We start from the raw sequence: 57671 nt of genomic DNA, 5'->3' as shown, positions 1-57671 counted from the left end.
CCATTGCCCTGTCTTGGCTAAGGAGGAGAAGATTATTTTGCGCAAACGTTGCACCTCTACCGGAGCATAAAGCTTCTCCCAGCTTTGCCCCATTAACTCTTCCACTTCATATCCGAACAGAGAGATATGGGCTGCATTCAAATAAATAAATTTGTCGTCTTCTAATATGGCCATGCCATCGATGGCGGATTCGATGATGGAGGATTTGAGGGTAGCGGATTCAAAAAGTCTGGCGTTTTCTAGAGAAATTGCGGCTTGAGAACAGAGGAAGTTAAGGACGGTGATGCGATCGCACGTAAATACGCCAACCGCCGATTGATTTTCTAGATACAGTAGACCATTCAGATTCCCTTGATACAGGAGGGGAAGACAGATGACGCTACGAGGTTGATGTTGCTGGAGGTACTGATCGACGATGGGATGGTCTGCTTCTAAGCCATCAATACACAGAACTTCTTGGGTATGTTTGACATATTGAATCAGTTGAATCGGGAAGTTGGCAGGGTCGTTCAGAGGGATTGAACCGAGTTGCATCGTCTCGGGCGTGGCAGTGACTCTGATTTGCCAAGCGCCGTCCTCTTCTGGCAGCAGAAGCTGTAATCGATCTGCACCAGAAGTCTGGAGCAATATCCGTGCCAGTTTCTCCAGTAGCTCGTCCAGATGCAGGCTAGTGGATAGCACTTGGCCAGCTTTCAAAATCGCAGCGAAATCAAGGGTTTGATTGACGCCCTGGGTGGACGGTTGAGACGTACTGGTGGACGAATGAATGGATAGATTCAGCGGCGCAATACGGTTTAAGGTGTCTAAGGACGTTGACCCTTGGGTGGACTGCTGAAGGACGGATTGGAACAGGTGGGGATAACATCGTTCCAAGTCAGCCGTTTTAGCTTTGGCCCCCCAGCGGGCATAGCAGTAGTAGGCTGTTTGCAGATAGCCAACAGCGGCTTGTTCTTTTCCCCAATTTAGGTAAAACTTGGCGGCTAGCTCATTGGCGAGGGCTTCTTCCTGGACATACTGATTTTTTTTCGCCCCTTGAATGGCGTGGTCATAAGCTTCTATTGCTTCTAGCTTTTGACCCAAGCGAGCATGATACTCTGCATCAATTAAGTCCAGTTTATGTTGGAAGTTTTCAGGGCAGAATTGTGCCCAATGGTCTAACTTGGCGCGATTTTCGTGAATGACCTCTAAATTCGAGCTGGGGTCTGACCGTTCTAAGGTGGCTGAACCACCATCGAAAACAGACTCAGATAACCTTGCCAAGGAATCGTAAAAGTAAAAGACCGGTACGGTTGCCTGAGCCGTCACCCCAGATAAATAGTCCACTGCCTGTTGGGCATGTTCTATGGCTTGCTCCGGTTGATTAAACCAATAGCACAGCATCAGTTTGTGAAGATGGAAGCAGAACAGTCCCAACAGATTATTGGAGGCTTGATATTGCGACAGCATCACCGTTTCATCAAAGGCCTCTCCCTTTAACGCCCAGGGATTTTCTCCATCCCCCATTAAATTCAGGGCAACTTGACGTAATAGCTCATTGTTCTGAAGATGGACCGCCTGTTTAATCTGACAAATATGCTCGCTATAGAGCCGTGCTTGCTGCTCAAATTCCCTTAGTTCTTGACCGACTAGATACGCAGATTGACTTTCATAGTAATGACTCAAGGCCGCCGCTTCTAAGCTCCCCGATTCCAGGCCATCGATGTAGGCTTGCTGTAGCAGCAGAATGACCGTATTCAGGTGCTGTTGCCAAGGCAACGTTAACGCCCCCACCATCAAGAGGACGCGGGTATTAATTTCTCGATTGCCGAACTGGTCTGAAAGGGTTAGTGCTAATTGGCCAAAGGCATAGCCAGTCTCAATATCATTAACTTTGCCGCATAGCACTAAGCTATAGCGCGCGTAGGCTCCTGCGGAGATAGGTGCATTGCCATGCAAGATGGACAGTTTGACTTGAGCCAGGACAATCAGAGGAAAGAGTTGAGGTTGAGCTAGGTAAACACTGACCGCGATGCTATTGAGGATTCGCAGGGCAGCGAGGGACTTCGGATCAGTCATGACTGGTAAATCCACCAGAGACTGAATTTTGGCTTGAGGGACTAGCTCAGCCGTAGCGTCGAGGGCCCGTTGAATCTCTTGGACATCGGGCTCGCGAGGAATATCGATATCTAATTGATGAAGAACCTGCCGACCTAATTCAATCGCCTCTAAAAACTGTTTTTGGGCCACCGTTGCCAGAATATTGATTTCATAGGCTTTCGTTTGATCCAGCCCCTGAGTATGCTGCAATATCAGTCCAGTCCAATGGGTGACTTGGGCAAAATCGCCATTGAGGTAGGCGGTTTCGGCAGACAAGTTGTGGATGGCTAGCGTCTGAGCATAATCCGTTTGCCAACTCTCTGGATGGAGGAACTGAACCGCTATTGCCGCATAGTGCTGAGCCATATCGTAGGCGATCGCCCCCTTGGCTTTTTCTCCTGCCCTGAGGTTGAGCTGGCAGAGTTGCTGCTGTTCGGTCGGATCGGTGAGGACAGCAATGCCGACATTCCAATGATTGACGATATCAAACAGTCGCTCTTCGATTTCTATGGGGGATAGCTGTTTCAGCAACGACCGCCCAATATCGACATGGGTGGTCTGCTTTTGCGCGTCTGGAATCAAGGCGTAGGCGGCTTGCTGGACCCGATCGTGCAGAAAACGGTAGGAGGTTGTGATGGCTGCTGTATCGGTGAGATCTCGATTCTCCCCTTGGAAAAACTTGTATATTGCACTTTCGGGAATGACTAGGCCTGCTTGTAGAGCTGACCATAGATCTGAGGCGACGGTTTGGGGGGTGCGATCGCAAACCAAAGACAAGGTTGCCAAGTCAAACAGGTTACCGATACAGGCTGCCAGTTTTAAAACATCTTGGGTCAGGAGGGGGAGCTTTTGTAATCGCTCTTCCATAAACGCCACGACGTCATCGGTGAGAGCCAGTTGCTGGACCTGAGCCAAATCACACTGCCAATAGCCCAGATCATGGTTAAACGTAAGATGACCATCACTCTGCAATCCCTGTAGAAATTGGGTCATAAAAAAGGGATTGCCCTGGGTTTTTTGGAACACCAACTTAGAGAAGGGAGCAGCGACCTCCGGTTCACACAGTAGGGTGTCGGCGACCAGTTGATTGACATGGGCAGACTCAAGAGGAGCCAAGGTGATGGTGTGTAGCGAGGCATCTTGTTTCTCTAGCTCAGCCAACGTCAGCATCAGCATATGAGCGGGGAACACCTCGTTATCTCGGTAAGCGCCCAGTACCAGCAGGTGGCCTGCCTGGGCGTCAACCATCAGTAACTTGAGAAGGCTCAATGAAGCGGAATCTACCCACTGCAAGTCATCCACAAAAATGACTAAGGGATGCTCTGGCGTAGTAAACACCTGGACGAATTGACTAAACAACCGATTGAATCGATTCTGGGCCGAGAGACCTGATAATTCTGGGACAGTGGGCTGCTCACCAATAATATGCTCTAGTTCAGGAATCACCTCCAGCAACACTTGGCCGCTGTCCCCCACCGCTTCCAGGATCTTGGCTTTCCAGCGGTCTAAGCGGGAGTCGGATTCACCCAATAGCTGCCCCATTAGGCCACGAAAGGCCTGTATAAAGGCTGAGAACGGGATGTTGCGATTGAATTGATCAAACTTTCCCTGGATGAAATAGCCCTTTTTCTGGGTGATGGGCTTATGGACTTCATGGACCACTGCCGTTTTGCCAATGCCAGAAAATCCAGCCACAAGCACTAGTTCTGAACAACCGTGTGCCACCCGTTCAAAGGCATTGAGCAAAGTCTGGACTTCTATTTCACGACCATAGAGTTGTTCGGGTATCAAGAAGCGATCGCAAACATCTCGCAACCCCAATTCAAAGATTTCAAAACTAGTTTGTTCGTTACTCAGCTCCAAACACCGCTGTAGATCATGCTTCAGACCTAGGGCACTTTGATAACGATCTTCCGCATTCTTGGCCATCAACTTTAGCACCAGTCGGGAAACTGGAATGGGGATTTGGGGATTCACCTTATGGGGCGGTTGTGGCAGCTTCGCCAGATGACAATGAACTAGTTCCATCCAGTCGTCAGTAGAAAAAGGTAACCTACCGGTCAGTAACTGATAGAGCGTCACCCCCAACCCATAAAAATCGGTTCGGTAGTCAATTCCTCGGTTCATGCGTCCAGTTTGTTCGGGAGCCAAGTAGGCCAGGGTTCCTTCTAAATCTCCTGGACTCTGGAGGACCTGTCGTTCCTTCGGCAATAACGACGCAATACTGAAATCGATCAGCCAAACTTCCATCGAATGAGGATGCATCAGGACATTGGCCGGTTTAATATCCTTATGGATAATGCGCGATTGGCTGAGATGGTGGAGAATATCGGCCAACTGGAGAGCCAGTTCCAGAACCTGAGGCCAGCCCAGGGGCTGATGGTGGCAGTAGTCGTGAAGAGAGAGGGCATGATGATCTGCCATCACCAGGACATAGCTGCTGTTCCAGGGCACTAGGCAAAGGGGGGTGACAACCCCTGGGATATCAAGGTTTTGTGTCAGGGTAAACTGATTGCGAAATTTAACCAGTTCCCGCAAGTTGGGATGCCGAGACCGTAAGACCTTGAGAATGACCGATTGCTTCCGGGCGACAGAAAAAGCCCGATAGACAGCAGAGTGATGCCCTTCATAGATCTGTTCCGAGAGGGTATAACCCGGAATGGAAGGTAAGGGCACATCAATGATAGGTGTCATATTCTGCTAAGCCTTAGTCTCAGCAACAAATGATGAATCGTGTGGGCTGGTAAAGGGGAATGAGCACCAGAACATTAGTTCAGATCTGAACTCCCTGATCTGACTTAACTATTCAAGCGAGTAAATATGACGATAAAATAGACCACTTTTTCTATCTGTTATTCCGATGATTTTCGTAAGCATCTTGTAAAAAGGCTTGAATTTTATTCAGTTCAAAGCGGTCTGACCAATGCAAGATTTTCTGGCAAAAGGATTGACATTCTGGATGGGTAAGATGAATCGCTAACAGTTCATCTTTGATCTCAAATATACTACCTTTATTTGCCATATCTACTAGTTTCTCTAAGGTATCCTTGGGTGGATAAACCACTTTTAAAGGCTGTTTTTTTCCCTTGACTGAGTAGTTGTGTACGTCTAGAGACGGCCTCCCTCCATCAACCCTCGGCAATTCTAGCTGACCATTGATCAGACTCTGTTGAGCAATGGTCGAAGCGTATCTGATAGTCTGGGTTGCTTCAGATATCATTTCTGGCGAAGCAACCTCCCTTTGCTCAGGTGAGGGGGTTAGCACTTCATAAATCCAGTCTAAATTGAGCTGTTCAGAAAAGATTTGAAACAAGGCTTGGGCATCAATGGGTTTAGCTAGAAATGCATCGCTGCCCACGTCTAATGCTTGCTGTTGGTAGACCGGATCGACGGAGGCTGAGGAAACGATGAACTTGAGGGTTTGGAGATCTGCATCATCCCGAATATGCCGTAATAGCTTAAAACTATCCATCACTGGCATGGATATATCCGTTAACACCAAGTCGGGGTGATTGCTGAGTTTATTTAGAGCCTCTAAGTCATCATGAGCGATATCGACCTTAAACCCGAGGGGTTCCAGGAGGTTGCAAAGCATGACGACATTGTCTTCATGAGCATCCACAACGAGAATCCGCTTGCGCTCACCTTGGTAGCCGATAATGCGATCCTGGTTGTTAAAAATGGACTGATATCGGACCCCATTCTCGATCAGAGGGAGGTTAATCATAAAGGAGAACTCGCTCCCTATTCCCACTTGGCTTTTAACCTGAATGCTGTGACCCATAAGCTGGACAAGGCGTTGACTGATGGCAAGTCCCAAACCGGTGCCTTCCGCCCGCCGATCGCGAGATCCAACTTGTTCAAAAGCATCAAAGAGTTTGGAGAGATCAGTCTCAGCAATGCCAATTCCCGTATCCATTACCTGAAATAACAGTGAAGCCTCCGTTTCAGTGGTGTTCAAAACTTCGACTTGTAGGGCAACCGCTCCATGATCCGTAAATTTGATGGCATTGCCTAATAAATTGATCAACACTTGCCGCAGACATTTTTCATCGACACTCACCCCTCCCGGTAGGTCATGACTGGGTTCATAGACAAAAGCGATGCCTTTTTGCTGGGCTTTGATCTTGCATATTTCAACAACACTTTGAAGCACAGCAGGCAAATAGGTTTCAGCGGGTGCAAGTTCCAGTTTTCGAGCTTCGATTTTGGCCAGATCTAAGATGTCGTTTATAAGGCTGAGTAAATGTGAGCCACATTGGTGGATGACGGTAATGCCGTGGTGCTCCTTGGCATTCAGGGTGGTAGAACGATTGAGAATTTGGGCGTAACCCAGAATGCCATTCAGGGGTGTACGGAGTTCATGGCTCATATTGGCCAGAAATTCACTTTTCGCCAGGTTGGCACTATCCGCTTGTTCCTTCGCAATTTGGAACGCCTGGGTTCGTTCCTCAACTTTTTGCTCTAGGGTGTGGGAGTATTCTGCTAGCTGCTGATTGGCCTGTTCAAGATTGTCTTCAGCCTGTCGCCGTTGGGTGACATCCACGGCCATAGAAATCACCGTTCGACGACCATCGGGTAAAACCCCTAAGGGAGCGGAGCTAAACTGCCAGAGACGTGGATCACCATCCTGGGTTCGAATGGTAAATTCACCTTCTTCCCAGCGAGAGGTGAGGGTATACTTTTTGGCCATCACCTCTTTGATTACTCTGGCAGCATCTTCCCCATAGGCATACTGTGCCCAATCTTGAGTGGTAGGAATGTCGGCATGGCTGTAACCCGTCAACTCGGTCCAAGTCGCATTGATTTGAAGAACTTCACCATCTTCGGCATGGAGCATGATGGGGAAAGGGGCACCTTCAATGGCTCGCCGAAATCGTTTTTCACTAAAGCGTAGATTAGCTTCAGCAGCTTTGCGATCGCTGATATCTAGGGCAACGCCATCCCAAACGATATCGCCATTATCTAATTGTTCTATTCGAGCAATCAATTGAATCCAGCGCAGCCCTTTGTGGGGCAATAGAAGGCGGCATTCGACCGGGGTCGATTGCAAGGTTTCAGCAGATATTTGGGCCTCAGCCTTGACTAGGGGAAGGTCATCGGGATGGACTCTTTCCCAAAGCTTGCTGGCATCTTGGAGTGCCGCTTCTGGTTCCACTTCATATATTTCTCTGACCTGGGAACTGATATACGTCAGCTTATTCTGACCATCAGGATGCAAAACATAGCGATAAATCATCCCCGGTATATTCTCAGTCATGCGTCGAAATTGAGCTTGACTGTCTTTTAGGGCGAGTTCTGCGACTTTGCGATCGCTAATATTTCGAATCATCGCTAGATATTGGGAATTCCCATCCGGCATCTGCACGAGGGTTACTGTGGTGGATGACCAGACAACCCTACGATTTTTGCAAACATATCGCTTTTCGGTAGTGAAATGACTGACTTTGCCACTGTCAAGCAACTGCATCAGTCTGCCAGATTCTTCTACATCATCCGGGTGGGTCAAATCGGCGGCAGTCATCGTTCTGAGTTCGTCTGGAGAATAACCCACCATCTCGCAGAAATAACCATTTGCCCGAGTAATGATGCCGTCTTGCACATCACTTTCAGCAATGCCAATGGCAGCTTGCTGAAAGGCTGCATTGGAGCGGGCTTCGCTGAGTTGAAGGGCAAGTTCTGCCCATTTGCGATCGGTGATATCGACAATGACACCTTCTACGTATTGGAGTTGGTGTTCAGCATTAAAAATCCCCTTTCCCTTCTCAGTCACCCAACGAACTGAGCCGTCTCGATGGAGGACACGATACTCCATTGAAAAGGGGTGATGTGCAGTCAGCTCCTTGTTAATGGTCTGATTAACCTGCTCCACATCATCGGGATGGATAATGCTGACATAGGTGCGGTTGAGATTATTGATAAAGTCCGAAGCGGGATAGCCAGACAAGACTGTAATGGCATCGCTCATAAACTCCATGGTCCAATTCGCATCGTTTTGGCAGCGGTAAACCGCGCCATCAAGATTTGAGAGCAGATTACGAAATTTAGTTTCGCTTTGTCGCAGGGCATCCTCAGCTATTTTGCGATCGCGAATATCTCTGACAATTTTGGACGCCCCAACGACCTCACCCTGCCTATTCACTAAAGGGGAGATGGTGACTGAAAGATCAATCGGATAACCCTCTTTGTGGAGGCGAACGGTTTCAAAGTTCTCGATACACTCTTTATTCTGAAGACGAGCAATAATGTGGGGTTCTTCCTGGAGTCGATCTGGTGGAAACAGCATTAAGATAGATTGTCCCAGTGCCTCAGCTTCCGAATACCCGAATAAATTTGTGGCAGCTTGATTCCAGCTCGTGATTATGCCATCTAAGCTCTTCGTCAGAATCGCGTCATTTGACGACTCAACAACGGATGCAAGCAGGCGGGAGTTTTCATCGGCTTGTTTATGATCGCTAATATCTCGCATGATCGTTGAAAAGTTCTCAACGGTTCCATCTGCGGCTTTATGGGCAATCACAACTTGTGAAACCGGTATCTCATTCCCCTCAGCATCTAAGGCGGCTAGCTCTCCAGACCAACTCCCCTTCTGAATGGCTGTAGGAAGTACTTCCTTCACTACTAAGTCATTCACCCAGTGCGGATGAAAGTTGGAAATACATCGTTGACTTGGCTCAGCTAGATCTGGTCGAAGATTGGCCAACTGCTGGTTACACCACACGTCCTCCCCTTTAGCATTAGAAATGCCAATAAAATCAGGGGTTGCTTCAAGAACGGCTATGAGGCGGACCTGTTCTTGTTCTAGCTGCTTACGTTCGCTAATATCTCGAACCACACTATGGAGAATCATCTCTGATTGATATTGGATGGGGGTGAGGGTAATTTCTACCCAAAAGTTTTCTCCATTACTATGCCGAGTGAGCCATTCAAACCTTAAACCTCCTCCTTGTAAGGCCTCTTGATTTAACCGTGCCATTTTATCTGCAGAAAGCTGACCATCAGGCTGCCGCTCAGGAGAAATCTGATGAGGATGAAGCGCTAATACTTTAGACTTACTGGCATATCCGAGGAGGTTAAGGGCAGCCTGGTTACAGTCAATAAATCCTTGTTCGCCCAATAAAAAGACTGCATCTGCGGTTTGGTCAAATAAGGTTTGAAGACGTCGTTCCGAGACAGCCAAATGTGTGGTTCTATCCTTCTCTAGCTCATACAGACGAGCATTTTCAATCGCGATGCCTGCTTGGGCACAGAGAAAGTTGAGGACGGTGATGCGATCGCATGTAAATACCCCCGACGCCAATTGATTCTGCAAGTACAGTAGACCCGTCAAATGGCCTTGATGCAAAATCGGTAAACATAGAATACTCCGGGGTTGGTGGGTTCCCAGATAGTTGTCAATAATGGGTAAATCGGTTTCTAAATTATCGACAACCAGAGCTTCTTGAGTATTTTTAACGAACTGAATCAGTTGCAGGGGTAGATCCGGATACTCACCAAGGGGAACTGAGGACAGTTGTATCGTTTTAGGCGTCGCAGTAGCTCTGATAAGCCAAGTGTCATCAGCTTCGGGGAGTAAGAGCACCAATCGATCTGCACCTGAGTTTTGCAGCATCATTGGGGCGAGTTTTTCTAGCAATTCATCCAGGTGTAGACTTTCTGAAAGGGCTTGGGCACCTTGGAGAATTGCAGCAAAATCAAACGTCGCATTGAGGTTGGTCTGGGTTGAGTAGGCTGAAGTAGAAGAGTGAATGGATAGGTTGGGTGCGCCAAGTTTTGCAAGGGTGTCCAGTGGGTGGGAAGAGCGAGGTGTTTGCTGCAGGATGGGTTGGATTAATTCGGGGTAGCGTCGTTCAAGATCATCCGTTTTTGCTTGAGCGCCCCATCGGGCATAACAGTGATAGGCCGCTTGCATATAAGTTGAGGCTATTTTTTCCTTGCCCCACTCCAGATAAAACTTAGCGGCTAGCTCATTAGCAAGCGCTTCTTCTTGCAGATATTCATGTTCCTTCGCTCCGAGAATTGCTTGTTCATATTTCTCAAGCGCTTCTAATTTTTGGCCTTCATAACGGTATTTCTCTGCCGCGACTAAGTCCCAACGATGCTGATAATTCATCGGCGCTGAAGTGGCCCATTTCTGCAGCTTGGTCTGATTATGATTCACCCGCTTTAAAACAGAATCTTGGTCCTGTATGGATTTATCCCCGCCTAAATGGGCTAGAGAATCATACATCAGCAGGAGACAAACCGTTGGAGTCCCCTGCTTAGAGACAATATATGGTTCAATCTCGGTTAAATATTGAATTGCTTGTTGATATTCACCAAACCAATAGTTCAGAACAATCTTATGGAAATAGAAGAAGCGCAACGTTTCAGCGTCATTATTTTGATGATGAATGGGTAAACTGATCGATTCATCATAGGCACTTCCACAAAGTACAGTCGGATCTTGACTCCTACCGATGAGGTTGAGTACTGACTGCTGAACCATATTGATCCAATATTGACCAGTAGATTGCTGGACTCGCTCTAATTCATGACTATATTTTTTGAATTCTATATTAAGAGCGTTCAAGTCTTGGCTAACTAGATAGGAAAATAAGCAATATCCGGCAATGCAATAAGCTGAAAACTCAAAATCTCCTACCTCTATACCGCATTGAAAACCTCGCATTAAGTCCGGCAAAGAGTCTCTAGTATGTGATTTTAAGGGTTTGATAATGTACGCAAAAATATTAATGACCTTGGCTTCAAATGACTTGGCATCAAGCTTGCTGATTAGGGCCATTGCCAGATGACCATAATCAGAGGCTGCCTCAATATCATCTATCACAGAAAGCATAATCATTGCATATAAACTATATGCAATTGAGGAAGCCTCTGTATTGCCATACTTAAGAGATAAATAAACGCTTTTAGCAACCACTATAGGGAACAGTTCTGGGTTTACCTGAAAGCAGGTAACCGACATTTTTCCTAAAGTTCTTAGAGCGATCTCTTGAGATGGGTCATCTATCACCCTTAGATTCACTAAATCTTCTATAGACCGCCCAGCCCGGATGTGATTGACGGAGTGAATTGCATTTTCTATGATTTTTTCATCAGCTATATTTGAAAACTCTATCCCCACTGCATTCAAGAAGTTTTTTGAAATATCAAATGCGCGTTGAGGTTGGTTCTGACTCTGATATATCTGTGTTCTGATTTCATAGGAATTAGCACAGTCAACTATAGAGTCAGCATGCTTCTCTACTAATCTAGAAATAGATTCTGCTGTATCAAGATTGCCAGACAGAAAAGCAGATTTTGCACCCAGATCGCAAAAATCTAAACTCAATTGATAGTGGGTATCCCAAGCTGTTTTAGATAGAAATTCTCTGCCTATTTTTGAATATTCAAAAGCAGCATCATAAGCTGTTGATGCTAAGGCTTTATGGGTAGCTTCTAAATTAAGTATTGCCAATTGATAACGTTCATCTGGTTGCTTGACCAACTCAGCTCCAAGATTGAGGTGGTTAACAATGTCGAATATTTTTTCATCTCTTTGACTATCTGATAGTTGTGCCAATAACAAACGGCCAATCTTTAAATGGATTTTATGGATCTCTTGAGGTGAAATTAACAGATATGCAGCTTGTTGGACCCGATCGTGAACAAATCGATAATCAATCGTGATATCTCGTTCCATTTCCAGGATGCGGTGGTTCCCAGCCATGAACTTATAGGTTTGACTTTCTGGGAGCACCAAGCCGAGCTGCAACGATGGCCATAAAGCCTTGGCGATATCCTCCTGAGATTTCTTACACACGGTAGCTAGGGTTGCCAAGTCAAACTGATTTCCCATGCAAGCCGAAATTTTTAATACGTCCTGAGTCTCCTCGGGCAACTGTTGCAACCGTCCGACCATGAATTCCACTACATCGTTGGTAAGGGTTAGTTGCTGCAATTGCGTCAAATCACACTGCCAATGGGCAGCATCACAATCAAAGATGATCTGTCCATCACCATGGAGTCTCTGCAAAAATTGGGTTGTAAAAAAAGGATTTCCCTGGGTTCTTTGATAGATCAATTGGGTGAGGGGAAATGCAATGTTTGGGGTGCATAATAAAGCATCCGCGACCCATTGATTGATATGGCCAAGGTGCAACGACTGTAGGGTAAGGGTATGGAGAACAATATTTTGTTTGTCCAGTTCATCGAGTGTCAATATCAGTGGATGGGCTGGATAAACTTCATTATCTCGGTAGGCACCGACTATCAGTAAATGGCCTATCTCCGACTCTGCCATCAACCGTTTGAGAAGGGTAAAGGAGGTTGAGTCTGCCCACTGCAAGTCATCCAAGAAAATAACTAAAGGATGCGCTTGTTTAGCAAAAACCTGAATAAACTTGCTAAAGAGGAGATTAAAGCGATTCTGGTTTGCGGTTCCAGACAATTCTGGTACGGCAGGCTGCTCCCCCATAATGCGTTCTAACTCAGGAATCACCTCAATTAGAACCTGGCCACTTTCACCCACAGCCGCTAGAATTTTGGCCTGCCAACTCGATAATTGAGCATCCGATTCCCCTAAGAGTTGCCTCATCAGGCTACGGAAGGCTTGCACAAACGCAGAAAAGGGAATATTTCGATTGAATTGATCAAACTTGCCCTTGATGAAATAGCCATTTTTCTGGGTAATGGGCTTATGGACTTCATTGACCACCGCCGTTTTGCCAATGCCAGAGAAACCCGCTACCAACAATAACTCTGAATTCCCCTCAGCTACCCGTTCAAAGGCATCTAGCAAGCTCTGAACTTCCGCTTCCCGTCCATAGATTTTTTCGGGTATCAAGAAGCGATCGCATACATCCCTTTTACCCAACTCAAACCGTTCAATTCCTCCCTGCTCCGTCAACTGCGTCAGACACCGTGCCAAATCATGCTTCAATCCCAAAGCACTCTGATAGCGATCTTCCGCATTTTTAGCGAGGAGCTTAGCCACGATATTCGCCACAGCCTCTGGCACCCCAAACTCCCCTAGAGAAGGGGGCACCTGAGCAATATGGCAATGTAGCCATGCCATCGGTTCATCTGCTTGAAAGGGCAGTTGTCCCGAAAATAGTTCAAACAGCGTTACGCCTAAGCCATAAAAGTCACTTCTAAAATCAATCCCTCGGTTCATACGGCCTGTTTGTTCTGGGGCCATATAGGCTAAGGTGCCTTCTAGGGTATTGGGGTTTTTGATCTCTTGAGTCTCTTTGGGTAAGAGGGAAGCAATCCCAAAGTCAATGAGTTTAACCTGCAGCGTTTGGGGATGTATCAGAATATTGGCAGGCTTGATATCCTTGTGTAAAACCCGCTGTTGACCGAGGTAATGCAGAATCTCGGCCAATTGTAGGGCAACCCTTAACCCATCTTTGAGAGCAACAGAAACCTGTAAGAATTGTGAAAGTGGAATCCCCTGTATATCTTCCATCACTAGGGCATAGGTCTGGTCGTAAGACTCTAGGCCAAATGTTGTGATAATCCCAGGATGATCCAGGTTGTGACTAATGGCGAATTGATTACGAAAGGCGAGGTGATCAGAAAATCTTAAGACCACTTGAGGAGGCGTGGTTTTGATGACAACAGACTGTTGATCAATGGTCCGTAGGGCCCGATAGACCTGCGTCTTCTGTCCCTCGTGCAGCATCTCAAGGGGAGTATATCCGCTCAAACGAGCACTTGGAGTCAGGCGCATGTCAGAAAGATCCATTTTCCCCACAAGGTCCATTATTCTTGAGCATGCCCAGAAAGGTGTTTTTTCAACCCTATTTCCCGACGCAAGCTAGATTATTATTTGGAGTTGAGTATTGCTCCATCTCCCAACCCATTGCTGACATGTTCCGGCTCAATGTCAGCGAATCGCCCTGCTACTCTCAACTTTCTTCAAGCCTGAGAGCCTCTGCCCCTGTGTGCCCCGTCTCTTGATATGCACTTTTATCAGCTCTATGGTTTGATTTTTCAATCAACCTTTTGTATTCCAGACTTGCCAGATTTATCCCCTACAGGGCAGCATCCAGACGTCACTATCCAGTGGGTAACGGATGGCTGTATCCATGACTTTATCCCCCAAGCCGTTGCCCAACAGCCCATTGCTCTCCAAGTTGACCCAACGGACGCCTTAGTATACGTGCGAGATATCGGCGTTTTTATCGTTCAAGGGGGGTGCAAGATCGTACTGGTTTCTGCCCAAAATGCAGAACAGGAACCGATCTGTCAGGCATTGCTGGGAGTCGTGCTGGCCGTTCTTCTGTATCAACGAGGACTCTATATTTTGCATGCGAGTGCCGTCACCATCCACAACATCGCCATTGCCTTTCTGGGAGATTCAGGTGCGGGTAAATCTTCGGCTTTGGCCGCATCTGTCAGTCAGGGATTTATCGGTATAACGGATGATTTAACGGCTATTCACATCAATACCGACAATGCCTCACTCTATTCTGGTGTTCCCAGAATGAAGTTATCTGCCGCTGCCGCCGCTCAGCTGCAGTTGGCCCCCTCAACACCGACTGCTGAAGAATCTGCATTTGCATTTTCGACAGCTAGCCCATCCGAAGCCTATGACCTCCAAAATTTATACATCTTGGAATATGGATCAGACTGGTCCATAGAACCCGTTCCCCAGCAGCAAGCCATTATTGAATTGCTGAGATTTTCCGGTTTAAAGTCTGTGTTATCGGTTCGTGACCGTCACCATTTCAAGCAAGCTGCTCAATTGGCAAAGCGTGTAAATCTATATAGACTGCAGCGCCCACGAGACTTGAACCAGCTCTCTCAATCATCTGAATTATTAAAAGACCATATCAGGAGTACCCATTCTGAGAAATATTCGCTAGAGTATGAAGTGGTAAAATAGAGTTCCATCGCGGAGTAAGTGAAATTAGCATGAAAAAAGCTTGGACTTCCCCTAAATTAGAAATTCATGGAGCGATTGAAGAATTAACCCAAGTCAGTATGAATGACTTGCAGAAGATGGGTCCCTTCGCACTTCCTGATCAAGCTTATGACCTATTGGCTAGTCTAGGCGGTCTAAACTAAGCCTCGTCATTGTCCTTCTGGATTAATAGCTTCATACCCTTGCCTAGCAAATGTTTTGCTAGATGCCTTTGCCTTCTGAAATAGTGCTTATTTCCAGTGAAAAGCGATTAAGACTTTGAATAACTCTATTTATCTCCTTCGCCTGTAATAGGTGAAGGAGATTTGTTTTGTCTGTATACCTAACCCAAATCACTACATTGTCTCCATCACCTCACGGTTGAGTCTTCGCTGTTTGGCCAAATAAGACTTTTCTCTTTTCATCGGTCATTGTGGCTGATTGGCTAACCTGCTTGCCTTTCTCATAGGCAGTGACGGTGGCAGGTCTGTTTTCAATGTGCTGAAACCACCGATCAATCTCGGGAAAGTCATCTAACTGTTGGCCTTGCCATTTGTAGGGTACAACCCATGGATAACAAGCCATATCGGCAATAGAGTAGTCCCCCGCAATAAAGTCTTTGCCTTGGAGATGCTGATTCAAAACGCCATATAACCGATTCGTTTCATTCACATATCGGGTAATGGCATAGGGAAGTTTCTCCGGCGCATATTGGGAAAAGTGATGGTTTTGCCCGGCCATTGGCCCTAATCCCCCCACTTGCCAAAACAGCCACTCCTGGACGATATTGCGTTGCCGTATGTCTTGTGGCAGAAATTGCCCGGTTTTGGCTGCTAAATACAACAAGATAGCGCCAGATTCAAAGACTGAAATAGGTTCACCGCCATCGGCCGGGTTCAGGTCAATGATGGCAGGGATACGATTATTGGGAGAGATTTTGAGGAATTCTGGCTGAAACTGATCCCCCGCGCCAATGTTGATGGGCTTAATCTTGTATTCCAGCCCGGCTTCCTCTAGGAATAGGGTTATCTTATGCCCGTTGGGGGTGGGCCAATAATACAGCTCAATCATGGTAAGAGGTGGGGCAATTGCGAGGGGAGTGATGGCATATGACCTACCCTTGTTTAGATAAGGGCGACGATCATGTGCAGATGCTAACTTATTCTTCTGGAGAAGATAGAGCGGTTGCAGCCAGAATCATTAATCCTGCCGCAGCCACAAATGGCCCGAGCAATTTCACCCAAAAAAAGGTTTGCTTGATGCTATAGGCAAATAAATAAATTCGTAAATTCGTAAACGTATTGGGCACAACTGAGATTTTGGCAATGTCGCCTCGCAGGATTTCAGATTGCTTAAAGACAATATGGTGGCCTATCGATGTCTTACTCCAGAGGAAGTAAGCAAGTACCCCTAAGATTAAAGATAAGAAGACCGTGATGGGTGCTTTGCCTTGATCCATTCCTGGGTGAAATTTACGTGTTTATCCATGGGGTGATGCATCTCCCCCTCTTATGATAGTCATAATTATCCATCCAGATGGGGGTTAGGAAAGAAGTGAATAGGTATCAGCATGGGACTTTGAATTTATGGAAAGATACCCCATAATCGCAATACTGGTCTGTCAGAAACACGATACCCCTAGATAAGCTGAATCTTTTGAAAGCTATGGCTGACAACGAGCTAGAATCTGCTTTTCAGCATCAATACATCACCACAAATCAGGTGCGGTTACACTATGTGACCCAGGGAGAAGGGCCATTAATGCTAATGCTGCATGGCTTTCCTGAATTTTGGTATTCTTGGCACCATCAAATTCCTGTCTTTGCCCAGGATTATAAGGTCGTGGCCTTAGATATGCGAGGGTACAACGAGAGTGAAAAACCCCAAGATGTCAGTGCCTACTGCATGTCAGAACTGATTAAGGATGTGCAGGGGGTGATTCAAGGGCTGGGTTATGATCAGTGCATCTTAGTGGCCCATGATTGGGGTGGTGCGATCGCATGGCAATTCGCCTATGCCCACCCAGAGATGCTGCAAAAACTGATCATCATGAATTTGCCCCATCCCGCCAAGTTCCAGGAAGCGCTACGAAGTAATCCCCAACAGATGATGCGAAGCTGGTATATCGGCTTTTTCCAAATGCCGATGCTGCCGGAACTGATGTTTCAAGCTAATGACTACCGTGCGATCGCATCCATGTTTGCAGAACGAGCAACTAACAAAAGTGCGTTTAGCCCTGAAGATCTAGAAGCCTACAAAGACGCGGCTGCCAAGCGGGGTGCCCTCACCGCCATGATTAACTACTATCGCAGTAACCTCGATATGCTCCTGCAGCCCAAAGATTGGGGAATCTTGGACGTTCCCACTCTGCTGCTATGGGGGGAAGATGACTTTGCCTTGGGTAAGGAACTTACTTATGGCACTAAAGACCATGTTCGTAATTTAGAACTGCACTATCTCAGTCAGTGTAGCCACTGGATCCAACAAGAGCAGCCGGAGCTGGTCAACCAATATATGCGCACCTTTCTGATGGGTTAAAACGAGTGGAATCCCACGAAAATATCACTATTGCTGAATATCAGGCCACTGCCAACAGCTTCCGAGAAGGAACTTGGGACCATGATGTCTCCCAAAATCGACAGGTGTTAATGAAATGGATGCCCCGTAATCCAGGTCGCATCCTAGATTTAGGGTGTGGACCGGGTCGCGATCTTGTGGCATTTAAGGCTGAAGGACATGAGGTTATCGGTCTGGATGCTACTCCTGCTTTTGTGGAAATGGCTCAACAAACGGGCTGCGAAGTATGGCAGCAAACTTTTCTGGATCTAGATTTGCCTGAGTGCTACTTTGATGGGGTTTTTGCCAATGCGTCTCTGTTGCATGTTCCCCAAACATCAATGGAGTCGGTACTCCAAAACTTATGGCAGTCCTTGGTAGAGGAAGGGGTGATCGTTCTATCCATGGCACGAGGCAATCAAGAAGGTTTTGTGAATCGTCCTTCGGGTCAGCGGTTTGTATCCTATTGGGAATATGAAACCCTCGCTCCTTTGGTGCAAGCAGCAGGATTCACCATAACGGATCACTATTACCGACCACCGGGACTGCCCAAAGATCAGCAGTCCTGGGTGGTGATTGTAGCGGTTAAGTCTCAGTCAGAAGGCTGATGGTGCTTGGCTAAAAATCGATCGAGCTGATTGGCAAACAGTTGCCGATCCCGTTGATTTAATGCGGGTGGCCCTCCAGTGACCAATCCACCTTCTCGCATCTCTTCCATAAAGTTACGCATGGCAAGCCGTTCCCGCATATTGTTTTGCGTATACAGTTCACCTCGGGGGTTTAAGGCATGGCCCAATTTTTCGATTACAGCAGCGGCAAGGGGAATGTCAGCCGTGATTACTAGATCCCCTTCTTGCATATGCTCAACAATATGGTTATCAGCGCCATCAAAGCCGGCTGGGACTTGAACAGCATTGATGTAATCGGATGCAGGCGGATTGATATATTGATTCGCGACCAAAGTCAGGTGAATTTTGACCCGCTTGACCGCTCGATACAGAATTTCTTTGATCACATTCGGGCAGGCATCGGCATCAACCCAAATTTTCATGATTTTCTTCCCGTTTTATCCTTAATGTAGCGTTTGCAATCTGATGTGTATCAGCATTATACGGACCAGTAAAGGGAGTATAGGGATACACGGCTAGTCAAACATTGTTTTATCCCATTAGGTTTTTAACCCCTTATCACATTTATAGTGACAGGTTGCTTGGATAACTATGTTTGAAATACCTTACTTTGGGAAAATCGATAATCAGAACCTACCTGACTATCTTGAAACAGAAATTCAATTTGACAAAAAATCAGTTGAATTGGACTTAAACTTTGAGACGTTAAGTTTGGGTGAGGTTGAACTCCACCAGATAAAAGTCTTTTTGGGTCTCCTGCCGCAGAATATAAGACTTGCCCAGAAATATCTAAATCACTTAGCTAAAGATAATGAGTTAGTCGTTGAATATTTTGAGTGCCACCAAGACTTGATTGAGGACTATGGACTTAGGTTAGAGCTTGGTACGCTTATTCTCACGAGAGTAGGGATCTACCCAAGCAATGAGTGCTACTCAGTATTTGACTTCACATTCCCGAATGATTTAAGTGATAGATTTTTGTCTGTTGTGCTAAATCATGATAGCTGTCTAATTGACATTACCCATGAGAGTTAAAAAGAGAGCAAGAAACATGTAGAATAGCTCACTCAAAATTAAAGCAAAATCTAATAGTTGTTCGCATGAGTGGCATAACCTTGACACCTAAAGTTCACTCCAAAGTCCAGGGATTCATGTTTTTTCATTTGTGTTGGTAGAGAGAATGTTTAATGTTGCTTTACTGTAGTGGGTTCAAGTAATTCAGCCAGTCTAGCTTCCCCATGAATTTGCATAATGGCATAATCCAAAGACTGTTGGCGAAACGGATGTAGTTGCCGTCGCCATCGAACAAAAGGTTGAGTCCCTTTGCTGACGTTGCACCCCCAACACATCACCAGCATATTTTCTTGACACAAGGTTTTACTGATATGGTTTCGCTTGGGTTCAAGGTGGTCAATGGTGCTATTGGTGACCGCTAATCCTCGCTGGCAGATGGGGCAAATGTCTCCCAGTTTCTGGAGCTGCTGCTTGATCAGGTGACGTGCTTCCGGCGTTTGTCGCCAATCTTGATACTGCTCTCGGTATTGGACATACACTCGGTTCACCGCCGCATGGGCCCGCAGCTTTGCCCCTTGCATTTTGTTAAAGAGTTGCAGGCAAGTTTCCATCCGTGTCATCGCTACTGTCCTTGGCTTCGAATTCATAAATATTGTTGACCAGTTCAGTATGCTGCCAATGCTGAGAGCGTTGGTGCACTTGATGAACCGTTGTTTTGATAGCGGCTGCGGCCTGCTGCATCCGGGCAAAGTTAGACAGGATTTTGGCTTCTACCTGGCCAGAAGTCGTTTGGAGCTTTTGGGTAATCCAGGTGTATAAATCAATCACTTGTTGCCAACCTCGGTTTAAGAGTCCTTTCTGTTTGCGCTCTATATTTAGCTGGTGTTGAGTCAGCAAAGTCCGGTTATAGGTTTGCAGGTCCCGATAGGACATATTGTCGTGGGTCCGAGCCATATCCCCTCCTAATCGAGTTGGGCTAATAGTGTTCTCACTAATCGGAGGAGTTCGCTCTGTTCTAAGTCGAGGAAATTTTTGAGGAGTTCTTTGAAATACTGCTGATATTTTTCGAGCTGCTGTTCCACATAGTTGAGCTGGTTTAAGGCATAATCTCGCTCATTTTCGATGCGATATTTGACCAGGCCATAGCTACGGTTATTTTTAGCAAAACGGCTACGCTGTTCGATCAAGGCTCGAATCGCATCAGCTAGCTCATCTTGTTCTCTAACGGCATAAAGAAGTGCCCGAACTTGATCGGCACTCATGCGTTGGGCAAAGGCAATATCTAGCTGATGGGTCTTTTTCAACTCAGCCATTGCCGCTTTTTTGGACAGAAGGGTTTCCTGTTTGTTTTGGGGAAAGGAAGAAACAACCATAACCGCTGCCATCACGCCTGGGTCAAGTATACTCATTCCCCCCGAAATGAAAGTTGAAAATGATGGGTTTCTTTGGGTTTCTGTTCAGGGTGATTTGACTTTAAGAATGTTTTTGGAATTAAGAAATTTTCCCTCAATAAGATAGCGATAAACTGTGAATGCAATCTCCTCTGAGGGCTTCATGCCGAATCGTCTTGCCCATTCTGCTAGTCTATATCTGCGCAAACATGCTGATAATCCCATTGACTGGTGGCCCTGGTGTGAAGAAGCCCTAGAACGTGCGGCTCAAGAGAATAAGCCCATTTTTCTCTCTGTAGGGTATTCCAGCTGCCATTGGTGCACGGTGATGGAAGGAGAAGCTTTCTCAAATGTTGAGATTGCCGAGTATATGAATGCGCAGTATATCCCCATCAAGGTGGATCGAGAAGAAAGGCCAGATATCGATAGCATCTATATGCAGTCGGTCCAGGCGATGACTGGGCAGGGAGGATGGCCTCTGAATATGTTTTTAACGCCGGGGGATTTGGTGCCTTTTTATGGCGGCACCTATTTCCCCGAAGAGCCGAAATATGGACGCCCTGGCTTTCTGCAAGTTCTTGAAGCGATTCGCAGTTTTTATGACAATGAGAAACAAAAATTAGATGCCCAAAAGGAAAAACTCAGTGGCCATCTGCAAAGCTCAACGGTGCTCAATCCTATTGGTGCCCTCCAGCCTGAGTTATTGAGTCAAGGCATTGCCAAAAATACGACGGTGCTTATTAACCAAACACCTGGGCCAAGTTTTCCCATGATTCCCTATGCTGCGATCGCACTTCACGGATCGCGTTTTGAAACCCCAGAACAAGAGCAGGCTCAGCAAGCCTGTCGCCAGCGGGGACTGGATTTGGCCTTGGGGGGAATTTATGACCATGTGGCCGGAGGGTTTCATCGCTACACAGTGGACCCCAATTGGACGGTGCCTCATTTTGAAAAGATGCTCTACGATAATGGTCAAATTGTCGAATATTTGGCCAATTTGTGGAGTTCGGGCGTTGAAGAACCGGCTTTTGAGCGGGCGATTGCTGGCACTGTTGCCTGGTTAAAGCGAGAAATGACTGCAGAAGCTGGCTATTTTTATGCGGCCCAAGATGCCGACAACTTTGTCACAACGGAAGATGTGGAGCCTGAAGAGGGTCGCTTTTATACCTGGACTGACTTGGAACTGACCCATCTGCTCACTGCAGAAGAACACTCAGCCATGGCGGATATTTTTAACCTGAGTGCGAAGGGCAACTTCGAAGACGGGCTAACGGTATTGCAGCGCCAACAACCCGGCGTGATTAGCGAACCGGTCGAAGAAGCCCTGCGGAAACTCTTTCAGGTCCGGTATGGAGAACGGCCAGAATCCTTGGCCATCTTTCCACCTGCCACCAATAACCAGGTCGCTAAAACCCATCCTTGGCCCGGTCGAATCCCCCCAGTCACTGATACCAAAATGATTGTGGCTTGGAATAGTTTGATGATTTCAGGATTAGCCCGCGCGGCTGCGGTGTTTCAACAGCCTGATTATCTAGATTTGGCCACTAGGGCCGCCAACTTCATATTGGACCAGCAATGGTCAGCGGGACGGCTACATCGCATTAATTATGATGGGGAAATTGCTGTGATTGCCCAATCGGAAGATTATGCTCTTCTGATCAAGACTTTCCTGGATCTCCATCAGGCCTGCCAAAGCCTTGCCGTGGATCAAGCGAGTCGCTGGTTAGAAGCAGCACAAAAGACGCAAGCTGAATTTGATGAGCATTTATGGGCTCTTGAAAGTGGAGGCTATTTCAATACTGGCAGTGAGGCTTCAAAAGAATTGCTGATTAGAGAACGGAGTTGGTTGGATAATGCGACACCGGCAGCTAATGGGGTTGCGATCGCAAATCTGATACGCCTGAGTTTGGTTTGCGATCGCACCGAGTATCTCAGCCAAGCCGAACAAGCCCTGCAAACCTTTGGCCAAGTAATGGACTCCTCAACCCAGGCCTGCCCTAGCCTGTTTGTCGCCTTGGACTGGTACTTCCATCACACCTCCATTCGGACATCAGCAACAGACTTAGCGTCCACGTATTTACCCACCGCTGTATATAGCCAATCTTCTGAAGTTCCTCCCGGTGCAATGGGCTTAGTTTGTCAAGGGTTCAGTTGTCTAGAGCCTCCAACCACCTTGGAAGAACTCCAACAACAAATTTCAGATAGCCTTACTCGGCATCAGGTTTAGCGTCTGGCGTCGCAGCCACTCCAGAGGTCTCACTGCGTTCTTCGGCGGCAATGTCCACATTTTGAATAACATAGGGCAAGAATGCCCCTTTAAGCCCCCGCTTAATGCGTTCCGAAGTTTCTTCAAATAACACAAACAAGGGATACATTTTCTCTGCCCCCTCATTAAAAATATGTTGAAACTGCTGGGGCATTTCCCAGGTATAGCCTCGACTCAAGGCAACTTGGGTTTGTCGCCAGCGGCTCACCAAATGAGAAAAATCTTCTTGGGGACGGTGGATATAGACTAAGATTTCTACTCCAGTTTTTATTTTCCATTCTGGATCACACATCAGTAAGGCCAGATCGCAGGGGAGTGTAATCAATTCATAGGGACTATCGGAGGACCTTAGCTCAGACTGGGGAATTCGGCACCTCACTTGCACCACAGGCAGAGGTATGGTGATCACACTATCCCGAGACCGACGGATACTGGGAATCTTTTCAAAGTATGGGCGGTGCTGTCTCAGCAGTTCTACCGCATGGTGATGATTACTATAGGTTGCCAGCAACTCTTCATAGTGGGATTGATAAACTGGCATGTTCTTCGCGAGATGATCTTCTTTATCTAGTAATACCCGCACAAAGCCAAAGATCTGCGATACAGCGTCTTGCGATCAAGGCTGAAACGTTGATTCTTGAGTTTGTTGACGTATTATTTTTTATCATCTCATCAAAACAGCGATATTTTTTCGATGTTCAAAAGATTTAAACAGATGGGAAATAATGACGACTCTATTGGTGCCTGAAGAATTTATTTGCCCTAATGATGACTGGCATAAATTCTGATATGTTGAATTCTTGAGCAGGTCAATTTTTCGATATAGCAACAGCCCTACTCACTGAAATATTGTTGATATGTAGGATATGCATATCAACAACTGCTTACCCTAGGGTGGTTAAGAAGGCAGCTCTTATTTGGACCTGGGTATTTCTAATCTAGGGCGAAGATATCCACTTCCTGAAACCATGCATGTACTGGCCTGTGGAATGGCAGCTAGGCATATTAATTTAAATCCAAACCTACAGAGTAGACGTATGGAGATATATGAATCCTTTAAGGTTCATGTGCGCAGATGTATAGACAGTAGGTCAGTGAGTGATCCCTGGAATTCATTCAGTATGGGGAACTAATCCAGACGGAGCCGTCTACAGGAATGGCTGCACTTAACCACCTGATGTGTTTCCCTTGATGTTTTGTACTGGTTTAACCTGGAGGAGGACCATGCCACACCCCATGAAAAGTCGATCCGCAGATCAGATGCTTCCCCTGACAGAATCTTGTCAGCAAGCCCAATCTATCGTCGTGGTTGATGCAGCCGTCAATAACTATCAGTACTTACTCGCCAATCACCTTCTCGGTATAGATGTTCATATTCTGGATGGTCAACAGGACGGTATCGCTCAACTTCAAACCCTATTACTGAAGTCTCAGTATTTATCCAGCCTTCACTTAATTTGTCAGGGAGCACCAGGCCAGCTACAACTGGGAACCACCTTACTGAGTGAAGTTAATCTATGGGCCTACGCTGACGACATTCGCCATTGGCGAAGTAGTTTGAGTGATAATGCTGAAATTTTCATCTACGGATGTGACCTAGCGGCTCACCGAGTCGGCCAAGCTTTTATTTCTTGGCTAAAACTTCTAACAGGCGCTTATGTCCATGTCTATTAACTCAGTTCTCTATGGGTTCGAATGATTCGACCTGGTGAATGGCTTGGCGGACTTGTTCTCTAGGAATAACCGCAGTGGCCGCATCATGGGGGTCTTCGGGCAAGCCTTCTGGATGACAGGAATCCCAGACGCTGGCCATAACCTGCACGGCAACCTCTAAAGGAAGTCGCTCGAGAGTTTTACTATGATGAAATTTGAGACTGATTGCCAACTGTTTTTGCAGTACCGAAATCTCATCAATCCCACCCGTTTTATTATTCATGATGCCTAATAGCTCAAACTCATCGAGAATAGTGTCAATCTAAAAAATTCAATTCCCTAGGTTTGCAACAATTTTTTAACCTAGTGTCATCTTTAGCCATAATCACATAAGTTGTTTCATCACGATATTTTTCTACACATTAAAAGAAAAAATCATCGTGAGTTTGTAATAGTTGGAATGAAATGTTCAGATTGACTCTCTGCTGATCAGCATCATAAATTTTGGTCTCTTAGGTTGTCTTAGGTTGCCCTCTATCTAAATTTGTGACAAGCGATGGATCGCTGAGATCTGCTTTGCCCTATGATTAACTCCAATTTGGGTAACTACGGAGCCTGGTAAATGGCCTGAGCGCGTCCTGTCGTGATAATGCGATAACTATTGACAGTAGCTTGAACATCTTGTGAAGAACTCACTGTAGAAAGTTCTTCCTTTGGGCCTTCGGCAACTACAGGTGTGGGGGCTTGACGAGCCATTGTTACAGTGGGGGCAGTGGTAACGAACGTTGTATTCTCCATAATCACAGTAGGCAATACATCAGTGGTCACAGGGGCCTGGTCCATCTCTTTTGCCTGACTGGGTATTGCCTCTGCTGGCGTAACAGGAACGATAGAAAAGGTGATGAGAGCTGCTAAAAAACCGATGTGAGGTGTGTTCATTTTTAATTCTGTTGTGATTAGGGCGATGAGTAGGATCAGAGAGTCCGTTGTCTTTTCAGCAAAAGCCTGTGGTAGAACTTCTGTATAACTTGTATATCCTTATAATGACTGACATTCAAGGCACGAACATCATGAGAAATACGGAAGTCAAGACATCTATTCAAACCCTGAAATTATCCTGATATCTTTAATGGATTAAATCACTTTAAAAAATCAAAAAAAATAATCACATGAAATTAGATAAAATACTAAATAAAGCTTTCTATTTATAGGTTTCAAGCTCATATATTGATATCAATAAATTCAAAAAATCTAAGCGCTGATTAATTGCAAGTAATCATGCAAAGAAGGAATAATAGTATTATTCATGTATCTCTATTATTATTTCCAAGCTATATAATGAATTCTTGCTAATGGATAGCTTGCGTATACTTACTGAATAATATCTGTAGACATTAGGCACTTGTTCTCATAAGTAATAATGCTCCAGATGAAGTGACAAATTATATTATCGCTTCAGCTTATAAAGTATGGCTCAATTGCTATTACACCCAAGCTGACTGCCTAAATCTCTTATATGGCGAGTCATTCAAGCGCCGATTGATTTTTTGCGGCACCAACAACCCTGTAGAACTAAACCAACAATCGTCCATCAAGCGGTTCTAAACGAAGAGACAAGGGTTAAATTTTCTGGAGAGTGCGCCGAACAGGCTTTTCAGCAATAGGCATGGGTCGATAGGTTAACTTAGAAATTACTAAAAATAGGCATAATCCAATCAAAGGGCTAATTAAAGTGGGAATACCATCAAAATCGGCAGTAAAAAATACTATTGGGTATGTATACAAGGGTATTTTTAATCCCAAACGTCACAGGCATCAGTGCAAATAGAAGAAGCCGAGTCAACGATCCCACAATAATGCAGGCCAATGCACCTTCTTTAGTCGCTTTTGGATAAAATAGCCCCCCCCTGCCAAAGGGACCAGCAGCCCTGCAAACCCCCAGATCAAAGGCCAATAGGAGTAACACTCCCGTCTGAGGAACTTTCAATGCAAAAAACACCCCCATGGCAGTAATGACCACCGCCATCGAGCGGGTCAAGGCGAGAAGACGATCACCACTACCATTGTGCTGATCATGGCGAATACCGAGGATATTATGAGCAATCACCGAGGACGTTCCTAAAATAGCCCCATCTGCGGTTGAAAGAGAGGCCGATAAAATCGCCACAATCACTAATAATGCCAAAAATGAAGGCACTACATTCTGCAACAACGCATAAAGAATAGGACCCTCAGCAGTAACCCCCGCCGTTGCCAGAATCTCAGGTGCAGACAGAGCGATGATCGAGAAAGGGACACCAATAATTACGGTACCTAAAGAGCCAATCAAGCAAGCTCTTTGAGCTGTTTCAGGACTTTCTGCAGAAAAGATTCGAGCCATGAAGTCAATGGCAACGATATCTCCTAGTCCCAGGGCTAGCAGCGTTGCCCAATTGACCAGGGAACCTGCTGCAGGGCTAGTCATCTGTTCAAGGGCAAAGGGACCTGTACCTGCGGGAATACTGAAGCCAAAATTTAGCCTAATATAACCTAATAGGCATAGCGAACCCACTAGAGCAATCAACACTTGAATGGCATCGGTATAGGCAACCGCAAATAATCCGCCACTCGCGGTGTAGATCAAAACAATGACCGCTAGCAAAATAACGCCAATGGTGTAGGACATGCCTAAAAAGGTTTGGAACAAATATCCCCCGGCAACTAGATTGCCTGCTAGCAAAAAAGAGAAGCTAACGACCATCAGAACTGCTGCTACCCATTCGGTGGTCCGCCCATATTTCACCCGATAGAAATCCGGTAACGTGATTAATCCCATCCGATTCATCGGTTTTGCGAAAAAGAGAGCTGTCAGGAACAGACATAGTGCTAACCCCAGTGGTAGTGAGGCGCCTGCCCAAAATCCGAATTCTGAAGCTAGGTCTGTATTGCCAAGGGTGGCATTTGAGTCGACGGATTGGGCCATTAATGTAGCGGCTGCCAACGGCAGGGTCAGCCCTCGGCCCGCGACTAAAAAATTGACACTGTCTCCTTTAATTTGTTTTGAAGCATAAACGCCGATGCCCAGGGTTGCTATGAGGAATGCAATGATACCCCCAGGAAGCAATGTGTCAGCCATGGTTGAAAGCCCTACGTCAGGTGAAATTGCCCATGGTTGCCATCATAAAGATCGGCAAAGCCAAACACTGTATCCAGTTCAACAAACTAGCTATATTAGCCCATCGGATACAGCAGTATGGCCGTTGGATTGTAACGGGTCTGAACCTGTAACTCTGTTAGCCGCTGTTCCGCTCAACAGCCATTAATGCATGCTAACCAAGCTCTCAAAAGTCTCACGGCTTGAATCTGGGTTCTGAGGTTCTAGATTGGTTTGCACTCGTTGGGTCAGCAGGGCCGCAATCATCATAAACCCACCACCTAAGACAACGGCGGCTAGACGATTTCCGGCAAAAATATGACTCATCATCCATCCCAGACCTAAGGCGGCAACGATTTCTGGTAACACGATGAAGAAGTTGAAAATCCCCATGTATAAACCGCTTTTGTTGGCCGGTAAAGCGTTGACCAACATTGCGTAGGGCAAAGAGAGCATACTAGCCCAAGCAATCCCTACCCCAATCATGGGTAGCAGCAGAACATATTGGTTATGAATCCATAACAAGGAGCAAAGCCCCAAGGCGCCACACATGAGACATAAGGAATGGGTTCTTTTAAGGCTGATCTGCTTGGTTAATTTGGGCAGAATAAAGGAAAAAAGGCAGCAAACGCCGTTATACATGGCAATGCATAATCCCGCCCATTCAATACCTGTGGTGTAGAGTAAGGTGCCTTCTGACGTAGCACCGAAGATATTATGTGCGATCGCAGGTGGGAAATATAAAAACACACAAAACATCCCAAACCAGCTACAGAACTGTACCCAAGCCAGTTGGCGCATCGTTGCAGGCATCTCTCGTAAAGCGATACCAATATCCGATACCATACCTTTTGAATCAGTCTGAACCGCCTGCAAATGAGCCGCTTCAAACTCTTCTGGTAGAGGTTCGGTTGTAGTTACAACGGTCCAAACCACTGCCCCCAGAAAGATAAAAGCCCCAATATAGAAGGAGAGCTTAACGGCCACGGGCACAGTATGAAAATTCTCTTGAGATTCAATCACACCAAACACATGGTGCAGCAACCATGGCAAAGCCGACGCAATCACCCCCGCTAAGCCGTGAAAAACACCTTGAATCGTAAATCCTAAAGTGCGTTGCTCTTCGGGTAGCAAATCTCCAACAAAAGAGCGAAACGGCGTCATGCTGACATTGGCAGAGGTATCCAGAATCCACAGTAATCCCACCGCCATCCATAGACTGGAAGCATTGGGCATCAAAATGAGTGCTACCGAACCTGCGATCGCACCCACCAAAAAATAAGGCCGACGCCGTCCCAAAGGTCCCCAGGTATGGTCACTCAAATACCCAATAATGGGCTGTACGATTAACCCTGTGAGGGGAGCGGCTAACCAGAGCATGGGGAGTTGGTGGACTCGGGCTCCCAAATGTTCAAAAATACTGCTGGTGTTGGCCATTTGCAGGCCCCAGCCAAACTGAATACCAAAAAAGCCAAAACTCATATTCCACAGCTGCCAAAAGCTGAGTTTATGGTCTTTTGGGGGGGCTGAAGTGCAATCGCGATTTCCTGGCTTATCGATTCCCTGCCCTACCGTAATCATAGAAGGCACCTACAGTTCAACGATCTCAACAGGAAATATTTGATAGACACAACCTCAAAAACAGTGCTGGAAATCTTGCGTAGTATCTGCCATGGTTACTCAGACGGATACAATAGGCAGTATTTTTCTTTAGATGAAACGTTCTTATGTTGCTTGTATAGCCACCCTAGTTTTCCCTATAAAGGCGGTTCAGTGACGGGGATCACACCTAAAAAATTAACAATTGCAAGAAATATTTTTTATTGGTTTATTTATGTTAAAGACTAATTCTTTCAGTAAGTTGAATTATTCACAGATGTAAATGATTACCCCGCCTGAATTAATCGCAGTAGTTCATCGGTTGATATCTTACCGCTGATTTCTGTCCCCTCCAGCAAACTATCTGCTAAGTCACGTTTATGCCGATGCAGGTCTACAATTTTCTCTTCAATCGTGTTTTTAGCAACAAGCCGATAAATAGTAACGGGACGTCGTTGACCAATCCGATGGGCGCGATCTGAAGCTTGATCCTCCACAGCAGGGTTCCACCAAGGATCCATGTGAATGACATAATCTGCAGCGGTCAGGTTCAGGCCGGTTCCTCCCGCCTTCAGACTAATAAGAAAGACTTCACCTTCTCCAGCCTGAAAAGCAAAGACTCGCTGCTGGCGAGTCTTTGCAGGCGTACTGCCATCCAGGTACTGATAGGTAATCTGCTGTTGGTCCAAATAAGCCCGCAAAATCTTCAGGTGATCCACAAATTGGCTAAACACAAGGGCTTTATGGTGATTCGCCAGTAACTCTGCTAGGACTTCACCAAACAACTGCAGTTTTGCACTGGCAGGAGGCGCTTCAGGCATCACAAGCTGAGCATTACAACAGGTACGGCGTAATTTCATGATTTCTGCTAGGACTTGAAGATGTTTTGCTCCAGCCTGGGCATCACTATCCGTCAGATTTGCGATCGCTTGCCGCCTCAGAGCTTCATACAAGGCCATCTCTTCTTTGCTCAGCTCAACTTGTAAGGTAATTTCAGTCCGAGAGGGCAGCTCTTCTAAGACTTGATTCTTGGTGCGTCGGAGCAAGAAAGGCTGAATAAGTTTCTTTAGTTGTTGACGGGCTTGGTGATCCTGGTACTTTTCAATCGGCGTCGCAAATCGCTGATTAAATCGCTCCAACGAGCCCAAAAGACCAGGATTGATAAATCGGAATAAATTCCATAATTCCCCTAAATGATTTTCAATGGGCGTTCCTGTCGTTAAAAGTTTGAACTCAGCTTGGAGGTTCATTGCAGCTTGGGAACGCTTTGTCGCCATATTTTTAATGGCTTGGGCCTCATCCAAGACAATAGTTTGCCACTCCACTTGGGCTAGCATTTGTGCCACTTCTTCCTGCTGCAATAAGCCATAACTACAGACCAGCAGATCAAAAGGCTGAAGCTGATCAAGCAGTTGCTGACGCTGGCTTGTGCCAAACTGTAGTGGCCTTAGCGTTGGCGCAAATCGCTGGGCTTCGCTGATCCAGTTCATCCCCACTGAGGTCGGCGCAATCACTAACGTTGGTCCATGGGGGGCACGGGTCAAAATTAAAGCCAGGGCCTGCAAAGTTTTTCCCAAACCCATATCATCCGCTAGGCAAGCCCCTACGCCCCAGTGGGACAGTCGAGCTAACCACTCAAATCCGTCTTGTTGATAGTCCCGCAGCTCTGCTTGTAAGGTAGACGGCAACTGGGGTTGTAAAGTTTGAACATCCTTCAGCTTCTGAATATGGGCTTTCCAGTGCTTATCCACCTTGAGCTTGCCCACATCATCCACCATCTCCTCTAGAGCCATGGTGGTCAAAGGATGGAACCGCAACCCCTTACCTTGTTGTTCAGAGTAAGCCCGGAGTTCGTCTAGCCGTTTACGAAACTCCTCAGTCAAGGCAATAAACTGCCCTTGACCAATAGGGATAAAACGACTGGGCGTTTGGTCCAGCAACGCCAAGAGGGCTTGCATATCCAGAACTAAATCATCGGAGAGTTTTAACTCTCCAGTTGCTGCAAACCAATCCCGCTGACGTTTGATCTGCAACTGTAGTTGGTCTAAATCAGCTCGATGCTTGATACTTAATTTTTCGCCTTCGGGCCATTCCAGTACAATGGACTCCTCTAAATTCTGGAGTTCCAGCAGAAGCTCTAAGCACGATTCTGGATCTTCCACCAACCACTCCCGATCCTGCGGCGTTAAACTGGTTAACGTTGGACAAGCCGCAATCGCTGCTTTGGCCAATTGCCGCTCTTCAACGAGATTGCGCGTTGTCTGTAAACGTTGACTCTTAATTTCAGCAATGACTGTTTCTCCACCACTTCCTGGAGGATAGTAGGGGCCACCTGCAGCGAAGGGACGAGACAACACTGCAACCTTCAGCCCTTCTCCAGCTGGAAGCAAGTGCACATGAGGTAGGGCTTGGGCTGGAACTTCCGTGGCACTGGCGACTCCGCCACCAATATCTGAATGAACCGTTACTAAGCTTGAAACGGCACCAATTGCCGCTAATACCTGTTCCCTGGCTTGCTCAGGAACTACGAGTCGATTCTTCTCACCCAGAATATTGGCAATTTGGTGATGCTCCGGCTTAATATCAATAATCTTGAGGCGGGTAGGCGTTTCTTTGACAACAACAAGGGTTTGGCTCGCCTTCAACCCAGGAGACAAGGTGAGGGTGAGCTTATCTCCTTTTTTCTTCTGGATCAGTAGCTCAGGTTCTCCCTTAACCAGTTCAACGCGAGTGGTGGGGGAGTCTTCCCAAAAAATGAGTGGGTGACCGATTAGTTCTACAATTGCCTGCTCGCTAAATCGGTATTCTGTTTTGTTGTAATAGCCGTAAGAGCCATAGGATGAGTAGGTTTCCATCTGGCTACAAACCCGTAAATCCTGAACAGTGAGATAGTTGAATTCTCCTGGTTTGCCGTATAACCGTTTTAAGGCAATGGGACGTCCTTTACTCCAACCGCCTTTAGCCGTCATTTTTTGTCCTTTGGGTTGCAGTAACCAATCTTGACCATAAAGAGTAATACACCAAGCCAAGCGAAGCTCTGGTTTTACAGTGGCGGTCGTTTCCTGTTGCAACTGTGCGAGGGCATTAAGACACAGCTCCCAAGGCTCTTGTGATCTCACAATATCAACTAGAGGCTGAATACCACTCCCCTGTCGCAGGAGTTGAGCGTGGTCTAGGTAGGAGTTTTCGGCCTCTTCGGTTTCCAGGCGAGCTAACAGTTCCGCTATTTCCATGGCATACCAGTGGTACCCCGACTGAGTGGCTTGCCGACAAAGAGGATGCAAAATGCTGGGCAACCATTTTTGGGACTGTTCCCCATCAACCCAATATTGGCACAATGCCCCAAGCAAGATATCAAAGCTATGGAGCCCTTCATAGGGATCTAGAGAGGCCTGAAGTAATGTTTTTTGGGTGGATAAATCCCCTTGTTGAATTTGGATGAAGCTGTCAAGCCAAGTATAGGTCGTGCGTAACCAGTGGCCAGATTGACGCACCATGTGTTGGACATAGCCTTGAGCCTGTATCAATCTTTCTGGTGAGTCCTCTTGCAGCAGAGCCAAAATAAAGAAAAGCCCCGGAATACCAGTAAAGAAGTAGTTGCGTTTACGTTTAGTTTTCCGTAACCCAGTTAGAGCGTTGGAATAATGGTCAATGGCCTGGGCCGTATCACCTTGTAGAAAAGCTAACCAGCCCCAGTAGACAGCAGCGCTATTCTGATTGGTTTCATCAAACGACTCTAATACCGAGGGAACCTCTTCCACATAGCTACGTAATAATAACTGTTCCGCTAAGACCAATTTCAAGTAATCGGAACAGGGAGTCTTTTGGTTTGCACAGTCTTCCTGCAGTACCTCAAAAACCGCCTCACAAGAGGATAAATTTAAAATGCTATTAGACAGAATACTGGTCAGGGCTAGCTCATAGCATTCAGTGGAGAGGGTTCGAATCCATTCTGCATCAAAGGGGTTATTGCAAATTATCGTTAAGACATCATCCAGAGATAACGCGTCCTGATGTTTAAATTTGCCATAGTCGTTGAGTTGTTCTGTGAAAAAGTCAATATCCTGGCCATAAAAACCAATTCGAGCTTCCCGTAGAAACTGTGCTTCACTCCTAAAGCTTCGAGGTCCTGAACCCCAGGGTGCATAAACGGGCACAACATCTTGAATAATGGGCGCAATAATTTCAAGCTTGCCCATATTGACAACTTCACGGGTTGCAATTTCAGCCAGTAAGGGATGACACTGAGGTCCCTGGCCTCGTTCTTGCAGCAAAACCCCTTGCTCAAGCAAACCCTCAAGATGCTGCTTCAGCAGTTTAGAATCCCAGTTTTTATAATCTGAGTCGGCAGCTGCTTGATGATTCAAACAAGAGAGAATGGTACTGCGATTGATGGGCTCATAGGCCACTGAGAGCAGCTGGACAATCTGCTGATCCAGGGGGGGCAACGCTAGATATTGTTCTGCTAGTTGTGTTTGTAGCTGAGGTGCCGTATTGCTAGATTCGAACATTGCCAATTCATGGTTAAGGGAAAACTTTGCTAGGACCTACCGATCACTTTATTGCGTTTGAATGGGCTTGACCAACAAAACCGCCTTAGGCTGATACCCTAGCTTTTCATACAGCGATAATGCGGGATGGGCATTGGTAAACACCTGCAAACCAATTTGCTGATCCCCTTGCTGAGCAGCCCATGCTTCAGCCCTCTGTAATAAGGCGGTCCCAAGCCCTTGCTGGCGATGTGCTGGATCCACAAAAAGAATAAAAATATGGGTATAAGCGTCTCCCGTGACTTGATCAACCGCCGTTCCTAGCCACAAACAGGCCACAAATCGATGGGCCTCATTCTCAGGGGTGACCAGCCAGTAAGGGGTATCGGTAGACCAATATTGATCAATAACGGCCCGAAGATGTTGATAATCATGCCCAGGGTGGAGTTCTTTGTAGGTCCGTTGCATGAATTGCAGTAATAAATACTGCTCACCCCTCGTTCCTAAGCGTGCGTTAAACCCCGGAACAAAGTTTTTATCCAAGATTTATCCTGAACGATAGAACAAAAGCCAGGGCAAACGGACCTAGAATCCTCTCAAGGGCCTGTTTAGCCATCAATCATCATTGCGGGTGCCCAGCTTACGCCCTCTTCTACTGGAGCGGGTTGTGCCATATCATCTGGCAAGAAAATTCTGGCGCTGACAGCCACCAAAGCGACGACAAAAATCAAAACAATCAAGAAAGGAGCAATATTTTGGCGAAAGAAGGTCATGACTGAGTATCACCGGAGACTTATACCTTTATCGTACCGCTGTCTTGAACGTGCTGTGTCCCAGTAAGTTAGGATGCCTAGCAAGATGATGGGCTGATCCTCGAAGAGCCCATTGCCCATTCGTCTTAATGCATAATTCTAGAGAGAACAGGGATTGACGAGGCGCAACTGCAGTCCAGCAGCAATCTGGTTTCAGCCTTGATACCGAATGTTTCTCTATGTCCTCTATTATTCTCAGAAGATTATGACATTGGCAATTGGCGATTACGCACCTGAATTCACTTTACCCAATGCAGATGGGGACTCCATTGTCCTTAAAAGTTTTCGAGGACAATGGGTGGTTCTTTATTTTTATCCTCGAGACAATACTCCTGGCTGTACCAAAGAAGCCTGCGGGTTTCGTGACCAGTATGAGACCTATCAAACCGAGCAGGTTGTTATCCTGGGGGTAAGCGGAGATGATGCCAAGTCTCACCAGAAATTCATTAATAAGCAAGATTTGCCATTCCAATTACTCTCCGATCTCGATCTAAATGTGGCAAAATCCTATGAAGCCTATGGCCCTAAAAAGTTTATGGGCAAAGAATATGAAGGGTTCTATCGACATACTTTTCTGATTGATCCTGAAGGGAAGCTAGCGAAGATTTATCGAAAGGTCAAGGCCGCCGATCACGCCACAGATGTGTTGCAGGCTTTAGAATTATTGAGGAAATAGTGAGTGCTGATATTAAGCTCGCAATCATTGAAAGCGTAATTTTCAATATCTAAAATTTGGGTCTTACACAATAGATTAATGCATAATTTTCTAGGTTTGCTTTGATATCTTAAGAGGCTTCCTAGTCTATCGATTGATGCGAATACACCTCACCATGTGATCTAGCCTACCTCTGTATTTTTAACTATGAAACGTTTTGCATACATGGTTCAGACGTTTCTGGGCCTTCTTTTCCGACACCCTTTACTGGGGGTGTGTTTAATGCCGATCCTTGAGGATGGGCAAATCGTATTAGTTAAACGTCGGGATAATGGTCAATGGAGTTTACCGGGCGGCATGGTGGATTGGGGTGAAAATATTCAGCAAAGTATCAAACGAGAACTCCATGAAGAAACGGGTTTATTGCTAACAAAAATGGGACGATTTGTGGGGGTATACTCAGCACCCGATCGTGATCCACGATTACATTCCATTTGTTTAGCTTTTGAAATTAAGGTTGAAGGCCAATTGCAAGTGAACGATATCAATGAAATATCTGAGGTGAAATCGTTTTCCCTAGATGAGGCCCTGAGTATGTCCCTAAGTCATGACCATAACCAACAGTTGCAAGACTACTTCCAAGGTGAACTAGTGATTCGCTAGCTCGGAGAAACTACCGATCGTCTTGCTGTTGATGTAAGTGTAAGAGCCCTATTCCCTGGAGCAGTGGCTGTAAGATAATTCGGTCTAATAGCTTTGGATCTGCTCTAGATTGAGAAGCTTGCGATAGATAGCGATATAACGTCTCGGCATCTCCCCCCGTTAGCACAATCTGACTGGTGGGATATTGCTTTAACCAGGCTGCGATAAAGTCGATCATGCCAGAGATTAAAGTATGCAAAATACCGCTCTGGATCGCTAAGTTGGTCGTCAGTGACCATCGGTTGGGAAGGTTTTGGGGTAAGTCAATAGTTGGTAATTCTGCAGTGGATTGTGAGAGCGATCGCAGTTGCAATCCCAAACCTGGCAAAATCGCCCCACCTAAGCAATCTGTAGAGGCAAGAGCACCCGTATAGGTGAGTGCGGTACCGGCATCAATCACTAAGATGGGCCATTGATACAACATGCCAGCAGCCCAGATTGAAAGCGCTCGATCCAGTCCAAAGGTTGCATAAGGAAGCTGAATCGGAATATCAGCAGCAGTAATGGCTGTGGAGCGAGGATAAGTCTGCCAAAAAAGGGTTTGAGACGGAACAACAGAGATAATCCACAGAGCAGGCATACTTGCAGCAGAGGAGTAGGCGAAAGCAGGAGAATAAGCCTGCCACTCCTCCCAGGTGGCAGGAAATCTTTGTTGGGCTACATCAATATGGCAGGTGTCCCAGGTTTGAGCGAGGTGCCACCCTTCATAATAAAACCAGTGCAATCGGGAGTTACCGATGCTCAAAGCGATCCAAGGCTTTACATCCTCAGTGGATAGGCTCATTCAAAGACAGGTATTTAACGATAGAAAGACAGTTCTGGCAATTGTCTATTCTTCGATATTGAACGTTATCAGCAATCCGATTGATCAGCAGCAACCCGCGACCACCGCCCATATCTTGGCTAGGGAAAGTAGGGTGATGCTGTAAATATTGACGTAGGTCGAAGATAGGACCCTGGTCCCAAATACGAATCTCCACATGATCTAGCTCAATCCCCAGCTCTAACTGGATGGGGGTATTGGGTGGTAGTGCTTGATGGGCATGGCTAACCGCATTTGTAAATCCTTCTGCCAGGGCTATCTGGCATTCCAGCCACTCCTGTTCTGCCACTCGAGTAGGGTGCAGCTGCTGAAACCAGTCAAGAACTTGAGTCAGGTTATTGAGGTCAGAATTAACACTGAGATGATAATGCTTTGGCATCTGCTATGAGGAGATCAGTTCCTCCAACTGCATGGGTCCAAGGCCATTGGCATGAGAAAAGGTGTTGTTATTCAACCAGGCGTCTTTAAATTAATTATAGGGAACTCATTCCCCAAAAATTAGCTTTCTAGGCAGAGATTATCTCCTTGCTAAACTTGAGCAGTGTGGATTAGCGTTCGCCCTGGCGAATGAATTCACAATAGATACTCGAATATGGCCGTGTTAAACATCTATGGTGAAAATTCTGATCATTGATGATGATCCCATTACACAGCTCCTTTTACGCCGTACACTCGAGAAACAAGGGTATCAGGTTACCATCGCCAGTAATGGTCAAGAAGGGCTCTCAAAGGCACAGCAACTCTGCCCAGCCTTAATCATTTGCGATTGGATGATGCCTCTATTAGATGGGATTGGCGTTTGTCAGCAGTTAAAATCGAATCCTAAACTTTCCGCCACCTTTTTTATTTTGCTAACGTCTCGGTCTGACCTAGAGGATCGAATTGCCGGACTTAATGCGGGTGCCGACGAATTTTTAACCAAACCCATTGACATGAGTGAACTGCAGGCTCGTGTGCGAGCAGGACTAAGGCTCTATCACTTAAACCAGGACTTACAAGAGCAAACACAAAAGCTGGAAGCAGAGTTGGCAGAGGCTGCCCAATATGTTCGCTCAATTTTGCCTGCACCATTACAATTGCCGATTCAAATCCAGTCTCGGTTTATTCCGTCTAGTCAATTAGGTGGGGATTGCTTTGATTACTATTGGTTAACCCCAGATATTTTAATTTTGTATCTCTTAGACGTATCGGGGCATGGTTTAGGGGCAGCCTTACCTTCGGTATCGATCTTAAATATGTTGCGATCGCAAGCATTCCCAGGCATCAACTACCAGCAACCCCATGAAGTGTTGCATGCTCTCAATCAACGATTCACCATGAGTCCCGAAAACCCCAAATACCTCACCATTTGGTATGGGGTGTATCATCACTCACGCCAGGAGTTGGTATATGCTAGTGCCGGTCATCCTCCAGCCCTATTGATGTCAGCTCTAGAGCCAGGGATACAAACCTTAAAAACACCTGGACTTCCCTTAGGAATGTTTGCAGAATTCACCTACCAAAGTCAGAGCTGTAACATCACGCCACATCAAACGCTCTACATTTTTAGCGATGGGATTTACGAAATTCCTAATACTAACCATCAACTGCTGGGGCTAGAAGGATTTTCCCAGTTGCTCCAACAGCTTCATCAAACAGGAGCCCCCACCATCGAAACCATTTTGGACCAAGTACAAGAATGCTGTGAGCATCAGCACTTTACCGATGACTTAGCCTTGATGCAAGTTGTCTTTCCTTGAGTACCACCACTCCAGAAAAAACAGGATTTCAAGAATCTAGCAGACCACTTTGTTCAAAGTGTTGCCGATTCTCGTAGATCTGAAACACTTGAGCAATGTCAGTGAGCTGAAAAAGCGTCTTAACCTGCTGATTGAGTGAACAGAGCACAAGCTTGCGTTCGGCTGCCCGAATAAATTTTAGGGCAAGAACCAAAGCACCTAGACCAGAGCTGTCCATAAATGAAATATCTTGACAATCCACCAAAACAATATCGGCACCTGCCTCAATGGCAGCTGTCACTTCTTGACGAAAGACCGTACCGGTGACTCCATCCAAAATATTATTCGGTTGTATGGTTGTTATGTTGGGACGCATTGTTTACTTGGAGCATAACGATTCAACTGTTCCGCAGATATCACCCCACACTCAGATCTCAAAGCTGTTATTGAGTGCATCGATAAACATCAGATGACCACAATTCACATAGCGGGAATAAGGAAAAGAGCTGTTCCTCAGAATACTCTTTTTTTTTGGGATATCGCCAGATCGAATGCTTTTTGCTATCCTCTATGCATCTCCTCTCAGCTTAACTATCTGCGGAGAAAGACATCGGCGTAGGATAATACCCCTGAGGGAAGTAATAATCTGCATATATGCCTTGGGCTCGTATCATTAGTGGACTGATTGCCATCGTTCTAGCGTTGGGCATGATTTTATTGGGTGGATGGTACTTTACCCTGGGATTTTGCATCCTTGTATATCTGGCTCAAGATGAGTATTTTGACTTAGTTCGGGCTAAAGGGAATCGGCCAGCAGGCAAAACCACAATGATTGTCAGTCAGTTGCTGCTGATCACCGCCACCATTAACGGGATGCTAGCTGATGCTGTCTTACCTGTTGCGGGAACCTTCATCTGTTTTTATCTGTTATTCCAGCCGAAGTTAGCTACTATTTCCGATATTTCCAGCTCAATTCTGGGCCTCTTTTATGGGGGATACCTACCCAGTTTTTGGATTAGATTACGATCATTGGGCACGGCAGAAGCTAGTAACTTACCCTTATGGGGATATTGGCCAGAACAATGGTCAAATATCAATCTACTTCCTGTGGGATTGACAATTACCCTGCTTGCCTTTGGTTGTATTTGGGCTGCAGATATTGGTGCCTATACATTTGGTCGGCTATTCGGGAAAACCCGATTATCAGATATTAGTCCCAAGAAAACGGTAGAAGGGGCAGTCTTTGGAGTTTTAGGCAGCCTGACTGTCGCCATCATTGGTGCTAATACCTTTATTTGGCCATTTTGGCTTTTCCTTGGAGCAGCATTGGGATTGTTAATTGGTGTTGCAAGCTTATTGGGAGACCTGACGGAATCCATGATGAAGCGAGACGCAGGAGTAAAAGACTCCGGACAACTTATCCCTGGCCACGGGGGTATTTTAGATCGCGCTGACAGTTATGTATTCACTGCTCCATTGGTTTACTATTTCATCACCCTATTACTCCCCCCTCATAGAAGCCATATAATTCGGGAGCTTTTTTGTGTTTTGTAGAACCCTAGCCAGCCATAATCGAAAATAATTTAGTTGATGGCCAGCTGGATTTAAGTTTTATTCAAATAATGTCTGCACTATTCTTGACAAACCTTAGGGCGTACATTGAATCGTATAGAAAACCGTGGCTGTTCCACTTGAAGTGAAGGATGGTCGATACCATTTTGGGTCAGGCAAACTACTAGTGCACAGCTTTCTCCGACCAATATAAAACTCCATCGGCAATCCAAAAGGACAGACTGGCTTCCCTTAATTAAGGGAAGCCAGTCTGTCCTGGAGCTAATTACTCTGCTTCAAGCTAGGGAATTAGCTTGAAGCTTTTGCACAGCAAGTATTTCAAGATTATATTTGTAGACTTTTGTTCAGTAAGAGTTTCAAAGAGCTTGTCCTGTAATTAAGCTTTGAAAAACAGTAAGACAGAATTACACCAAATAAGGTTTAATGCTTGACTAGTTAGGGGCTAGCACTGATTGCAGGTTCTAATCAGAAAATTCAAGTCGTAGATAGAATAATTAAATTTTAGCCACTAGAAAATTTAGCAGAATGCTCAGCCAAACTTGAAGAAAGTTTATACAAAAAGAGTGTAAAAGGAGTGATCGAGAGCACCTTGAAGTTTAATGCCGATCGTATATTTGCTCAACAGAAAATGTGAGCAAATCAATTTAAAGACTTCAATCCAAACAGAACACAAACTATACTTTGGAACTGCTATCAGTCAGCTCTTCAACTATGGGATCTGACCAATTTAGGGGGCAACTTTATCTTTAAACAATTTTCCAGCACTAAAGGCAGGAACTCTGGTCGCAGGGATTTTTAGCTTTTTGCCAGTTTGCGGATTACGACCATTTCTGGCTTTACGATCTCGCGGCTCGAAACTACCAAATCCGACTAAAGTAACTTTATCGCCATGGCTAACAGCATCGATGATGACATCAACTGCAGCACTCAGCGTAACGTCAGCTTGCTTCTTAGTTACTCCTGTTTTATCAGCAATAGCATCTACTAATTCGCCTTTATTCATTGAGTTATCCTCAAAACCTTGCGAGCATTCTATCTCAAGTTTTTAAAAAGTGAACAGATATAGCAAAGAAATTGCACAAAAGTAACAAAGAAAACTCAAAAAAGTAACAATGAGGATATTGAAAGGTTGCTTCAATCCGTTAATTTGCTGCTATTAAATTCTACCAAGATTGAAAATACCTAACTTCTTTCAATCTGGAGATTTAAAATACATGAGCCTAAATTCAAATAACTTAGTAGAGAGTGATAAATTAGCTAGCTTTACGAGCTAATGTGCTGCAAGAACCTGAAATCTGAAATGGAACGGTTTGAGAAAATCTTGCTCGATTGCCTTGACTTTGCACTTCAACATGTAAATGCGGACCTGAAGACCATCCCGAATTTCCGCTGTACCCAATGAGCTGTCCTGCTTTGACCCAGTCTCCAGCTTTAAGTTGAACCCGTTGTCGGAAACCTTGTTGTAAGTGGGCATATGCCGAGCGATAGCCATGTTCATGTTCAATCCAAACATAGTTAAACTTGGAGGCATTCGCTCGAGTCCCTCCTGTATCTGGATATTTGTCTTGTAATCTGATTACCCGCCCTGCCCGCATCGCATAAACAGGGGTACCAATTGAACTGGCAATATCGTAGGCATATTCCATTCGATTTTGATGAGTTTTGCCACGAATTCCTTGAGACAGATATCCTCTTCCATCAAGAGGGTGGCAAAATCCTTGCAAGGGAGAGGCAATGGTTGGGGTATGACTAGCTGCAATAGTAAGAGCCTGTGGACCTGACTGGGACACTTGGGAAGTAGAGCTTAGGGGACCACCAACATAAGATTCAGATTCCACACGCAGAACCTTCCGGTTTTCAGCAGATTGGGAACGGGCAGATTGAGGAGGTGTGATAGAGAAAGTGGGTCCAAGGGTACTGAGGGTTAGTAGAGAACAAGCTAGTAAATTCCGACACCGTTGCTCAACTAGAACTTGCTTCAACTGAAATTGAGAAATATGACCTTGCTGAATCAGTATTTCCCCTAGCTTTTGTCCAGTCTGTGTTTGGATTTGGAGGGCTTGTTGTAATTGGAAGTCACTAATCAGTCCTTTTTGAGTGAGGACTTTGCCAATACGGACTAGATACATTTGCGACAAATGATATGTGATGGATGGGAGTGAATGGTAGCTAGAGAGAAGGGTATAGCCTACTTCTCTCACTGTTTCTAAACTTGAGAAACATCAAAGCTCTTGTACCAGTAGCTATACCTTAACCGGGCATCTGAAGAAATGAGATCCGAATTGATACGGAGGTATAAATAGATTTTTCGAAAGCTTAAGAAAACAGGAATATAAGCCAGTTTTTAGGGGGTAAGAGGGATGTAAGCGTTATTCAATAAAGGCTATACCATAAGTTCAAGTTGCCAAATATTAAATCCCTTCACCGTAAAAAATACTGTAAATTACCTGTTTTTTTAGTTAGATATAGAAGTCTTAAGGAATAGAATAATTAAGCAACTATTAACATAGCTGAAGATCCGTTAGTTCAACAGACCTCATAAATCTACTTCTTACCTATCTCCTGTGCTCTTGTCTTGGAGTGTCCTCTTTCTCGAGAGAAGGTTATTCCCAATTATTATTGTGGCGATTGAAGTACCTGCTCAAGTACCCAAAACTCGCGGTAAATCTCCCGGATGTGCCCAAGGCGAATCTCAAGCACCCAAAACTCGATACCCAACGGGTAAAAAACGAGTTTCAAAACGAAGGAAAGCCCAAATGCCTCAAAAAGCCGCTGCTTATACCAAGCTGTGCCTGAAGGTGTAACTCTCAAACTCGTGAAACCCATCACTAAAGTGGCTTAGCAAATAATCAAAATTATACTCTTAGGTGCTAATTGGTATTAGATCTTCACTTAACACCAAAAAGTTGAATGGGACTGAGACGCTTTTACCGGGTGACATCTCCTCTCAGGGGACACCTATTCCAAATTCAAATTGATCAAGCGTTCAGACAATTTAGCGGGATTTAAAGTTTGTTCCAAAATGATGGATTGTAGAGCGGACGTTTGGATGGGGGTTATGGTCCTGACATCTCAATAAAGATTATGGAGTCTTGACTAGAACGGCTGAAGCTCTTGTTTATGTGGTGATGATTCGAAGGCTCGCTAAAAAATGCTAAAACTTCTCAAACAGCCTCTTAGGTGGAGCGTTATCGTTTTGCATCTGAGAGAATAATAACCTTATTAGGATTTCTTTGTAGCACTGCTATAGGACTGTTGTGGGTGAACATATTGAGAGCGTACGTACTCTCAACTGCTAGCCCAAGATGTCTTGATGCTAATGCAGCTAGATCAAAGTTCTGCCAGCCAAGACATTGAAGAGACCTAAAATATTGACGACTGCATGGGCTGTTCAAGCTGTTGTACGACTCGGGGGACAGCTGGAGCATCACTGCAACTCACTGATTAGGATTCAAGTGTTTTGGAAAGGATGGGTTAAATCTCTAGGGTTCATTAGCCTTCTCCACAATTTGCGCTTCTCAAGCAAAGCTTCAGGCATTATTCATGATGTTATGACATGAGCTACTAGATTGAGGTTGAGCCTGTATTTACCCTAATTTAAAAATAAAAACACTCGCGCAAACCAACCGAAGTGCGCGAGTGATAATCAACGTTCTAACCAATTTAGATAAGCTAATTTCAGTATTCCCATTCCTAGGAAAAAGAAAACTTTTTCTTTAGATGTGTAACTTTAGCCTGAAAGAGCATATTGCTAAGATCTTCGTCGATAGGACCTTTACGGGATTTTTGACATAAAAATATCCCCTGCCGCACTCAGAGACAGGGGATAGTTCCCTTATTAACGAAATCAGGTTCGGTCTAATTCCAAAATCGAACCAGAAGCTATGGGATAAACCATAGCTTGCTTAAATTATGCCCATAGATCGGCAAAAGATGGCTATATCAGAAAAATGCTTACACTTTGTGTAGAAAATTAAACAAAAAAGGGGGAAAGGGTTAGATAGTAGCAGATAGCAACCTTAGCCTTATGCCTGGATGTTGGTTAAGTAACCGCTACAAATCTTCTTCGAATGCTATTTGGATGCTGAAATTGAAATCAACACCAAAAATTTTGTGGTTAAGCTAATCATAGTTATAAATCTTAGATAAAACAGCTAGACTACCCAGATTAAGGAATGTGACAAGCAAGCTAATGTCTGTCGTTATGAATAGGATTTCGCGTGTGTTACCTTTTTGAGGGAATATTCAGATTGCGCTCAAACCCATTAATTTTATAGTGGCTGAAGCATGTAAAACTAGAGAATTTATTTTTCTACCCAAAAAGTGAACTCTCCTGATTTACTAACGCTATTTGAGGTTCAACCCTACCGATGTAGAGTATGCAGACGCAGGTTCTACTCAATAGACAAACTGGGTTAAAGCAGGGCTTGAAAATACACAAGGCCCTCCACCTCAGTAGGGTTAAGGTAAGCTACACAACGCTATTAAATTACTGATTAATGGAGCTGACGTCCATCATATTAAGAGCTGAAACTCTGTCAGGTAATATATTTATAGAATTGTAAATTTATTACTACCCCCCAAAACTACCCCCCAGAAAGATCCGGTAGGAAAAGGATAAAATTTGTCCGCTGAGATGAAAACTACCTAATCTAGAACCTGCGTCAGCTTGGTTACCAATTTCACTAAAAGTCACTAGAATCGGGTTGATTATTAGCCTGCTGTTCAAATGAAACGCTTGGCTGATTCAGTAATTTCTTGATAAGGTCAGAACTCTCTCACAGTCCTTAAGCCTAGATTTCAAGCATGACATTCCCGAGTTTTACCAGTTTGACTAATCTGGGGAAGACTCACGTAATCCGCCATCAGTTAAGACTAGTGGCCCTACCCTCTCAATAGTCCTTCCTACCAAACTATAAAAGTGCAAGTCTGAAGCTACTAATGCACAGTAACTAGCCATAGAGGTCAAATGATTAATAATGAGTCAGTCACTCAAAATCTCAATCCTAACTATGCGCATTACTTAGAAAGAAAAGAGAATAATTCTAAAAGAAGTGACTAATTTTTTTTTCAAATACTCATTAATCGTCTAGGGCGCTCAAATTCTGGAGATTTATGTTAAATTGGCTTGCTAATCCGTTAGCCAATCCACACTCCATATCTACAGAAATGAAACAGATCAATCTGCTTACTGATCATGCAATTGGCGAAGACAGAGGTGTCAGCCAAGATGGTCTGGGTTTCAAAGCGTATGCCAGTGTATTAGCCGAAGCTGCAATAGGAACTCAAGGCCCTTTCACGATTGGTGTGTTCGGTGAATGGGGTACAGGTAAAACGAGCTTAATGAGGCTTATCCAGACCGACTTGGATACACGTCAGGAAGTAATAACCGTTTGGTTCAACGCATGGAGGTACGAGAATGAAGAACATCCTGTCGTTCCACTCGTTGGAACAATTATTCATTCGTTAGAACGTCATAAACCTTTTCTGAACCGTCTATCTGATGGAGGAGAATTACTGATTAATACCCTTAGAGCGGTTGCTTACGGATTCTCTGCCAAATCCAAAGTGGAAGTACCTGGAGTTGCTGAAATCGAAGCAACTTTCGCGTTTAAAGATGTGATTTCTCGTGAGGAGCATCTAACACAAGATCCTTTATTGGACAGAAGTTTGTATTATGAGGTCTTTGAGAGGCTCTCTGCGCTCAAGTTCCCTAGTAATACGAAAATCGTGGTGATCATTGATGACCTTGACCGTTGCTTCCCCGATCGAGCAATCAAGTTACTTGAAAGTATAAAACTTGTACTGTCTCAACCGGGATTCATTTTTATCCTTGGCGTTTCTCGTCGTGTAATAGAAGGATACTTACAACATAGATACGCTAAGGAATATGGCATAACTAACTTTGAAGGCCAATTGTACCTGGATAAGATTGTGCAATTACCTTTCCACATTCCACCGAACTTAGGAAGGATGGATGAGTTTTCAGAAAATATTCTAAATCGGGTTTCAAAACAAATGCGCGAAACTCTTATAGACATCCTACCAATCATAGGTTCCGCATCAGGAGGCAATCCCCGATCGATAATTCGCTTCGTGAATAATTTGTTAATCGACATTGGCATCAACGAAATGTTGGTTTCTAATCAATCTATGAAGATAATCCCAGTTGAATATTTCGCTATAACTCGGTGCCTTCAGCAACGTTGGCCAAACATATATTCATCACTCGTCGGCTCAAATGAACTCTGCCAAATCGTTCTAGCATGGGATAGTGAAGCTCTTCGCCGAGCAGCATCATCATCAGAAAGAGAAAATTCAGATTTGGCAGAGATACTCTTGTCAGAGCCTGAACTTTTAACACTCCTTCAGACTTCTCACGGGTATAAGTGGCTCTCTAACAATGCCACTCGAAGCGAAGCAATACAATTCTTAAATACTCAACGCCAAGATGGGGAAGCGGAACAAAATAGAATATTTAAACGGTTCGACTTCTACATAAGCTGTAGCAGTGAGAAAGTATTGCAAGCAACGATCGATGCCTTGTTAGAAGAAAAATACACCGTAACATTTCTTGACAAGTGGATTAGAATTGGCGATAACATTTACAGGGATCTTCCCCCAGTTTTGAGACAGTGTAAGACCATGATATTCATAATTGGAGAAGATGAGTTTGAAATCAATAAAAAAGTCGAACTTGATTTAGCAATCCAGCTAAGTAAAATTGACAAATCTTTTCGAATTATTCCTGCGCTGATTAATGAAACCCACGGGTCAAAAATACCTGAACAACTTGAGAAGTTTGAGAATGTTACCTTAAGCTATAGGCCAGTATCAGAAAGGCAATTAATTTTGTCACAAGAGTCATTGATAAGCATTCTAAGAAAGCTTGTGTGATAAAAGTTTCATGAATATTATTGAAGATTAGCTTTCTTTGGAATCATGTAGGACAAAAAAAATCATGAAAAACACTAAGCTTCCGAAACTTAAGAAGATAACTTTTTTAAGAAAACATTACTTTTTATAAGTAAACTTTCATGCAGCTATCTCTTTATCATGTGTGTTTAGATTAATTATATTGGTTGCTCTAAGTTGAGAGAGTATTTTTACTTGATACATTCCACAACCGTAGATGTGAGCATAGGAAGCCCCTAGATCAGGCTCTAGAGGCTGCTTTAAGCTCAGTAGCTTAACTATTGCCCAGTCAAACTTTAAGTCCTTATAGCTCCAATTCCCTTGGCTGTGGTTAGGGAATTGAGGAACAATAGCTCCTACCCTGTCTCCTACCTTTAAATCAGTCGTTTTTAGCATCTGCCAGTGGCAAATCTGACTAGTTTCTACTTCCGTTGACTTGCCGTTGAATAGCAGGAGTTGACTCTTTTCTTGGAAGGCTCCCATGAAGAAAGACTCCTTCCCAGAATGGCTCCACACCAACGATCCAATAGGAGGATGCCAGTAATGGATAACGTTTTTAGAGACTCGTTTAAGAGAGTTGTGAAGGTCAGCTAACAGGAGGTGACTTCCTTGAATCTCAACCACGGTATAGGGCACCCCAGACTTGCCATATACCACCGCATCCTCAGATATCTCCATGATGATCCTCTACTAAGGCTGGTTGACCCCTTACCAACTCAAAAGATTGAGCATTTTGAGACTTAGACCTGCCATTTTCTTTTTTTAATTGTGTTTGGGCCTCTAAAGGTGGTTGTTCTCTTGTTCCAGTTGTTCTAGAACCTTGAAACCCTTTTTCCGTAAAAGTTTTGTCTTGAGCAAGCTCGTGGAACAAGTCATTTGCAGAGTCAACCTTTGTTCCGAGATCTAGTTTCTTTTGCCCTTCCTCTGTGATTGAAGGGGGAAGAGGAGTCTCTAGAAGCTTTTTTCTCACCCAAACCCTTGCTCTTTTCTTCACGGGTCCTTCTTTACCCTCATATTGATGGGTTATATTTGAACCGTTTTCAAAACCTGAGAGCCTTAAGATCTTCTGGATTCTCCCTGTATATCTGTAGTCCCTCTTAGAAGGTTCAATATCGAGAACAAGGTCGAAAATCTCCGCATAGCTGACTTGATTCTTGTCCTCTAGGTAGTCAGCGATAAGGTCATGCCATGGATCAAGTTTCTGATACTGCCTTCGATCAGCCTCTATAGCTAATTCTTGATCAGAAGTTAACCACCAGTTCTCCCTATTGAAGTAGTAGTGCATCGCAGCAGCCCAAATGAGATCTCGATTATTCTCTACGGTCTCTATAGGAATTGGAGTAGAACCACAATTGATAATCCACCATCTGCGATTGCCAGTAGCGTCAGAGAGGAATTCTGATTCATTCGTAGTTCCTACTAGTATGGAAGGCCGCTTCATTTCCTCAGCAGATCTGGCATAAGGGGCACGAATGAGATCCTTACTTGTAGCCATAAAAGCTTTGAGATGGTTAACCTCTTTTTTCCTCATTCCGTCAAGCTCAGACCACTCGATGATCCAGTTAGTATGAAGTTTCAATATGTGGTCTTTGTTTGAGGGATCTGAAAAGTCGTCACAAAAATACTCTGGAGAGGCTAGAGTTTTCCAGAAGGTTGACTTCCTAATCCCTTGATCTCCAACAAGAATGGTGGTTGTATCCACCTTAGAACCAGGCTCAAACGCCCTTGCAACAGCACTTATCAAGGTTTTTTTAAGCAGCATGTCTGCAGTTGGATCAGTGCTTCCCAGGTACGTACTCGCAAGAGTACTTCCTACCTCTTGCAAGAGTTCTGGTTGATTCTTGTATTTCTCATAGACACTAGTTAAGTAATCCTGAATCGGATTGTAGGAATGACCCTCTCCAATAAATTGAACGATGTCGATGAGACTATCTTTTGGGGACTTTAGCTTGAGGCTATGCTCAATTAAAAGTAGATTTCTCACTGAATCAGGGGAGAAAGGTTTCCCGTCAAGCTCTGTGCATTTTTTGACCTCATTTAGTTTGATCCGATCACCAAAATAAATAAGCACCGTGTTGTAGTCCTGCTGATAAGGAGTTGGTTCATCCTCAGCAATTTTCCTTAGAGCTTTTTTCTTGATTTTTTGTAAGGGCCGCTTTTGGAGACCAGCATCCTTATGCTGTTTAGCTAATCTGTCAATATATGCCTCAGCCCCAAGGTCCGAAAGATATTCGGAGGCCAGTTTTACAGCTTTCTCTGCAAGTTTGGGTATCTTTTCACTAGGGCTGTCTTTCCAGTGATTAGGCAAATCTAGAATTAGATCTAATGGCTTAACTGCCTTTGACAGATCTAATTCGCCTCCCGCTCTGTAAAGCTCACATAAACCTCCTTTTGGAGAATCTGGCATAGGATCGAGAATCAATACCTTACCCCTGCACCACAATCCAGCCTTAATTAAGTTGTGGAATACTTGAGGATTAGTCCAGCCGTCTGAATCAAAGACGATGGTGTACTTACAGCTCTTAGGTAATGCTTTTCTATAGTGACTAACTCCAGCTATAGCACCCGTTGGAACTCCTCTCAGGGTTGCCATAAGAGCATCTTTGAAACCCTCTGTAATAGCTACACAGCCCTCAGGAATAAATGCTTCTGAGGATCTAGCCTTCTGGGTTAAATACTTTGCTGGCTTCCCATCCTTTCTTGGGATAGGGCTATCTGCTCGTAACTGACCAAAGCCCTCAGTGAATGGAAAGAAGATTCCAGAACTAGAAATCCACTTCTCACCATCCCAAGATTTAAATCCAAGTTCTAAAGCCTGAGACTCAGAAAGAGATCTGACGCGATATTTAGAAATCAGAATATCAATTTCTTGATCCGTGAAGCCTTCAGACAATAAGTTATCTCTATGGTGAGGCTCTAATTGACAACCTAGTGAGGACAGGGCATTCTGGCTCTCAGAGCTTATAATATTTGTATAAGACATTTACTTGTTCCTCCTTTACGCGGCAAAGTTAGAGGGGGAATTTTCGCTTTCTGCGATCTTTTGATCCATGAAAGCTTGAATGTCAGATTCCAACCAAACTGTGATGTTTGTAGATAGCTTGATTGGCTTAGGGAATTTTCCTGTTTTTTACCCACTCCCATAACGTTGAGCTTCCAATAGGGATCATTGGTGGAATGGGAGAGTTGGCTTTAGGATCACCAATTATTTGTTTGAGACGAAGAAATTTTTTTCATGCTTATGACTCCTTAAGGGTTAATAGACCTCCTTTCGTTGGGTCTGAATATATTAAGAGTCCTAGGCTGTATTACCTTGTCTTATCGAAATCAAAGGCGTGTAACCATTCCTCTGAAAGGATTACCCCGATCTAAGACTTAAAAGGTTCCACAAAGAGACCTATAGCAACCGAACTATGACTGTTCGGTTAACCTCACCTCAGGTTTTGAATAATCAATATAAATAATCAATGAATTGAGTTGAATATCTTCAATCCTTAATCTCACTTAGAACAAACAGAACATAAAAAAATTAAACTTGTTCCAATCTTGTTCCTGCCTGAAATACTTATGAAGAAAAGGTTCTAGAGTTTTAGAACAACTTGAACAAGAAAATCAATAAATAAACCCTAAAAGTAAATAAATAAAGAACTCAGACTAGCAACGTGTATTTAGGATCCCTATTTTCAATAGAGACCCATTTAATTTATTTCACTGGCCCCGCCCAAAGAGGAGGAGTAGGGGTATGGGGAAACAGCAGGAATGCTCAGCTACCTGCTTTCAGCTCATCCAAGTAGTCAGCCCATTTCTGCATCATTTCTTGGCGCTGAGGTAGAAATTCAGTCCTGTTATAAGACCGACCTAGAGGATCTTTCACGTTATGGGCTAGTTGAAGCTCGATCCACGCGATATTAACCCCCAGTTCTTCATCAAGGAGAGTCCTTGCCATTGCTCGAAAGCCATGTCCTGTCATTTCTTCTTTAGGGATCCCCATTCCTCTTAAAGCAGCGAGGATAGCGTTCTCACTCATAGGTCTTTGTCGAGGTCTTACACCAGGAAATATGTATTCTCCGTGTCCAGTTAAAGGTTGTAATTCACGAAGAATGGAGAAAGCTTGAGTTGATAGAGGAACAATAAGACCCTTGTTTGTTTTACTTGAAATTAACTCCCATTGTTTCTTCTCCCAGTTGATATCTTTCCAGAGTGCTTGTCTGAGTTCACCGGGTCGAACGAACACCAAAGGAGCAAGTTTGAGAGCACATTGGACAACTAGAGTACCTTGGTAACCATCAATCATCCGCATTAGCTTCCCTACTCGCATAGGTTCTGTAATTGCAGCCATATGCTTTGTTTTGACTGATGACAAGGCTCCCCTAAGTCCAGAGGTAGGATCGTGTTCAATGCGGCCTGTAGCTACGGCATAGCAGAAAACTTGACTACAAATACCTTTTTCTCTGTGAGCTGTCTCAAATGCCCCTCTCTCCTCTACCCTGCGTAATACCTGCAATACATCCTGAGCCGAGACTTCAGCAATAGGTCGATCTCCTATATAAGGGAAAATGTCCTTTTCCAAACGTCTGATTATTGTCTTGCTGTGAGTCTCTTTCGGTTGTGATTCAATCAAATGTGGGTCAGATAGAATAATACATTCCTTCTGCTATTAGAGTAACCATGCAATGCCCATTGTGCGGTCATCCCAAAGCCTATAAGCATGGCAAGATGGCCAATGAGAAACAACGGTATCACTGTCCTATTTGTAAACGAACTTTCACTGAAACCTTTGATACCCTTTACTATCGTCGACAGACCTGCCGAGAGACGATCCATCAAGTTCTCCAATCTCATGCAGAAGGCACGAGTCTCAGAGGCATTGCCCGAATCACTGGGCTTTCCTACAACACGGTTGTCTCCCTCGTGCGTTCTGCTAGCCAACGCTCTCAGCAACTTCATAATGGCAACGTTCAAGCAGTCAGCACCGATGATGTCAGTGCCGATGAGATGTGGTCCTTTGTGAAAAAAAAGCAAAAACATTGCCGACCATCAGAGCTAGAGGTGGGCGATTGTTGGATGGCGATTACGTTGGCCAACACCAGTGGTTTGATATTGACCTGTCGGGTGGGCAAGCATACCGACTCATTGTTGGATGAACTGATGACCAGCACTGAAGGCAAGACCGATTGCAAGTTTTGGAATAGTGATGATTGGGGCGGTTATGAGCGCATCTTAGGGCCAGACATTATCCACTACATTGGTAAAGACCGAACTCAACGATTGGAGCGTACCAATGGGATTGTTCGGCAGCAAACAGGTCGATGGCATCGCCGCCAAAATAAGTTTGGCAAAGTTTGGGAGCAAACGAAGGTTACGGCTCGGTTAGGGGTGAGCTATTTTAATTGGATTTGGACTCACAGCCGATTCAAAACGACTGCGGCCCAACGAGCAGGATTAGCTGATTGCCCATGGAACTGGAATGACATTCTTTGCTACCCCACAATTATTTGAGGCACGACCTCTCTTTCCAGTTAGATTTTTGCTTGTTGAACCACTCCCTAGCTACAAGCTCAAAACTATTCTCATTTTTTACTCTAATGACTTCTTTTTTAGCTTTGCGGTGAGTACTAGGGTTAATCCCAGAAGCCAGAAGCTTCCTTTCTTCCCTGTGTTTTTCACGAGCATCTTTCAACCCTACCTCAGGATATTTGCCAAGGCTCAATAACTTCTCTTTTCCCCCAAACCAGAATTTGTGATGCCAGATCTTAGATCCATTTTTTTTGACTAGGAGGAATAACCCTCGGTCTCCGTCCCATATCTTGTAGTTTTTTTCCGTAGGTTTGGCTTTACGGATTTTTATGTCTGTAAGCTTGGGGGTAGCCATATGAAAAATTATGCATCTACCCCTTATCGTACCCCCACCTACCCCCAGGTTTGACAGGACAATATCGGACCTGACAGGACTATTAAAACAACAAAACCCTCTGCTAGAGAGGGTTTGAAGTACATCTTTGGACTTCTTTGGATTACTTGTTGATGGAGCTGACGGGAGTCGAACCCGTGTCCGCCCTAGCTATTAGCTCCCCATTCATTCACAGGCTTAGCTTTTCTAATCCTCAAAGCGGGAATCGCCACTTATCCCGGACGATGGGATGCTTAGTTGAAAGTCTTTACCAGTAGAGACAACTGAGAAACCCTAATGGTGCATCCGTTGGGGGTTATCTATAGAAATTAACGGAGTCAATCTACAGATGCTCAAACCAAGTTAGGTTTTTTTAGGCAACAGCAGTAGCCGTGCGCTGACGAGCGAAAGATACGATGTTGTTCGCATGTACGATGTTTTGAGCCTTTTATTTGCGAGAGACGACTCACTCTCGGCCTGAATCATGAGGCTACGTTTGCTAAAACGTCGAAACCGTTACAGCCCCAGGTTACGAAATTCTATTATAGTATCTCGCTTCAAGAGATTACATCATTTCTTTGGTGGGTAGTTGAATACCGTCGATGACAGGGACGGGTAATTGTCGGGTTACTCTGGAGAAAATCCATTCTTCCAGGGATTCTACTAAATCATGCCGACATTGCTCTAGGGTATCTGCTTGCGCAGAGACATTCTCAAACCCAGGAATTTCCCCATAGGTCGAGCCGTCGGTGGCAGCAGTGTATGTCGCTCGGGACATGACTGCTCGAATATAGTTAGACAATATGGATTCCACGTTCTGCTAAGCGTATGACAGAATAGGTCATACATAAATGAATAAATTGTGACAATCACTTTTAGCAAGTCACTACTCTTTAGCAATTGCGTTTTAAACGATGTATTCACAAGACTTTTCTAGTATTCCCGAAATTGATGTAGAGGCACTTGCTGCTCAGCTACATAATGATGCAACAAGCATCCAACTCCTAGATGTTAGGGAGCCAGGGGAAGTTGCGATCGCAAGTCTGAATTCATTCCAAAACATCCCCCTCAGCGAGTTTGCGGAGTGGTCGGCAACCATTGGCGAACAGCTCGATCAACATCAGGAAACCTGGGTGATGTGTCATCATGGCATGAGATCCGCCCAGGTTTGTGTGTGGTTAAGTCAAAATGGGTTTACTAACGTCAAGAATGTCAGTGGTGGTATTGACGCCTATTCGATGAAGATAGATGCCAATATCCCGCGCTACTAAAGTCTGAACGTAATTTTTGTCAGAGTCCTATGGACCTTAGCCTTACTAACCGCCAACAACGAGTTCTCCGGGCAACCGTTGATCACTACATTGCTACGGCTGAACCGGTCGGGTCCAAAGCGTTGGCGCGAGAATATTCTTTGAGTATTAGTCCAGCGACCATCCGCAATGTGATGGGGGTGTTGGAGGAAGAGGGCTTGTTATTTCAGCCCCATACTTCCGCTGGTCGGGTGCCCTCAGACTTTGGCTATCGGCATTATGTAGATGAACTGGTGATGCCCTCGACCACGTTGAGGTCACAGATTAAGCAAGCCCTTGATAAAAAGCTACGAACTGACAGCTGGATTTTTGAAGTCCTACTCCGAGATGCTGCTCAAATCCTAGCAACGCTGAGTGGTTGTGTGGCCTTGATTACTCTGCCCCAAGCGGCTACCTCCACCATTCGTCATCTGCATCTTGTGCAAGTTGAACCCCAGCGGGTCATGTTGATTCTGGTGACCGATGCCTATGAAACTCAGTCAGTGATGATGGAGCTACCTCTTGGGGTATGGGATGAAGCGGATCCAGAACGCTTTGAACAAGAATTGCACATTCTATCTAACTTTTTGAACCACCATTTTGTGGGGAGTTCATTGCAAGACTTGGTGGTGCTAGACCAGTATGAGTTGGATCGGGAATTTCAAAAATACACTGATTTCTTGAAAATATTGTTGACCGATTTGACGCAACAGTGTGAATCCCTTAGTCCTAAAAACATCTTAGTGGGCGGTTTGGCTGAGGTGTTGCGACAGCCTGAATTCTCTGAATTACAGCAAGCCCAGACCTTAATTCACTTATTAGAGAATGGCCAAGATCTTCTTCGCCCCCTCTTTCATGAGTTGACGACTGATATGATAAAGCAAGGGGCTGATGTGGTGCCCCGGAGTAAGAAAGTCCAAGTTCGAATTGGCTCAGAAAATAGCCTTGAGTCTATTCAAGCCTATTCCCTAGTATCTTCAACCTATCAGAAGGGCGAAACGCCTATCGGAAGTGTGGGAGTACTTGGGCCCACACGAATGGCCTATGAGAAAGTCATCGCGCTGGTGACAGTGACAGCAGATTATCTATCGACTTGTCTAACCCAGATCGCTTAAAGATTATTTTATTTCATCGAATAAATATGACCTTCTGAGGAAAAGTCAGGTCGCATCGCTGACTATTCTTTGAAGATTTCTGACCTTTTCTGCCTGTTTATTCTTACAATGCTTTGGCTATATTAGTGTGCATTGGGATTAGTATTTGGATTCAAGAGACGGTTATTTCTAAAGTTAGTTGGATCAAAAGTTGAGAAAAGTCTATGCCTAGTACTACTGAAATGTTGACAAGTCCAAACGATCTTTCGCAAGAAATGATTAAACATTGGCTCACTGAATTGACCAGTTACACCCCCCAACAGGTTGATACAGCGATTGCCCAAATGGAACAACAACGTACACAGACTGCTCGACATAACTAACCTTTTATTCCAGCCATAACCAACGCTCTTGAGGAGAGGGAAATATTTCCCTCTCTTTTTTTTTGGCTATTTACCAAGACCGAATGAGATAGTGAAGACAGGCAGCTTGCCCGGTATGTACTTAGCACGGTCAGATCAAGAGAATGGGAAATACCTTTGGACATTTATTTCGGATTACAACCTTTGGTGAATCCCATGGTGGTGGTGTTGGGGTGGTCATTGATGGTTGCCCGCCCCAAATTGAAATTACAGAAGAAGACATTCAGTTTGAGCTAGACCGGCGGCGTCCGGGTCAAAGTCGAATCACCACACCACGCAAAGAAACGGATACCTGTGAAATCGTTTCAGGCATATTTCAGGGGAAAACGTTAGGGACACCGATTACGATTTTGGTGCGGAATAAGGATACTCGCCCCCAAGACTACAGTGAGATGGCCCAGGTCTATCGTCCGTCTCATGCGGATGCTACCTATGATGCCAAATATGGAATTCGGAACTGGCAAGGGGGTGGCCGCTCATCTGCTCGGGAAACCATTGGCCGGGTGGCAGCAGGTGCGATTGCTAAAAAGATTCTCCAGCAAGCTGCTGGGGTTGAAGTGATTGGCTATGTCAAGCGGATTAAAACCTTGGAAGCGGATGTTGATCCAGATCAAGTGACCTTAGCTCAGGTTGAATCGAATATGGTGCGCTGTCCTAATACTGAAGCCGCTGAGAAAATGATTGACCTGATTGATCAAACCCGACGGGATGCCAATTCCATCGGAGGTGTGGTGGAATGTGTGGCTCGCCAGGTGCCTAAGGGACTGGGGGTACCTGTCTTTGACAAGTTGGAAGCCGAATTAGCTAAAGCTGTGATGTCTTTGCCGGCTTGTAAGGGGTTTGAAATTGGCTCGGGGTTTGCGGGTACTCAGTTAACGGGACTCGAACATAATGATGAGTTTTATACGGATGAGGACGGACGGATCCGGACGGTCACCAATCGGTCTGGTGGGATTCAAGGTGGCATTTCTAATGGAGAGAACATCGTGTTGCGGGCCGCATTTAAGCCAACTGCGACGATTGGCAAACCTCAAAAGACCGTCAATCAGGCTGGTGAAGCTACAACTCTAGCAGCGAAAGGTCGTCATGATCCTTGCGTGTTGCCGAGGGCTGTCCCCATGGTGGAAGCAATGGTTGCTTTGGTGTTGTGTGATCATCTCCTCCGTCATCATGCCCAATGTGAATTGCTGACAGAGTAATCTCTGGGAACTCAATGTGACCTATGCGATTGCTGCTAATTCGCCATGCCGAGGCTCGGGGAAATGTCCAACAGAAGATGTTAGGGCGGTTGGATGAGCGTCTGTCGTCCCATGGAGTTCTGCAGGCTCAGCTTTTAGGGCAGTTCTTGTCCCGGCAAAGCTGGGCTCCAACGCATCTTTACAGTAGCCCACTGAAGCGAGCAGTGATTACTTTGGAGATGCTGGTGGCTTGCCACCTAAAGGGAGATGATTTTCCCTCGATTCAAACAGATGAGTCACTGCTGGAAATTGACAATGGCATTTTTCAGGGGCTGACTTGGCAAGAGGCCCAAGAGCAGCATCCTCAACTCTGTGAACAGTTGATGAATAGTCAGGATGTGATTCCAATACCGGGGAGTGAGACTTTGTCTGCCTGTTGCGATCGCACTCGCCGTTTCATCCACACCCTCTATCAAACCCACCATCCTTCAGATCAAATTTGGGTGATGACCCATGGGGGTATCTTGCAATATCTCATTGCAGCTATCCTCGACACGCCCATAGTTTGGGGCATGAGGATCGGCAATACAGCCCTGTTTGAATTTGAGGTCCCTTTATCTTCATCTTCCCAATCTAGACAAAATCCCCAGCTATGCCGCATTCATCGATTTAATGAATGTCCTCATTTACCAGAAGAGCAAGATTTAGGCGATTAGATGGGGATTTGGGACTAATGAGTAGCAATATAGCCTGCAGTAATTGAGAGGAAAACGAGGGTACAGAATACCCATAGAAAAAACAGCACACCCGAAGAAAAGCGGGGTTGTTCAGGAGATGACTGGGTTGGAGGTTCCCCTGCCTCGGATTTTACAGAGGGGGATTGGGGTTCTGCTGTGGTGGGT

At 45.2% G+C, this 57671-nt stretch carries 46 protein-coding genes, 1 other RNA gene and 1 pseudogene (2 of these 48 running past the window's edge); 20 read left to right on the top strand and 28 right to left on the bottom strand.

The genetic code is table 11. The annotated features are described in order from the left end of the window. Together HRE53_RS04525 and HRE53_RS04520 are read right to left on the bottom strand one after the other, a co-directional pair. Nucleotides 1-4770 carry the 5' portion of a PAS domain S-box protein gene (locus HRE53_RS04525; protein ID WP_235109228.1) on the bottom strand. The gene continues 3303 nt to the left of window position 1, outside the view, so the window shows 4770 of its 8073 coding nt (coding positions 1-4770); its start codon is at nt 4768-4770; its stop codon lies off the left edge, out of view. 151 nt (nt 4771-4921) lie between these two features. After that, nucleotides 4922-13792 carry a PAS domain S-box protein gene (locus HRE53_RS04520; RefSeq protein ID WP_235109227.1) on the bottom strand — a complete coding sequence of 2957 codons (8871 nt, stop codon included), beginning with the start codon at nt 13790-13792 and terminating at the stop codon, nt 4922-4924. 231 nt (nt 13793-14023) lie between these two features. Here HRE53_RS04520 and HRE53_RS04515 point away from each other — a divergent pair, with 231 nt between their 5' ends. Together HRE53_RS04515 and HRE53_RS04510 are read left to right on the top strand one after the other, a co-directional pair. Continuing rightward, on the top strand, nt 14024-14950 hold the full coding sequence (locus HRE53_RS04515; protein ID WP_235109226.1) for a hypothetical protein: 927 nt from the start codon (nt 14024-14026) through the stop codon (nt 14948-14950). 29 nt (nt 14951-14979) lie between these two features. Then, nucleotides 14980-15132 (top strand): hypothetical protein, encoded by a 153-nt coding sequence (locus HRE53_RS04510; protein ID WP_212662396.1) that lies wholly within the window; start codon nt 14980-14982, stop codon nt 15130-15132. A gap of 211 nt (nt 15133-15343) precedes the next feature. Here the strand turns inward: HRE53_RS04510 and HRE53_RS04505 are convergent, their stop codons facing one another. Both HRE53_RS04505 and HRE53_RS04500 read right to left on the bottom strand, forming a co-directional pair. Then, a complete protein-coding gene (locus HRE53_RS04505; RefSeq protein WP_235109225.1) occupies nt 15344-16039 on the bottom strand; it encodes a glutathione S-transferase N-terminal domain-containing protein in 696 nt (231 codons plus the stop codon). Nucleotides 16040-16127: 88 nt separating this feature from the next. Further along, a complete protein-coding gene (locus HRE53_RS04500; protein WP_235109224.1) occupies nt 16128-16427 on the bottom strand; it encodes a hypothetical protein in 300 nt (99 codons plus the stop codon). A 206-nt stretch (nt 16428-16633) separates the two neighbouring features. Between HRE53_RS04500 and HRE53_RS04495 the strand changes: the two genes are divergently transcribed. Beyond that, nucleotides 16634-17506, top strand: a complete 873-nt coding sequence (locus tag HRE53_RS04495; RefSeq protein WP_235109223.1) for an alpha/beta fold hydrolase — start codon at nt 16634-16636, stop codon at nt 17504-17506. 5 nt (nt 17507-17511) lie between these two features. Next, nucleotides 17512-18132, top strand: a complete 621-nt coding sequence (locus HRE53_RS04490) for a bifunctional 2-polyprenyl-6-hydroxyphenol methylase/3-demethylubiquinol 3-O-methyltransferase UbiG (RefSeq protein ID WP_235109222.1) — start codon at nt 17512-17514, stop codon at nt 18130-18132. Here HRE53_RS04490 and HRE53_RS04485 read toward each other — a convergent pair. Beyond that, complete coding sequence (locus HRE53_RS04485; protein ID WP_235109221.1) at nt 18117-18575, bottom strand: YaiI/YqxD family protein; 459 nt, start codon at nt 18573-18575, stop codon at nt 18117-18119. The two genes, HRE53_RS04490 and HRE53_RS04485, sit on opposite strands and share 16 nt — an antisense overlap. Before the next feature lie 169 nt (nt 18576-18744). On the opposite strand from HRE53_RS04485, the gene HRE53_RS04480 reads away from it, so the two are divergent. Then, the gene (locus HRE53_RS04480; protein WP_235109220.1) at nt 18745-19188 is read left to right on the top strand and encodes a DUF2004 domain-containing protein; all 444 of its coding nucleotides are present in this window, start codon (nt 18745-18747) and stop codon (nt 19186-19188) included. Nucleotides 19189-19337: 149 nt separating this feature from the next. Here HRE53_RS04480 and HRE53_RS04475 read toward each other — a convergent pair whose 3' ends face one another. Genes HRE53_RS04475 through HRE53_RS04465 form a run of 3 tightly spaced genes read right to left on the bottom strand, consistent with a single transcriptional unit; the run spans nt 19338 to nt 20576 of the window. Beyond that, nucleotides 19338-19787 (bottom strand): HNH endonuclease, encoded by a 450-nt coding sequence (locus HRE53_RS04475; protein WP_235109219.1) that lies wholly within the window; start codon nt 19785-19787, stop codon nt 19338-19340. After that, entirely contained in the window at nt 19753-20121 is a 369-nt protein-coding gene (locus HRE53_RS04470) for a hypothetical protein (RefSeq protein ID WP_235109218.1), read from the bottom strand. Before HRE53_RS04470 ends, HRE53_RS04475 begins: the two co-directional genes overlap by 35 nt. Before the next feature lie 8 nt (nt 20122-20129). Continuing rightward, nucleotides 20130-20576, bottom strand: coding sequence for a hypothetical protein (locus tag HRE53_RS04465; RefSeq protein ID WP_235109217.1), 447 nt, complete (start codon nt 20574-20576; stop codon nt 20130-20132). 145 nt (nt 20577-20721) lie between these two features. Here HRE53_RS04465 and HRE53_RS04460 point away from each other — a divergent pair, with 145 nt between their 5' ends. Beyond that, nucleotides 20722-22785 (top strand): thioredoxin domain-containing protein, encoded by a 2064-nt coding sequence (locus HRE53_RS04460; protein ID WP_235109216.1) that lies wholly within the window; start codon nt 20722-20724, stop codon nt 22783-22785. On the opposite strand, the gene HRE53_RS04455 is transcribed toward HRE53_RS04460, so the two are convergent. Continuing rightward, nucleotides 22766-23365, bottom strand: a complete 600-nt coding sequence (locus tag HRE53_RS04455) for a hypothetical protein (protein WP_235109215.1) — start codon at nt 23363-23365, stop codon at nt 22766-22768. The two genes, HRE53_RS04460 and HRE53_RS04455, sit on opposite strands and share 20 nt — an antisense overlap. Nucleotides 23366-24048: 683 nt before the next feature. Between HRE53_RS04455 and HRE53_RS04450 the strand changes: the two genes are divergently transcribed. Further along, the gene (locus tag HRE53_RS04450) at nt 24049-24498 is read left to right on the top strand and encodes a DUF4347 domain-containing protein (protein WP_235109214.1); all 450 of its coding nucleotides are present in this window, start codon (nt 24049-24051) and stop codon (nt 24496-24498) included. A 1-nt stretch (nt 24499) separates the two neighbouring features. On the opposite strand, the gene HRE53_RS04445 is transcribed toward HRE53_RS04450, so the two are convergent. From HRE53_RS04445 to HRE53_RS04415, 7 genes are all read right to left on the bottom strand, one after another. Then, nucleotides 24500-24760, bottom strand: a complete 261-nt coding sequence (locus tag HRE53_RS04445; RefSeq protein ID WP_212662383.1) for a hypothetical protein — start codon at nt 24758-24760, stop codon at nt 24500-24502. Between the two features lie 323 nt (nt 24761-25083). Beyond that, nucleotides 25084-25416 carry a hypothetical protein gene (locus HRE53_RS04440; protein WP_235109213.1) on the bottom strand — a complete coding sequence of 111 codons (333 nt, stop codon included), beginning with the start codon at nt 25414-25416 and terminating at the stop codon, nt 25084-25086. An 805-nt stretch (nt 25417-26221) separates the two neighbouring features. Then, on the bottom strand, nt 26222-27592 hold the full coding sequence (locus HRE53_RS04435; RefSeq protein WP_235109212.1) for a sodium:solute symporter family protein: 1371 nt from the start codon (nt 27590-27592) through the stop codon (nt 26222-26224). A gap of 183 nt (nt 27593-27775) precedes the next feature. Next, nucleotides 27776-29092, bottom strand: coding sequence for an MFS transporter (locus HRE53_RS04430; RefSeq protein ID WP_315876554.1), 1317 nt, complete (start codon nt 29090-29092; stop codon nt 27776-27778). Between the two features lie 404 nt (nt 29093-29496). Next, nucleotides 29497-33720: a DEAD/DEAH box helicase gene (locus HRE53_RS04425; RefSeq protein WP_235109210.1), complete on the bottom strand. Its 4224-nt coding sequence runs from the start codon at nt 33718-33720 to the stop codon at nt 29497-29499. Nucleotides 33721-33768: 48 nt separating this feature from the next. Then, nucleotides 33769-34242, bottom strand: a complete 474-nt coding sequence (locus HRE53_RS04420; protein WP_235109209.1) for an N-acetyltransferase — start codon at nt 34240-34242, stop codon at nt 33769-33771. A gap of 65 nt (nt 34243-34307) precedes the next feature. Continuing rightward, nucleotides 34308-34472: a hypothetical protein gene (locus tag HRE53_RS04415; RefSeq protein ID WP_212662377.1), complete on the bottom strand. Its 165-nt coding sequence runs from the start codon at nt 34470-34472 to the stop codon at nt 34308-34310. 244 nt (nt 34473-34716) lie between these two features. Here HRE53_RS04415 and bcp point away from each other — a divergent pair, with 244 nt between their 5' ends. Next, a complete protein-coding gene (gene bcp / locus HRE53_RS04410; RefSeq protein WP_235109208.1) occupies nt 34717-35187 on the top strand; it encodes a thioredoxin-dependent thiol peroxidase in 471 nt (156 codons plus the stop codon). 261 nt (nt 35188-35448) lie between these two features. Further along, on the top strand, nt 35449-35829 hold the full coding sequence (locus tag HRE53_RS04405) for an NUDIX hydrolase (protein ID WP_235109207.1): 381 nt from the start codon (nt 35449-35451) through the stop codon (nt 35827-35829). Between the two features lie 10 nt (nt 35830-35839). Here HRE53_RS04405 and HRE53_RS04400 read toward each other — a convergent pair whose 3' ends face one another. Both HRE53_RS04400 and HRE53_RS04395 read right to left on the bottom strand, forming a co-directional pair. After that, nucleotides 35840-36652: a pantothenate kinase gene (locus HRE53_RS04400; protein ID WP_212662375.1), complete on the bottom strand. Its 813-nt coding sequence runs from the start codon at nt 36650-36652 to the stop codon at nt 35840-35842. After that, nucleotides 36636-37070, bottom strand: coding sequence for an anti-sigma regulatory factor (locus HRE53_RS04395; protein WP_212662374.1), 435 nt, complete (start codon nt 37068-37070; stop codon nt 36636-36638). Before HRE53_RS04395 ends, HRE53_RS04400 begins: the two co-directional genes overlap by 17 nt. Nucleotides 37071-37302: 232 nt before the next feature. Here HRE53_RS04395 and HRE53_RS04390 point away from each other — a divergent pair, with 232 nt between their 5' ends. Beyond that, nucleotides 37303-38430: a PP2C family protein-serine/threonine phosphatase gene (locus HRE53_RS04390; protein WP_235109206.1), complete on the top strand. Its 1128-nt coding sequence runs from the start codon at nt 37303-37305 to the stop codon at nt 38428-38430. A gap of 28 nt (nt 38431-38458) precedes the next feature. Here HRE53_RS04390 and HRE53_RS04385 read toward each other — a convergent pair whose 3' ends face one another. Next, nucleotides 38459-38785 (bottom strand): STAS domain-containing protein, encoded by a 327-nt coding sequence (locus HRE53_RS04385; RefSeq protein WP_212662372.1) that lies wholly within the window; start codon nt 38783-38785, stop codon nt 38459-38461. 278 nt (nt 38786-39063) lie between these two features. Here HRE53_RS04385 and HRE53_RS04380 point away from each other — a divergent pair, with 278 nt between their 5' ends. Further along, on the top strand, nt 39064-39963 hold the full coding sequence (locus HRE53_RS04380) for a phosphatidate cytidylyltransferase (RefSeq protein WP_235109205.1): 900 nt from the start codon (nt 39064-39066) through the stop codon (nt 39961-39963). Between the two features lie 745 nt (nt 39964-40708). On the opposite strand, the gene HRE53_RS04375 is transcribed toward HRE53_RS04380, so the two are convergent. Next, nucleotides 40709-40984: an HU family DNA-binding protein gene (locus HRE53_RS04375; RefSeq protein WP_010468395.1), complete on the bottom strand. Its 276-nt coding sequence runs from the start codon at nt 40982-40984 to the stop codon at nt 40709-40711. A 250-nt stretch (nt 40985-41234) separates the two neighbouring features. Further along, the gene (locus HRE53_RS04370; protein ID WP_235109204.1) at nt 41235-42110 is read right to left on the bottom strand and encodes a M23 family metallopeptidase; all 876 of its coding nucleotides are present in this window, start codon (nt 42108-42110) and stop codon (nt 41235-41237) included. A 492-nt stretch (nt 42111-42602) separates the two neighbouring features. Here HRE53_RS04370 and HRE53_RS04365 point away from each other — a divergent pair, with 492 nt between their 5' ends. The 3 genes and pseudogenes from HRE53_RS04365 (at nt 42603) to HRE53_RS04350 (ending at nt 46878) form a co-directional block, all read left to right on the top strand. Continuing rightward, nucleotides 42603-42785 carry a hypothetical protein gene (locus HRE53_RS04365; RefSeq protein WP_235109203.1) on the top strand — a complete coding sequence of 61 codons (183 nt, stop codon included), beginning with the start codon at nt 42603-42605 and terminating at the stop codon, nt 42783-42785. A gap of 167 nt (nt 42786-42952) precedes the next feature. Beyond that, nucleotides 42953-43139, top strand: a pseudogene (locus HRE53_RS04360) (IS5/IS1182 family transposase); the annotation flags it as partial. A 1957-nt stretch (nt 43140-45096) separates the two neighbouring features. Next, nucleotides 45097-46878 carry a P-loop NTPase fold protein gene (locus HRE53_RS04350; protein WP_235109202.1) on the top strand — a complete coding sequence of 594 codons (1782 nt, stop codon included), beginning with the start codon at nt 45097-45099 and terminating at the stop codon, nt 46876-46878. A 138-nt stretch (nt 46879-47016) separates the two neighbouring features. On the opposite strand, the gene HRE53_RS04345 is transcribed toward HRE53_RS04350, so the two are convergent. The 3 genes from HRE53_RS04345 to HRE53_RS04335 form a co-directional block, all read right to left on the bottom strand. After that, complete coding sequence (locus tag HRE53_RS04345) at nt 47017-47574, bottom strand: hypothetical protein (RefSeq protein WP_235109201.1); 558 nt, start codon at nt 47572-47574, stop codon at nt 47017-47019. Beyond that, entirely contained in the window at nt 47561-49879 is a 2319-nt protein-coding gene (locus tag HRE53_RS04340) for a virulence-associated E family protein (protein ID WP_235109200.1), read from the bottom strand. Before HRE53_RS04340 ends, HRE53_RS04345 begins: the two co-directional genes overlap by 14 nt. Nucleotides 49880-50659: 780 nt before the next feature. Further along, complete coding sequence (locus HRE53_RS04335; protein ID WP_235109199.1) at nt 50660-51517, bottom strand: site-specific integrase; 858 nt, start codon at nt 51515-51517, stop codon at nt 50660-50662. Nucleotides 51518-51564: 47 nt separating this feature from the next. On the opposite strand from HRE53_RS04335, the gene HRE53_RS04330 reads away from it, so the two are divergent. Next, nucleotides 51565-52395 (top strand): IS1 family transposase, encoded by an 831-nt coding sequence (locus tag HRE53_RS04330; protein ID WP_235108928.1) that lies wholly within the window; start codon nt 51565-51567, stop codon nt 52393-52395. Here HRE53_RS04330 and HRE53_RS04325 read toward each other — a convergent pair. From HRE53_RS04325 to HRE53_RS04315, 3 genes are all read right to left on the bottom strand, one after another. Then, the gene (locus HRE53_RS04325) at nt 52388-52768 is read right to left on the bottom strand and encodes an Arm DNA-binding domain-containing protein (protein WP_235109198.1); all 381 of its coding nucleotides are present in this window, start codon (nt 52766-52768) and stop codon (nt 52388-52390) included. The two genes, HRE53_RS04330 and HRE53_RS04325, sit on opposite strands and share 8 nt — an antisense overlap. A gap of 150 nt (nt 52769-52918) precedes the next feature. Then, nucleotides 52919-53312, bottom strand: a transfer-messenger RNA (tmRNA) gene (gene ssrA / locus HRE53_RS04320). A gap of 39 nt (nt 53313-53351) precedes the next feature. Continuing rightward, nucleotides 53352-53588, bottom strand: coding sequence for a type II toxin-antitoxin system HicB family antitoxin (locus tag HRE53_RS04315; RefSeq protein WP_212662368.1), 237 nt, complete (start codon nt 53586-53588; stop codon nt 53352-53354). Nucleotides 53589-53700: 112 nt separating this feature from the next. Between HRE53_RS04315 and HRE53_RS04310 the strand changes: the two genes are divergently transcribed. From HRE53_RS04310 to HRE53_RS04290, 5 genes are all read left to right on the top strand, one after another. Continuing rightward, nucleotides 53701-54057 (top strand): rhodanese-like domain-containing protein, encoded by a 357-nt coding sequence (locus HRE53_RS04310; protein ID WP_212662367.1) that lies wholly within the window; start codon nt 53701-53703, stop codon nt 54055-54057. A 29-nt stretch (nt 54058-54086) separates the two neighbouring features. Continuing rightward, nucleotides 54087-55190, top strand: coding sequence for a heat-inducible transcriptional repressor HrcA (hrcA, locus tag HRE53_RS04305; RefSeq protein WP_235109197.1), 1104 nt, complete (start codon nt 54087-54089; stop codon nt 55188-55190). A gap of 203 nt (nt 55191-55393) precedes the next feature. Beyond that, complete coding sequence (locus HRE53_RS04300; protein ID WP_212662365.1) at nt 55394-55552, top strand: hypothetical protein; 159 nt, start codon at nt 55394-55396, stop codon at nt 55550-55552. A gap of 143 nt (nt 55553-55695) precedes the next feature. Next, on the top strand, nt 55696-56790 hold the full coding sequence (aroC, locus tag HRE53_RS04295; RefSeq protein WP_212662364.1) for a chorismate synthase: 1095 nt from the start codon (nt 55696-55698) through the stop codon (nt 56788-56790). Nucleotides 56791-56813: 23 nt separating this feature from the next. After that, nucleotides 56814-57485: a histidine phosphatase family protein gene (locus HRE53_RS04290; RefSeq protein ID WP_235109196.1), complete on the top strand. Its 672-nt coding sequence runs from the start codon at nt 56814-56816 to the stop codon at nt 57483-57485. A 14-nt stretch (nt 57486-57499) separates the two neighbouring features. On the opposite strand, the gene HRE53_RS04285 is transcribed toward HRE53_RS04290, so the two are convergent. Then, a protein-coding gene (locus tag HRE53_RS04285) for a hypothetical protein (RefSeq protein WP_235109195.1) crosses the window boundary here: on the bottom strand, nt 57500-57671 show its end. The gene runs 215 nt beyond the window's last position; the window shows 172 of its 387 coding nt (coding positions 216-387); its start codon lies off the right edge, out of view — the gene reads right to left on this strand; it ends in the stop codon at nt 57500-57502.

The organism is Acaryochloris sp. 'Moss Beach' (genome assembly GCF_021497025.1).
In the GTDB taxonomy this organism is placed as follows: Bacteria; Cyanobacteriota; Cyanobacteriia; order Thermosynechococcales; family Thermosynechococcaceae; genus Acaryochloris; species Acaryochloris marina_A.
Note: the sequence above shows the minus strand (reverse complement) of the source record. Positions and strands in the feature narration are given on the sequence as shown.

What these genes read in the sequence shown, in the direction of transcription:
- HRE53_RS04445 (WP_212662383.1), bottom strand. Translation starts at nt 24,760, where the DNA reads ATGAATAATAAAACGGGTGGGATTGATGAGATTTCGGTACTGCAAAAA.
- HRE53_RS04465 (WP_235109217.1), bottom strand. Translation starts at nt 20,576, where the DNA reads ATGAGTATACTTGACCCAGGCGTGATGGCAGCGGTTATGGTTGTTTCT.
- aroC (WP_212662364.1), top strand. Translation starts at nt 55,696, where the DNA reads ATGGGAAATACCTTTGGACATTTATTTCGGATTACAACCTTTGGTGAA.
- HRE53_RS04515 (WP_235109226.1), top strand. Translation starts at nt 14,024, where the DNA reads ATGCACTTTTATCAGCTCTATGGTTTGATTTTTCAATCAACCTTTTGT.
- HRE53_RS04375 (WP_010468395.1), bottom strand. Translation starts at nt 40,984, where the DNA reads ATGAATAAAGGCGAATTAGTAGATGCTATTGCTGATAAAACAGGAGTA.
- HRE53_RS04430 (WP_315876554.1), bottom strand. Translation starts at nt 29,092, where the DNA reads ATGAGTTTTGGCTTTTTTGGTATTCAGTTTGGCTGGGGCCTGCAAATG.
- HRE53_RS04370 (WP_235109204.1), bottom strand. Translation starts at nt 42,110, where the DNA reads ATGTATCTAGTCCGTATTGGCAAAGTCCTCACTCAAAAAGGACTGATT.
- HRE53_RS04350 (WP_235109202.1), top strand. Translation starts at nt 45,097, where the DNA reads ATGTTAAATTGGCTTGCTAATCCGTTAGCCAATCCACACTCCATATCT.
- HRE53_RS04440 (WP_235109213.1), bottom strand. Translation starts at nt 25,416, where the DNA reads ATGAACACACCTCACATCGGTTTTTTAGCAGCTCTCATCACCTTTTCT.
- HRE53_RS04390 (WP_235109206.1), top strand. Translation starts at nt 37,303, where the DNA reads ATGGTGAAAATTCTGATCATTGATGATGATCCCATTACACAGCTCCTT.
- HRE53_RS04485 (WP_235109221.1), bottom strand. Translation starts at nt 18,575, where the DNA reads ATGAAAATTTGGGTTGATGCCGATGCCTGCCCGAATGTGATCAAAGAA.
- HRE53_RS04405 (WP_235109207.1), top strand. Translation starts at nt 35,449, where the DNA reads ATGCCGATCCTTGAGGATGGGCAAATCGTATTAGTTAAACGTCGGGAT.
- HRE53_RS04500 (WP_235109224.1), bottom strand. Translation starts at nt 16,427, where the DNA reads ATGGATCAAGGCAAAGCACCCATCACGGTCTTCTTATCTTTAATCTTA.
- HRE53_RS04455 (WP_235109215.1), bottom strand. Translation starts at nt 23,365, where the DNA reads ATGCCAGTTTATCAATCCCACTATGAAGAGTTGCTGGCAACCTATAGT.
- HRE53_RS04345 (WP_235109201.1), bottom strand. Translation starts at nt 47,574, where the DNA reads ATGGAGATATCTGAGGATGCGGTGGTATATGGCAAGTCTGGGGTGCCC.
- HRE53_RS04425 (WP_235109210.1), bottom strand. Translation starts at nt 33,720, where the DNA reads ATGTTCGAATCTAGCAATACGGCACCTCAGCTACAAACACAACTAGCA.
- HRE53_RS04380 (WP_235109205.1), top strand. Translation starts at nt 39,064, where the DNA reads ATGCCTTGGGCTCGTATCATTAGTGGACTGATTGCCATCGTTCTAGCG.
- bcp (WP_235109208.1), top strand. Translation starts at nt 34,717, where the DNA reads ATGACATTGGCAATTGGCGATTACGCACCTGAATTCACTTTACCCAAT.
- HRE53_RS04395 (WP_212662374.1), bottom strand. Translation starts at nt 37,070, where the DNA reads ATGCCAAAGCATTATCATCTCAGTGTTAATTCTGACCTCAATAACCTG.
- HRE53_RS04470 (WP_235109218.1), bottom strand. Translation starts at nt 20,121, where the DNA reads ATGGCTCGGACCCACGACAATATGTCCTATCGGGACCTGCAAACCTAT.
- HRE53_RS04460 (WP_235109216.1), top strand. Translation starts at nt 20,722, where the DNA reads ATGCCGAATCGTCTTGCCCATTCTGCTAGTCTATATCTGCGCAAACAT.
- HRE53_RS04400 (WP_212662375.1), bottom strand. Translation starts at nt 36,652, where the DNA reads ATGAGCCTATCCACTGAGGATGTAAAGCCTTGGATCGCTTTGAGCATC.
- hrcA (WP_235109197.1), top strand. Translation starts at nt 54,087, where the DNA reads ATGGACCTTAGCCTTACTAACCGCCAACAACGAGTTCTCCGGGCAACC.
- HRE53_RS04385 (WP_212662372.1), bottom strand. Translation starts at nt 38,785, where the DNA reads ATGCGTCCCAACATAACAACCATACAACCGAATAATATTTTGGATGGA.
- HRE53_RS04325 (WP_235109198.1), bottom strand. Translation starts at nt 52,768, where the DNA reads ATGGCTACCCCCAAGCTTACAGACATAAAAATCCGTAAAGCCAAACCT.
- HRE53_RS04290 (WP_235109196.1), top strand. Translation starts at nt 56,814, where the DNA reads ATGCGATTGCTGCTAATTCGCCATGCCGAGGCTCGGGGAAATGTCCAA.
- HRE53_RS04510 (WP_212662396.1), top strand. Translation starts at nt 14,980, where the DNA reads ATGAAAAAAGCTTGGACTTCCCCTAAATTAGAAATTCATGGAGCGATT.
- HRE53_RS04435 (WP_235109212.1), bottom strand. Translation starts at nt 27,592, where the DNA reads ATGGCTGACACATTGCTTCCTGGGGGTATCATTGCATTCCTCATAGCA.
- HRE53_RS04300 (WP_212662365.1), top strand. Translation starts at nt 55,394, where the DNA reads ATGCCTAGTACTACTGAAATGTTGACAAGTCCAAACGATCTTTCGCAA.
- HRE53_RS04505 (WP_235109225.1), bottom strand. Translation starts at nt 16,039, where the DNA reads ATGATTGAGCTGTATTATTGGCCCACCCCCAACGGGCATAAGATAACC.
- HRE53_RS04340 (WP_235109200.1), bottom strand. Translation starts at nt 49,879, where the DNA reads ATGTCTTATACAAATATTATAAGCTCTGAGAGCCAGAATGCCCTGTCC.
- HRE53_RS04415 (WP_212662377.1), bottom strand. Translation starts at nt 34,472, where the DNA reads ATGACCTTCTTTCGCCAAAATATTGCTCCTTTCTTGATTGTTTTGATT.
- HRE53_RS04330 (WP_235108928.1), top strand. Translation starts at nt 51,565, where the DNA reads ATGCAATGCCCATTGTGCGGTCATCCCAAAGCCTATAAGCATGGCAAG.
- HRE53_RS04520 (WP_235109227.1), bottom strand. Translation starts at nt 13,792, where the DNA reads ATGCGCCTGACTCCAAGTGCTCGTTTGAGCGGATATACTCCCCTTGAG.
- HRE53_RS04310 (WP_212662367.1), top strand. Translation starts at nt 53,701, where the DNA reads ATGTATTCACAAGACTTTTCTAGTATTCCCGAAATTGATGTAGAGGCA.
- HRE53_RS04480 (WP_235109220.1), top strand. Translation starts at nt 18,745, where the DNA reads ATGTTTGAAATACCTTACTTTGGGAAAATCGATAATCAGAACCTACCT.
- HRE53_RS04450 (WP_235109214.1), top strand. Translation starts at nt 24,049, where the DNA reads ATGCCACACCCCATGAAAAGTCGATCCGCAGATCAGATGCTTCCCCTG.
- HRE53_RS04495 (WP_235109223.1), top strand. Translation starts at nt 16,634, where the DNA reads ATGGCTGACAACGAGCTAGAATCTGCTTTTCAGCATCAATACATCACC.
- HRE53_RS04475 (WP_235109219.1), bottom strand. Translation starts at nt 19,787, where the DNA reads ATGACACGGATGGAAACTTGCCTGCAACTCTTTAACAAAATGCAAGGG.